The sequence below is a fragment of the Herbidospora cretacea genome, from assembly GCF_001570605.1.
Taxonomy (GTDB): Bacteria; Actinomycetota; Actinomycetes; order Streptosporangiales; family Streptosporangiaceae; genus Herbidospora; species Herbidospora cretacea.
Map to the genome: position 1 here is coordinate 54,496 of NZ_BBXG01000020.1, position 57,295 is coordinate 111,790.

A 57,295-nucleotide genomic window follows, 5' to 3' on the forward strand; every position below is an offset into this window, starting at 1 on the left:
GGTGCCCGACTGGAACGAGCCCATGATGCGCATGATCTCTTCGGGCGACCGTTCGTCGTCGTCTTCTTCGAGTTCGGCGTAGTCGTCGGCCGCGTCGCGCAGCGGCGCGGCGATGTTCGCCTGGGGGACGCGGAAGGGCAGACCTGAGGGGGTGAACTCGGTCACTGTGGCCTCCGGGACGCGCGGAGCGACAGGGGTGTCCTGCACGGGCTCAGGGCGGCGCTGGGTCAGCTGCGCCGCCGGCGCGGCGAGCATGGTGACCTCGGCGAGCCTCTGGGGCGCCTCGGGCAGCAGCTCAGCCGGGGGGATCTCGGCGGGCCGGTCGTCGACGACCAGATCGCGCGGCAGCAGCACGACGGCGGTCGTGCCGCCGTAGGGGGAGCTCTTGAGCGAGACCCTGATGCCGTGGCGTTCGGCCAGGCGGCTGACCACGTAGAGGCCGAGCCGGGCGGTGCTCGAGAGGTTGAACTCCGGCGGGTTGAGGATGCGGGCGTTGGCCTCGTCGAGGTCCTCCTGGGACATGCCCAGGCCCCGGTCCTCGATCTCGATGGCGTAGCCGCTGGCGACCGGGTGGCCGCCGACCTGCACGACCGTGTAGGGCGGCGAGAACGACACGGCGTTCTCGATCACCTCGGCGAGCAGGTGGATGACGTCGCCGACGGCCCGTCCGGTCAGGTCGACCTGGCCCATCGGCATGATCGTCACGCGGGTGTAGTCCTCGACCTCGGCGAGCGCGCCGCGCACCACGTCGACCATCGGGACGGACCGGCGCCAGGCGCGGGCCGGGGTCGCGCCGGAGAGCACGATGAGGTTCTCGGCGTTGCGGCGCATGCGGGTGGCGAGGTGGTCGACCCGGAACAGGTCCTTGAGCTCCTCGGCGTTGGTCTCGCGGCGCTCCATGACGTCGAGCAGGGTGAGCTGGCGGTGCACGAGCGACTGGGTGCGCCGGGCCAGGCTGAGCAGGATGTCGCGGATCGACTGCCGGAGCTCGGCCTCCTCGACGGCGGTCCGGATCGCGGTCTCCTGGACGGCGTTGAACGCCTGGCCCACCTGGCCGATGACGTCGTCGCCGAACTCCAGCGGCGGCGCCTCCTTGGCGACGTCGACCTTCTCGCCGTGGGCGAGCCGCTCGACCACGCCGGGCAGCCGCTCTTCGGCCAGTTCGAGGGCGGCCTCGCGGAGCTTCTCCAGCTGCGCGACCAGCCGCCGCGCGGTGGTGATCGACAGCACGATGGACGCGATGACGGCCACCAGGCCGAGACCGCCGGCCAGCGCCAGCCGCACGAACACGCCCATCGCGACCGGGGTGGCCCGCTCGACCACCCGGTCGCCGCCGGCGACGACCTCGTCCATCATCTGGCCGAGCGCGACGGAGGTGGTCTGCTGCCACTGGGCCGCCGTGACGGGCGGCACCTCCAGCGTCCGGCCGCGTTCCATCACGGCGTTCTCGGTCTGGCGGAGCCGGGTGAACGCGTCGCCGTCGAGCAGGGCGTCGAAGTGGCCCCGGTCGGCGGGCTGCAATTCGGCGACCTGCTCGCCGGTGTGAAAACGCTGGGCGCCGACGATCTGCACGAATTTGGCGTGTTCACCGGCACTGAAACGGCCGGCCGCAATTGCTCCGGCGAGGAGCGCGTCTTCCTGTGAGAGAACTTCGCGGGCGCGCTGGAGGCTGATGAGAGTGCGGGCGTCCTTCGCGATTTGGTCGTCGTCGAGCGTCGCGACGGAGAAATAGGTGCGGAAGATGGCGTCGAGCACCTTGGTGTAGGCCTCGGCCGCCTCGTCGCGGTTGATCTTGCCCTGGTCGATCGACTGACGAACTCCGGCCAGCCCGCCCAGCAGGCCGAACAGCTCGTCGAGGCGCTTGCGCGTGTCGGGGCTGGCGGCGAAGGCGACGTCGTCGCCCCTGGCCAGGGTCTCGAAGTGGGCTCTGGTCTGGTCGGTCCGGACGCGGATCCGGGCCAGGTCGGCCTGCGGCCGGCGGATGGCGAGCTGGACGACCGACGCGCGCCGTTCGTCCTGGAGGGCCAGCATGAGCGGGTCGCTGGGCTCGGCGACACCCTGGTCGAAGGTGTTCACGAAAAGGAGGTTGACGCCTTCCCGAAGGGTGACCCAGGCCGCGAACCCCCAAAGAGCCGCGAGGGACAGGAGGAGCGCCACCACCTTGGTCCGCACTCGGGAATTGCGTAAGCGCATATCAACCACCTTGGGCGTTTCCCGGCGATTTCCAACGGTTCACCGCTTAGCGGGATTACCGGGGCGCAAGCCGCAAGCGCCCCGGGGAACCTTAGCAATGCCGGGAAACACACTCAACTCACGTGTCTCATTTATGTGCTCATATCTGAAGGTAGGCCGCCGCATTCTGTCGTGTAAGATGACGCGCTGCGATCATGGCCGCCCGGACGATCGAAACAGGCAGGTACAGGTCCTTGTCATGCCACAGCGGCGGCCATTCCGAGACGTCGTCCTCTTCGGACAGGAAAACGTGCCCGCGGGCCGCCGCCTCGCGGTGACGGGCGTCGCCGGCCAGCAGGAGCGTCTGCAGGGCGTAGGCCGTCTCCTCCTGAGTGCCGGCCCACCTGCCCCACGACCCGTCCTCCCGCTGACTGGCGAGGATCCAGGTCAGCGCCCTCTCGACCGGGAGCCGGGCGGCCGGGCCGCCGTACTCGTGCAGGGCGAGGGCGGCGCAGGCGGTGGCGTAGAAGGGGCTGGCGTGCCAGCGGTCGGTCCAGGAGCCGTCGGGGAGTTGCCTCTCGGTGAGCCAGGTGACCACCTTGTCCATCCGGGGGCGATAGCGGACGGCGTCCGGCACGAGGGTCAGGTAACGGCCGAGCGCGTCGAGGACGTGGGCGTTCGTGCTGGTGGAGGCGCCTTCTTCGCCTTGCCAGGTGCAGAAGTGGGTGTCGAGCTCGTAGGCGAGCAGGCACTCGGGGTCGTACGGGACGCCGAGCAGCCCCAAGGCGTAGAGGGCCACCGACGTGGTGTCGCAGTCGGGCGGCAGACCCGGTCCGGCCGGGGTGCCCACCGGACCGAGACTGGCCACCAGGTCGGCCGCCATCTCGGCCGGCGGGTCGACGGGGACACCCGCCCTGACCAGTGTGCTCAACACCCAGCCGCGCTCGAAGACGGTGATCGGCAGGCCCACCGGCACCGGCCCGCCGAACCTGCGGGCCACCGCCTCCAGGTGCAGGCGGGCCGGGTTGCCGGGCTCCAGGAGCCCCCGGTCCCCCAGGTAGGCCGCGGTCGCGGCGGGAGAAGCGCCGACCGTGCCAATAGAAGAAACTCCTGTTTGCGCAAAAGACGCGGAATCCCCAGCTATTTCCAAGGCATGGAGCAATTTCTGTGGAACTTGCGCGCCGGATTTCATCCGGACGCGAATTCTTTCGATCGGGGCGGTGCTCATGCCGGGCGGGAGGGGCAGGGCCGACGGGCCGAGACGATCGTTGATCAGGCTGATCAGGTACGGCACGATCAGCTCGATCGCCGGCATGTCGGGCAGCGGCCGCCACGGCTCGGCGGCCAGCAGGCGCGCCAGCGCGGCCACGCCCCGGTGGGCGGCGGCCTCCGGATCGCCCCGGCGCGGGGCCGGATCTCCCCGGTCGAGCGCGGACAGCAGGCCCTCGGTCGCGGACAGGGTCGGCACCAGGTCGTAGCCGTCGGGCAGGCCCCAGCCGCCGTCGGGCCGCTGCCGGGCGCACAGGTAGTCGAGGCGTTCGGTGTGCCCGGCCAGCCAGGGGGCCAGGGTGACCAGGCGGCCGGTCTCGTAGACCGACGGCGACACGTCGCCCCACGGCTTGGCCATCAGATCGCCGACCAGGTCGTCGGCGCTCACAGGCTTCCCCAGTAGTCGGCGACGCCGTAGAAGCCGGAGCTGTAGCCGATCTGGCGGCCCAGATATCCGGCCTGGGGGCCGTCGCCGATGAGCTCGCGCGCGCTGCCGACCAGGACGCGGATGTGGGCGCGGATCTCGTCGGGGGTCGGGCCGAGCATCAGGGCGTTGAGGTCGCCCCAGGTCACGTCCCGGTGGTGGGTGGCCAGGTCGTTGAGCAGGCGCAGCACCTTCTGCACCTCGTCGCTGGCCGGGATCAGCGCGGGCACCCCGGTGACGCCGCCGGCGATCCAGTGGGCGACGTTGACCAGCGTCGATCCGAAGTTGGCGGCGTTGTCGAGATAGGCGGCGAAGGTGGGCAGCTCGTCGCCGGTCTTCCAGGCGAACTCCTGGCGCATGGCGTGCAGCGTCCGGGCGAGCTCGGCCTCGAAGAGGCCGCTGCCGTCGGCGACCTCGGCGCGGATCTCACCCAGGAAGGCGGTCAGCGGGCTCTCCTCCTCGCCTTCGAGGCACTCCTCCACGATCGCGTCGACCTCGGAGAGCTTCTCGGCGCGGTGGTCGACCAGCCAGTCGACCGCGAAGATCCAGAGCGACAGCCGGTTGGCCACCCGCAGATCGGCCACGCTGGCGTCGGGCGAGCCGAAGGCGTTGGCCAGCGAGACGGCGGTGAACAGGGTCGCGTCGAACGGCTGGGCCGGGAAGAGCCCGGGATGGGCGGCGGCGCAGGCGGTCAGGTCGCGCGCGGAGGCCGCCGCCAGGCCGCTCACCCGGCCGGCGCTGTGGGCGTCGATCACTTCTTCACCGGGCGCAGGATCATCTCGATCTTCTTGCGGCTGCGCAGCGTGCCGGCCGGCTGCACCGGGAACGGCCCCTCGGTCACCAGCTCGGGCCGGAACCGCTTGAGCAGCCCGGCGATCAGCAGCGGCGCCTCGATGTAGAACAGGTGCTGCCCGAGGCACTGGTGCGGGCCCGCTCCGAACGGCAGGTAGACGTAGCGGCTGCGGCGCTGCTCGGTGTGCGGGTCGAACCGCTCGGGCCGGAAGGCCAGCGGGTCGGGCCAGAAGTCGTCCAGGCGGTGGGTGACATAGGGGCTGATGAGCACCTGCGACCCGGCCCTGATGGTGACCCCGCCGATCTCGCGGGTCCGCACGACCATGCGCGGCATCGCCCATCCGGACGGGTAGAGGCGGAGCATCTCGCGCAGCACCATGGTCAGGTAGCGCAGCTTCGGCAGGGTCCGGGCGTCGACCGGGCCGTCGCCGGTGACCTCGTCGATCTCGGCGTAGAGCTTCGCGGCCACCTCGGGGTGGTCGTGCAGGATCGGCCACAGCCAGGTGAGCGCGACCGCGGTGGTCTCGGCGGCGGCGCCGTAGATGCTGGCCAGGTCGTCTCTCAGCTTGACGTCGGTGAGCTCGCGACCCTCGCCGTCGCGGGCTCGGACCAGCGCCGAGATGATGTCGGGCCCGTCGCTCTTCTCCGTGCGGGCCTGCCGGATCAGCGGGTAGATCACGTCGTCGATGACCTGCCGGGCGCCCATGAACTTCCGGTCGCCGGGCAGCGGCACCCGGTCGGGCACGAACGGCAGCGCGATCCGGAAGCCGAAGGAGGTGTTCGCGGTGGCGTACGCGGGCCCGAGGACCTCGGCGTCGCGCGGGGAGATCCGGTCGCCGAACAGCACCGAGATGACCGCGCGGGTGACGATGCGGTTCATCTCCTCCATCGCGTCGATCGTCACGCCGGGGGTGAGTTCGTCGAGGCCCTCGTCGATCGTCGCCGCCATGTCGGCGGTGAGCGAGGAGACGTACCGGGAGGTGAAGAGCGGCTGGAGGACCTTGCGGCTGTCGGCCCAGCCGGGCCCCTCGCCGATCACGCTGTCGCCGAGCAGCCGCTCGATGGGCTTCCAGAACATGCCCTTGCGCAGGTAGCTCGTCCAGTCGCCGCGCAGCGCCTGCTGGAGGTGGTCGGGGTGGCTCAGCAGATAGGGCCGGAACGGCCCGACGTCCAGCCGGACGATCTCACCCCGGGCCTCTCGTGCCACCTCGGCCAGGCCCTCCAGGGGCGCTCGGACGACCATCGGCAGCAGCCGGCGCAACGGCAGGTTGCGCTGGGGCCGGGCGGGTCTCGCGGATGTCTCGACGGACATTTCTTGGTGCTCCCCACAGGTATGGATACGCGCAGCGCAAACAGCGCTCACGGCGGATGAGCGCTTGAATGGTCCAAGAGAGTCGTGCGGTGGATGACATTCCGTGGAGTGTCGGATACCTCCATTTCACTGGCAATATGTCGTACCTGTGATGCTTTGCCATCTCTACTGCACCACCGGCGCAGTATCACATGATCAAATGACGATGATCAATATTGCAGGGTAGTGACACCTTTGTGGGCACCTGACCGAAATACATGGATCGGTCCCAATTGCCGGATTTGAGATACCAAAATGGGAATCTGACCCGCCGGAACACCTCTAGTCGAGAGGCCTGTGGGGCTGGTTGGATCACGGGGTGCCCCGTCACGTCCCTGTGATGTCCGGCGTGACGTCCCGCGTGTCGTCCGCCATGAGATCCGCTGTGGACCCCGCCGCCCTCCGCGCCGCCGGTGCCGGATCTGCCCTGCTCACGGCGCTGCTCCTGGCCCTGAACGCGGCCGACCCCACCGGCCTGCTGGCCCCCGGTCCCGTCGAGGGCGGGCTGACCGTCACCGCCTTCCTCGGCGCCTCCTACCTGCTGCGGCGGGGTTTCCTCGCGACGTGGGGCCTGGTCGTGCTGGCCGCCGTCGCGGGGCGCTTCGTTGGGACCGTTCCGCAGGGCGAGGGGCCGCTGACCACCGCGTGGGCGACCGGGTTCACCGGGGTCTACCTGGGCTTTCTCTGCTGGCCCGCCGCGATCCCGGCTTGGATCGTGACACGCCGGGCCCGCCCCGCGCGGGGACGGCCGGTGCCGGAGTTCACGCTGATGGCGGCGTTCGCGGCGATCGGCGGGCTGCTCGTGCTCGGGCACTCGTGGTGGACGCACTCCCCCGTCGGCTACGCCTTCGGCGGCGGCTGGTGGTTCTTCGCGCCGACCCCCGACGCCGGGGTCGTCGGCGGGGTCATGGGGCTCGTGGTCTTCCTCGCCGTCGTCCACCTCGCCTCGGCCCGGCTGGCGGCGGGCCCGGGGCGGTTCGTCGGGTGCTGGCTCGCGTGCGTCTGCGGCGGGCTGTTCCTGGGCTTCGCCCAGACGGTCACGGCCCTTTTCGCGTACGGCCCCGCCGACGCCCTGACCACCGACCTGTGGCCGCTGTTCTCCCTGGTCATCAGGATGGCGGTGGGCGTCTCCTACGGCGCGGTGATCGGCCTGTTCGCGGCCACGGCCACCGTCCTGCTGCCCGGCCGGAAGAGGGTGGTGCCCGCGCTGGCCCTGGCGATGGCGCTGTCACCGGAGGCCACCGCCCTGGCCGGTCCGGCGATCAGCGACGCCCACGGCCGCCAGATCCTCTTACGCGGCGTCGGGGTGAACCAGCTCGTCGACTACTGGAGCGGCGACTCCACCAAGGAGACCGTACGCCCCCTGACCGAGGCCGACTTCGGGCAGATGGCCGCGATGGGCTTCTCGGTGGTCCGCCTGGCCGTCTCCTGGTCGCTGCTCGAACCCGTCCCCGGCACGCTCGACGCCGGCTACGTCGCCCGCATCCGCCGCGCGGTCGACCAGGCCGCCGCCCACGACATGGTCACCGTCATCGACCTGCACCAGGACGCCTGGGGCCGGGGCGTCGTCGCCCCGATGGGCACCACCTGCCCGATCGGCACCACCCCGCTGACCGGCGGGGACGGCGCGCCCGGCTGGGCCACCCCGTTCGACGGCAGCAGGCGCTGCGCGTTCCTGCGCAGGGAGCTGGCCCCGGTGGTCAGCCGGGCCTTCACCGACTTCTACGCCGACCGCGACGGCGTCCAGTCGCGGCTGGTCGCGACCTGGGGACGGCTGGCCCGCGAGTTCGCCACCTCGACCGCGGTCGCCGGGTTCGAGCTCTTGAACGACCCCAGTCTCGGCGAGACCCCGCCGCTGACCTCCTCGGCCGCCCTCGGCCGTTTCTACGCCCGCGCCGTCGCGTCCATCCGGGCCGCCGAACGGGCGGCGGGCGGCCACCGCCACCTGATCTTCTTCGAGCCGGCCGACCTGTGGTCGCCCTGGCCCGGCTTCGCCCGCGATCCCGCCCTGGTGCTGACCGTCAAGACAGACAACCTGCCGATCGACCCGGCCCGCGCGGTCGCCCTCGCCGCCCGGATGGCCGAGCGCTACGGCACCCCGCTGTGGACCAACGCGTGGGGCGAGGGGCGGCTGGAGGCGTACGCGAAAGCGGAGGACGACGCCCTGATCGGCGGCGCGTTCTGGGTGTGGAAGCGGGCCTGCGGCGACCCCGAGCTGTTCGGCGCCGGCGCGGCGACCGCCGGGAACCTGATGGTCGTCGACTGCGCGACCGGCGCGGAGATCGCCCCGTCACCCTCCGTGACCAAGGTGGTGAGCAGGGCCTACCCGAGGGCGGTGCCGGGCCGCCTCGCCTCGGTGTCGTCGGACCCGGAGCGTCGCCACCTGCGGCTGACCGGAACCGGGGGAACCGGACGGTGCGATCTCGACGTGTGGGCGCCGGGCGCGGCCCGCCCGGCGGTGACGTCGTCGGGGATCTCCGGCGTGAGGTTCCGTGAAGTGCCCGGCGGCTGGCGGATCTCCGGCTGCCCGGCGGGCGATTTCACGCTGGAACTGCGGTGATACGCCCGGATCAGGCGGTCGCGGTGATCAGCCAGGCGAGGCCCAGCAGGATGACGACCGGGATCAGCCAGACGACGACCTCGATCGCGAACTCCTTGTACATGAGCCTTCCTTTCCTTGAGGTCCGCAGTTTTCGATCCGCAGCATATTGGGTGACCCGAAATCCGCAGTAGTCAGCGTTCCGCCGTCACGGTGACGGAACTCTCCGTGACGGCGAAGCCGGGCAGAATCGGCGCATGCGCTACATCATCATCGGAGCCGGCGGCATCGGGGGCACCATCGGCGCCCGCCTCTTCCGGTCCGGCCACGACGTCGTCGTATCCGCCCGAGGGTCTCATCTCGCCGCGCTCCGCTCAACCGGACTGCGTTTCGTGACGCCGAACGGCTCGGAAACTCTGCCGATCCCCGCCGTGGGCGGCCCTGCCGACCTGGAGCTGCGCGAGGGCGACGTGCTGATCGTCGCCACCAAGACGCAGGACACGACCGCGGCGCTGGAGGCGTGGGCGCCCCACGCCGACGGCCTGCCGGTGGTGTGCGCCCAGAACGCCGTCGAGAACGAACGCCTGGCCCTGCGCCTGTTCTCCGACGTCTACGGGATGCTGGTCTGGATGCCCGCCCTCCACCTGGAGCCCGGCACGATCGTCGCCTACGGCACCCCGAAGTCCGGCATGCTCCCCCTCGGACGTTATCCACAGGGTGTGGACAAACTGGCCGAGACGATCGCCGCCGACCTCGACCGCAGCGGCTTCGCCTCGTGGGCCGACCCCGCGATCATGCGCTGGAAGTACGGCAAACTCCTCGGCAACCTCGGCAACGCCGTCGAGGCGCTGGCCGGCCCGGGTCCCGCCGGTCGCGACCTCGCCCGGCGCGCCCGCGAGGAGGGCCTCGCGGCGCTGACCGCCGCCGGCGTCGACGTGACCACCCCGGCGGAGGAGCGCGACCGGCGAGGCGACCTGGTCGAGCACGGCGAGATCGCGGGCGTCCCCCGGCCGGGCGGCTCGTCGTGGCAGAGCCTGGCCAAGGGCAGCGGCACGATCGAGGCCGACTACCTCAACGGTGAGATCGTCCTGCTCGGCCGGCTGCACGGCGTCCCGACCCCGGTGAACGCCGTGCTCCAGCGTGAGGCCAACCGGGCCGCGCGGGAGCGGCGGGCCCCCGGATCGATCGATGCGGCCGCGCTGACTGAACTGGTTCAGTCATGAAACGTACATAGGTCAGCGCAGGTCAGAGCGTCGGGCCAGACGGGATTCTTGGGCCGCAGGCGAACCGGTTCTTAGCATCCGGCCCGTGAAGACGTCGAAGATGAGCGCCCTCGTGGCGGCTCTGGTGCTGCTCGCCGCGTTCCTCGTCACGCGGCCCGCCGAGGCGGCCACGGTGCGGATCATGCCGCTGGGCGACTCGATCACCGGCTCTCCCGGCTGCTGGCGCGCCCTGCTGTGGCAGCGCCTCCAGCAGACCGGCCACACCGACGTCGACATGGTCGGCACACTCGGCCCGCAGGGCTGCGGGTTCGCCTACGACGGCGAGAACGAGGGCCACGGCGGCTTCCTCGTGACCAACGTCGCGGCCCAGAACCAGCTCGTCGGCTGGCTGAACGCGACCAGCCCCGACATCGTGATGATGCACTTCGGCACCAACGACGTCTGGAGCAACCGCCCCACCCAGCAGATCCTCGACGCCTACTCGACCCTGGTCACCCAGATGCGGGCCAAGAACCCCGCCATGAAGATCCTGGTCGCCAAGATCATCCCGATGAACCCGCCGACGTGCGGCGAGTGCGCGGCCAGGACCGTCGCCCTCAACAACGCGATCCCGGCCTGGGCGGCGGCCCGCACGACGGCCCAGTCCCCGATCGTCGTCGTCGACCAGTGGACCGGCTTCAGCACCGCGACCGACACCTACGACGGCGTCCACCCGAACGCGTCGGGCGACCAGAAGATGTCCAACGCCTGGTACCCGGCCCTCACCGCCGCCATCAACGGCACCACCCCCTCCCCGTCGCCCACCCCCTCCCCGTCGCCCAGCCCCTCACCGTCGCCCTCTCCCTCGCCTTCGCCCAGCCCGTCGCCGTCGCCGAGCCCCTCCCCCAGCCCGTCGCCCTCACCCCAGCCGGGTGGCTGCACCGCGGCCTACAAGCCAGGCACCCAGTGGGGCGGCGGGTTCCAGGCCGAGGTGGTCGTCACGGCCGGGAGCGCGGCGATCAGCGCGTGGACGGTCCGCTGGACCTTCGCGAACGGCCAGCAGATCACCCAGCTCTGGAACGGCTCCCACACCCAGTCGGGCGGCCAGGTGACGGTGCGGAACGCCGTCTACAACGGCAACCTGGCGGCAGGCGCCGCCACCACCTTCGGCTTCCTCGCCTCGTGGAACGGCGCCAACCCCGCTCCCACCCTCGCCTGCACCTCTGGGTGACCCGAGACTCGGCCGATCGCACCACCTGACCTAGGCGGTCGGCCGAACCACGCGAGGCCGGCCTGACAGCGGCCCCGCGAACCTTGGAGCCGTGGCCACCCCAGGCCACGGCTCCAAGGCGTTCCCGGCCTCGCGATGACGCCCAGCCTCGCTCACTCCTCGGCAGGTGCGTCTGTCCGGATGTGTGCCGCGAAGAACCCCATGACCGCGTCGGTCAGTTCGGCCGGCTTCTTCTCCGGGGCGAAGTGGTCGAGCCCCGGGAAGGTCGCCGTCTCGGCGCGGGGGATCGTCTCCGCCAGCCGGGGCAGGGCGGCGGTCTGCGCGCTCTGGCCATGCATGATCAGGACCGGGGCCTCGACGGTGCGGTAGTCGGCCAGATGCGGGTCGAGCCTCCCCACCTCGGCGTGTTCGCCGATCGTCTGGGGCATGAGGGCCAGCTTCCGCGCCCTCTCCGCACGGGGCATCGCGAACCGCAGGATCACCGTGAGGAGCCACCGGGGTACCCGTCCCGTCTGCTCGGGGTTGACGCCTCGGATGAAGGTCAGAAACGCCGCCTCGTTCCTCCCTTCGGCCACCTCGCGCCGGGCGCGCTCGATCCAGCCGACCGGGATCGACCCTCCGGCCGACACCCCCGGCTCGTAGACGGCGACCGCGTCGTAGGCGGGGTTCCCGCACGCCGCCCGCAGCGCCACCAGCCCGCCGAAGCTGTGCCCGAAGATCAGCCGCGCCCCCGTCCTCGCCCGCACCGCCTCGACGTCCTCACACTCGCGCGCGATGCCGTAGCGGCCGCCCTGCGGTCCGCTGCGCCCACGGCCGCGCCGCTGCACGACGTGCACGGTGTGCCGCCCCGCCAGGAGCGCGGCGAAGGCGGCGAAGTCGTCCGCCACGGCGAGCGCGCCGGGGACGACGATGACGTGGGGCCCGTGTCCCACGGTCAGATATTCGATCGGCGTGCCATCCGCCGACGTCACCAGTTCAGTCATGCATACAACGTACGCACAACCATCCCGATACGGTCATACAGCTAGTACAGTACGTCGACCGCACTAGTACACCTGGAGTCCGATGACCGACCGGCCGCTCTACCTGCGCATCGCCGACGAGATCGCCGCGGACATCCGCTCCGGACGGCTGCCGGAAGGCCGGCCCGCCCCGTCGACCCGGCAGATCGTCCGGGATCGGGGCGTCGCTATGGCCACCGCGACCAAAGTGATCGGCACCCTCCGCGACCAGGGCCTGGTCGAGACCGTCCCCGGCCGCGGCACCGTCGTGCGGCGGCGCGGCGCCGCTCCACGCCCGTCACGGTCGAGGCTGTCGGCCGCCGAGATCGTCGAGGCCGCGGTCGAGATCGCCGACGCCGAGGGACTGGCGCTGGTGACGATGCGGAGGGTGGCCGTCTCGCTGGGGGCGTCCACGATGGCGCTCTACCGCCATGTCCCCAACCGCAATGACCTCACCCTCCGCATGGCCGACCACGTCTTCACCGGAGCGCGGCTCCCCGACATCCGTCTGGCGGACTGGCGTCGCCGCCTGGAGGTGGCGGCCCGGCTGTTCTGGGCGGTCTTCTCCCGCCATCCCTGGGCCGCCGAGATCTTCTCGCTGAGCCGCCCCCAGCTCCTGCCCAACGTGCTGCCGATCGCCGAGTGGTCGTTCGCCACGCTGCACGCGATGGGGTTCTCCGCCCACGACATGCTGTGCACCCATATCAACCTGTTCGGCCAGGTCCGCGGCATGGCCCTGGTCCGCCTGGCGGAGGCGCGCGCCGAGGAGGACACGGGGATGTCGGCCGACGACTGGATGCGCGTCCGGGGCGGCGACCTGGGCCGCTGGGCGAGCGATCATCCGGGCGTGGGCCATGTCGTGCAAGAGGAGTTCGACTTCGACCTCGACACGATCTTCGAGTTCGGCCTCCAGCGCCTCCTCGACGGCGTGGCGGCCCATCACCGCGCGCTCGGGCTCTAGGGCTGGAAGCGGTAGCCCATCCCCGGTTCGGTCACCAGGTGGATCGGGTGGGCCGGGTCGCTCTCCAGCTTCCTGCGGAGCTGGGCGAAGTACTGCCGCAGGTAGTGGGTCTCCTTGAGATAGGCGGGGCCCCAGACCTCGGTCAGGAGCTGGCGCTGCGAGATGAGTTTGCCCGGGTTTCGGACCAGGATCTCCAGCAGGTGCCACTCGGTGGGCGTGAGCCGCACACCGCCGCTGATGGTCTTGTCGGACAGGTCGACCACGTGATCGCCGATCTTCACCGTCACCGGTTCGCCGCCGGAGGAGGCGGTGCGGCGGGTGACCGCGCGGATGCGGGCCAGGAGTTCGTCGATGCCGAAGGGCTTGGTGACGTAGTCGTCGGCGCCGGCGTCGAGCGCGCCGACCTTGTCGGTGCTGCCCGCCCGGCCGGAGAGCACGATGATCGGCACCTTGGTCCAGCCGCGCAGCCCGTGGATGACCTCCACCCCGTCGAGGTCGGGCAGGCCCAGGTCGAGCACGACCAGGTCCGGGTGCCAGTCGGCGGCCAGGCGCAGCGCGGCGGCGCCGTCGGGAGCCACGGCGACGTCGTATTCGCGGGCCGCCAGGTTGATCCGCAGCGCGCGCAGCAGCTGAGGCTCATCGTCGACAACGAGGATCCGCGTCATGAATGCGAGGCTACGCCGGTCTTGGGCAGAGATATCCCGCTAGGGTGCTGATCGCGTATCTGAGGAGGAATTCATGAGCGAATACGCTCCCACCTTCGCCCTCGTCGACGCCGACGGGGACGGCCTCATCTCGGCCGAAGAGCTGACCCGCCTGGCGGATCTGCTCGGCCAGCCGCTCGGTGAGGCGGGCGCCGCCGCGGTGATCGCCAAGGTCGACGGCGACGGCGACGGCCGGATCAACCTGACCGAGTTCGGCAACTGGCTGGAGTCGTCCCGCTAGACGATCCACGGCCGGGGTGCGCTCCCCTTTCCGTCACGGCCATCTTCCCGTCACGGCGGCACCCCGGCCCGATCTTCTTTCTTCTCCGTCACGGCTCCGCCCACCCCGGCCCCGACCGCCGTCTCCGGTCCTCTCCGTAACCGGCGCTGACCACCCGCTCCCGGCCGCGCCCCGTCACGGCCGGCTATCGGCGGTCGAGAACCTCTCCTGTGAACGGGTCGATCTCGATCGCGGCCTCGGGGTCGACTGCGCAGCCCTGGCCGGTGCACTCCTGGTCTTCCTCGCGGTAGCCCTGGGGGAACGGCGACGTCTCGTCGCCGAACTCGCCCGCGTCCCCGATGGGACAGCCGCCTTCGCAGGTCAGGTCGACCGAGGGGGCCTCCACGGGAGTCGCGCCCTCCAGCCCTCCCGGGACCCCTCCGGACATCCCTGAGACCGGGGCCGCCGAGGTCGTCAGGACGGCGGCTGCCGCGAGGGCCATCACGATCTTGCCGAGCGCCGAGGCCTTTCCGGCGAGCGTGCCGCCTTCGACCTCGATCTCCTCGGCTGTCCCGAATTCACCCATGCGGGGCAGTAGATCACGTCTCCCCGCTGGTCCGCAGGCCGCGCACGCTGTCCCTCGAGTGGAGCCCGAACCGCGGATCGACGGCCGTCTCCCCGGCCAGGACCGAGGTCAGGTAGGTCGCCAGGGCCGGGGCGTGCTTGAAGCCGTGGCCGCTGTCGCCGCCCAGCACCCAGACGCCCTCCTCGATCTCGGTGATGACCCATTCGGCGTCGGGGGTGACGGCGTACTGGCAGACCTGGGTGAGGCCCAGCGGCGTCCCGGCCAGCGAGGGGAAGCGCCGGGCCAGGTAGTCGCGGGCCCGGCGTTCGCTGGAGGCGAGGATCCCGTCGCGCGGGGACTCGGGGTCGAACCCGGGTTCCCCCTCGACGTCGCTGGTGATCTTCATGCCGTGGCCGCCGATGTCGCCGTGGCCGTAGGCGGAGGAGCTGTAGTCGCAGAACGCGGGCACGCCGGTCCAGCCGGCCGCGAAGTGGGTGGTGTCCTGGCGGGTGACCTCGATGGGCAGGCCCTCGAAGAGGCCGGGCAGCCACGCCCCGCAGGCCCAGACGACCTGGTCGCCGGTGAGGATCTCGCCGTCGACCAGCACGTTGCGGCCGTCGGGGACGGCGGTCCCGGTGATCAGGGTGACCCCGGCGTCCCGGGCCAGACCTGTGGTCACCTCGGTCGCCCGCCGGGCCCGGACCACGCCGGCCTCGGGCTCATAGAGGACCGTGGCCAGGTCGTCGTGGCGCATCTCGGGGTAGAACATGGCGGCTTCGGCGGGGTCGAGCAGCGTACAGGGGATGTCGAGGTCTTTGAGGACCTCGGCGCTGCGGACCTCCCAGCCGTCGGGCTCCCGGCCGAACCACATCACGCCCTGCGGGAGGAAGATCTCCTCGCCGACGCGCTCGTTGAGGGCCAGCCAGTCGCGGGTCGCCTGCCAGGCCATCCGGGCGTAGAACTCCGAGGTCCCGTGGGCCGACCGGACCAGGCGGGTCTCCCCGGCGCTGGCGCGGCGCGGGTCGGCTCCGGCCAGGCGTTCGACGAGGGTCACCCGGCGGCCCGACTCGGCGAGGCGGAGGGCCAGCGACGCGCCCCAGATGCCGGCGCCCACCACAATCACGTTCTGCACCGTCCCATAATCGGTCACATGGCTGTTGAGTCGGCACAGACCCTTGAGCGGGGATTAAGGCTGCTTCGTCTCCTCGCGGAGACGCCGGGCGGGCTCACGCCGACGGAGCTGGCGGCGGCGCTGGGCGTCAGCAGGCCGGTCGTCTACCGGCTGGTGGCCTCGCTGCAGAACGAGGGGTTCGCGCGCCGCGACGCGGCCGGACGGGTGCTGCTCGGGTTCGGCGTGGTGAGGCTGGCCCAGGCGGTGCAGCCGCTGCTGATGGCGGCGGCGGTCCCGGCGCTGCGGCGGCTGGCCGAGGGGTCGGGCGCGACCGCCCACCTGACCGTCGCCGAGGGGTCCGAGGGGCTGGCCGTCGCGGTGGTCGAGCCGTCGTGGACGAATCTTCACGTCGCCTACCGGGCAGGATCCCGTCATCCGCTGTCGAAGGGCGCCGCCGGGCTGGCGATCCTGTCGCTGCGCGAGGGCAGGCCGCGTATTCAGGCCACCGAGGGGCAGCTCCAGGAGGGAGCCCGGGGCGTGGCCGCGCCGATCACGGGGCTCGGGTGGCTGGAGGCGTCGGTCGGGATCATCTCGTTCGGCGATCTCGACGTCTCGGTCGCGGGCCCGCTCGTGTCGGAGGCGGCCAAGGAGCTCGGGGAGGCGCTTGACGTATAGTGGACGGTAACGTCCGGTATGCGTACAGGGAGGCGACGATGCCGCACTATCGCACCGTGGGAGAGGTTCCCCGTAAACGCCATGTCCAGTTCCGCCGTCCGGACGGCGGCCTCTACGCCGAGGAACTGATGGGCGAGGAGGGGTTCTCCTCCGACGCCTCCCTGCTCTACCACCGCCACGCGCCCACCGCCATCACCAAGGCCGAGAGCGTCGCCGCGAATCACCACGCCCTGGAGCCCAACCTGCCGCTGTCACCCCGGCACTTCCGGACACAGGACCTCGCCCCCGACGGCGACCTCGTCTCGGGCCGGCGGCTGCTCGCGGGCAACGGCGACGTGCGGATCGGCTACGCCGCGACCGACCGTCCGAGCGAGCTCTACCGCGACTCGATGGGCGACGAGTGCGTCTACATCAAGTCGGGCCGGGCCCGGTTCGAGTCGATGTACGGCGCGCTGGAGGTCGGCGAGGGCGACTACGTGGTGATCCCCACGGGGACCATCCACCGCTGGGTGCCGTCGGGGCCCGTGGAGGCCCTCACGATCGAGGCCTCCGGGCACATCCGGCCGCCCAAGCGCTACCTCTCCCAGTTCGGCCAGTTCCTGGAGCACGCCCCCTACTCCGAGCGCGACCTCCGCGCCCCTGCCGAGCCTCTCGTCGTCGAGGGCGAGGACGTCCCGGTCCTGGTCCGGACGCGGGGCGGGCTGACCCGGCTGACCTACCGCAACCACCCGTTCGACGTGGTCGGCTGGGACGGGTGCCTCTACCCCTACGTGTTCAACATCAGCGACTTCGAGCCGGTGGTGAAGCGGACCCACGCGCCGCCGCCCGTCCACCAGACGTTCGAGGGGCCGGGCTTCGTGATCTGCTCGTTCTGCCCCCGGCCGCTCGACTTCCACCCGGACGCGGTGCCGATCCCGTACAACCACCACAACGTCGACTCCGACGAGTTCATGTTCTACGTCGGCGGCGACTACTCGGCGCGGGCCGGTTCCGGCATCGACGTCGGGTCGGTGTCGCTCCACCCGGCCGGGTTCACCCACGGGCCGCAGCCGGGGGCGGTCGAGGCGGTCATCGCGTCGGGGGCGACCCACACGTCCGAGCTGGCCGTCATGATCGACACGTTCCGGCCGCTCGACCTCGGGCCGGGGGCGCTGGCCTGCGAAGACGGCGACTACGCCTGGACCTGGGCGCGATGAACCCGCTGTTCGCCGCCCTGGTCGACGACGCGGGGCTGTTCCCGCCCACCTCCCTGCCGATGGCCGACGCGCTGGCCCGCCACGAGGCCGACCGCGCGGCCGGCAGCAGGGTCCTCACCCACCGGTTCCTCTGCCTGGCCAGCCGCCTGCACGAGATCACCTCGCCCCGGCCCGAGAGGATCGGCGTGATCGTCGACGACCCCCACGCCGACCTGGGCGACGCCGACCTGATCGAGGTGCGGCTCGGCAAGCCCGTGCCGCACACCGACGCGCGGCTGTTCGTCGAGGTCACCGCAGACGAGCTCGACGGAATGGACGCCGTCACCCATCCGGGGCACACGGGCCGCGCCGGGTTCAAGATCAGGTGTGGCGGGCTCACCCGGGAGGCGTTCCCCTCACCCGAGGAGGTGGCCCGGTTCATCACCTTCTGCGCCCGCAACGCCATCCCGTTCAAGGCGACCGCCGGGCTCCACCACGCCGTCCGCCACTACGACACCACGCTCGGCGTCTGGCGGCACGGGTTCCTCAACCTGCTGCTGGCCACCCACGCCGCCCTGCACGACGGCGACCCGCTGCCGATCCTGGCCTCCTCCGAAGCGGATCGGCTGGCGCGTCTGGCGGTGGCCGTGCCAGAGGAAGAGGCTCTGAGAACCCGGGAGAGCCTGGTCTCCTACGGCTCGTGCAGCACCGCCCAGCCCATCGCCGACCTGCGAGAACTCGGTCTGATCGGAGAAGACGCGTGAGTTTCGGGCTCGACAACCTCCCCTATGGCGTGTTCTCGGTCGACGGCGGAAGTCCCCGCGTCGGGGTGCGGCTGGAAGACCAGGTGCTCGACCTGGCGCCCCTCCTGCACGACGACGTGTTCCTGGCGCCGAACCTCAACCCGTTCATGGCCCGGGGCCGCGCCGCCTGGCGGGCGACCAGGGGCCGCGTCCAGGATCTGCTCGCCGACGACCGCGGCGCCGAGCACCTGATCCCCCTCGATCGGGTACGCCTCCACCTGCCCGTCGACGTGGCCGACTACGTCGACTTCTACGCCTCCCTCGAACACGCCTCCAACCTGGGCCGCATCTTCCGCCCCAGCGAGGAGCCGCTGAAGCCCAACTGGCGGCACCTGCCGGTCGGCTACCACGGCCGGGCCGGCACGGTCGTCGTCTCCGGCACGGAGATCCGCCGCCCCTGCGGCCAGCGCCCCTCGTTCGGCCCGTCGATGAAGCTCGACATCGAGGCCGAAGTGGGGTTCGTCGTGGGCGCGGGCAGCGGCCTGTGCGAGCAGCCCGGCGCGTTCGAGGAGCACGTCTTCGGCGTCGTCCTGGTCAACGACTGGAGCGCCCGCGACATCCAGGCCTGGGAGTACGTCCCCCTCGGCCCCTTCCTCGGCAAGTCGTTCGCCACCTCGATCTCCGCCTGGGTCACCCCGCTCGACGCCCTCGAACACGCCCGCGTCACCGGCCGCACCCAGGACCCCGCGCCCCTCGACTACCTGCGCCGCAACGCCGAATGGGGCCTCGACCTCGGCATGACGGTCACGCTGAACGGCGAGGCGATCAGCCACCCGAACTACCGGGACATGTACTGGACCCCCGATCAGATGCTCGCCCACATGACCGTCAACGGCGCCTCCCTGCGCACCGGCGACCTCTACGCCAGCGGCACCGTCTCCGGCGCCGACGCCCCCGGCTCGCTGATCGAGATGACGTGGAACGGCGCCCGGCCGCTGAAGAGCGGCCAGTCGTTCCTCGAAGACGGCGACACGGTCACGATCACCGCCACGACCCCGTCAGGGCTCTCCCTCGGGGAGGTAACCGGCCGTATCCTGCCCGCTACCGTTCGGTAGCGTTGGCGTGGTGCCGCGCCTCTTCTTCCTGTTCACGGCCCTGATCACCCTCGTCGGTTGCTCACCGGTGACCGCCCTGACCCCCGTCGGCGTCGCGATCTCCCCCTCCCTGGGCGAGACGCGGGCGGTCCCCGACCGGGGCCTGACGATCAGAGCCGTCGGCGGCGTCCTGAAGTCGGTCGTGGTGACCGCCGCCGGCCAGAACGTCCCGGGCAGGTTCAACCGGGAGAAGACCGAGTGGCGCTCGTCGTGGACGCTGCGCCCCGGCACCGACCACCTCGTCTCCGCCGTCACCTCCGACCGCCGCGTCTCCGGCCGCTTCCGCACCCTGATGGGCACCGCGCCGACCCCGCCGAAGGTCGACCCCCTCCCCGGCGAGACCGTGGGCGTCGGCATGCCGATCGTGGTCACCTTCCCGGTCCCGGTGCCCGACCGGGCCGCCGTCGAGCGCGCCTTGGAGGTCGTGCCCGACCGCCCGGTCGAAGGCGGCTGGCACTGGTTCTCCGACACCCAGGTCGTCTGGCGTCCCCGCTACTACTGGCAGCCCGGCACCCGGGTCCGCTTCACCGCCCACCTGACCGGCCTGCGCTTCGCCCCCAACGTGTACGGCACCACGGATCCCACCGCCACCTTCGTCATCGGCCGCAGCATGACCAGCCTCATCGACACGCGCACGTTCCGGATGACCGTCCACCGGGACGGGGTGCCGGTCCAGGACATGCCGATCAGCGCCGGCATGGCCACGACCAGGGAATACACCACCACCAGCGGCGTCCACCTGACGATGGAGAAGAAGGAGAAGGTCCGCATGGTCGCGCCGCGCCGCAAACCGGGCGACCCCGAGTACTACGACCTGATGATCGACCACGCCGTCCGCATCTCCAACAGCGGCGAGTACGTCCACGCCAAGGACAACCTGTGGGCCCAGGGCCGCCTGAACGTCAGCCACGGCTGCGTCAACGCCCGCCCGGACCAGGCCAAGTGGTTCTTCGACAACTCGCTCCGGGGAGACCCCGTAGTGATCGTCGGCACCGACAGGCCCCTCGAACCGGCCAACGGATGGGGTTTCTGGCAACTGGCATGGAACGACTGGAAGGCGGGCAGCACTCTCTCTTCCTGACATGTAGGTTGATAGAAGGAACCCCCTATGGATAGGGCGGTGCAAATGGATTCGTGGATCGTGTGGCTGATCCTGGCGGCGGCGCTGGGCGTCGCGGAACTCTTCACGCTGACCGCCGCCATGGGCATCATCTCCGTCGCGGCCCTGCTCACCGCGGGCGTCGCCGCGGTCGGGCTGCCGGCCGGCCTGCAACTCCTGGTCTTCGTCCTCGCCTCCGGCGGCGGCCTGCTCGGCCTCCGTCCCCTGGCCATGCGCCACCTGAAGCAGCCGCCCGCCCAGAAGTTCGGCGTCTCGGCCCTGGTCGGCAAACCCGCCTACGTGACCCACGAGGTCACCGGCCGAGGCGGCCGGGTCAAGATCGGCGGTGAGGAGTGGTCGGCCCGCGCCTATGACGACACCCTCGTCATCCCCGTGGGCGCCACCGTCGACGTGTTCGAGATCGAGGGCGCCACCGCCCTTGTTTATCCTCGGGAGTGACCAATGGAAGTCGCCCTTCTCGTCATCCTGATATTGGTCGCGATGTTCGCGGTCGTCACGGTGTTCAGGACGGTCAGGATCGTCCCTCAGGCGCGCGCCGCCAACGTGGAGCGCCTCGGCCGCTACAGCCGCACCCTGGATCCGGGCCTCAACTTCGTGATCCCGTACATCGACCGGGTCCGGCCGCTGATCGACCTGCGTGAACAGGTCGTCAGCTTCAAGCCCCAGCCGGTCATCACCGAGGACAACCTGGTCGTCGACATCGACACCGTCCTGTACTTCCAGGTCACCGACCCCCGGGCGGCGGCCTACGAGATCGCCAACTTCATCCAGGGCGTCGAGCAGCTGACCGTGACGACGCTGCGTAACGTCGTCGGCGGCATGGACCTGGAGAAGACGCTGACCAGCAGAGACACCATCAACAGCCAGCTGCGCGGGGTGCTCGACGAGGCGACCGGCAAGTGGGGCATCCGGGTCAACCGGGTGGAGATCAAGGCCATCGACCCGCCCAAGACCATCAAGGAGGCGATGGAGAAGCAGATGCGCGCCGAGCGCGACAAGCGCGCGGCCATCCTCACCGCCGAGGGTCTCCGGCAGTCGCAGATCCTCACGGCGGAGGGCGAGAAGCAGAGCGCGATCCTGCGGGCAGAGGGCGAACGCACCAGCCAGATCCTCAAGGCCGAAGGCCAGTCCCAGGCGATCGACGAGGTCTTCCAGGCCGTCCACCGCAACGACCCCGACCCGAAGCTGCTGGCCTACCAGTACCTCCAGATGCTCCCGGAGCTCGCGAACGGCCCGGGGAACACGTTCTGGGTCATCCCGTCCGAGGTCACGTCGGCGCTCCAGGGCGTGTCGAAGGCTTTCACCGAGGCGCTGCCGCAGTCGGCGGCGACCCGCGACCAGCCCTCGCGCGACCGCCCGGCGGGGGCGGAGGCCGTCCGTCAGGCGGAGGCCGCGGCGGCGGAGGCCAAGGCCGAAGCGGACGCCGACTCCCTGCCCCGCTCGATCGAGAAGGGCAACGCGGTCCCGGACCCCCTTCAAGACCTCGACCGATCCAGAGACCGGGCCTGAGGGCACTCAGCCGCTGATGCCGAGGACCTTCCGCAGGTCATGGACCGGAAACCAGGCGAATCCGCGGCCTTCGGGCACTTTGGTGAGAAGGCCGCGGGCCTCCAGTCCCTGCAGATCCGTCCGGGCCGTCTGCGCTGCGACGTCGTGACTTCTGGAGTGTGACTGCACGGTGTAGCGGGCGTCGCTCTTCTTGATCGCGTGTTGGATGACCGCGATCTGGCGGTGGTTGAAGTGGTCGGCCAGGTCGGCGACGGCCCGCTGGAGGTCGCGGGTCTGCCGGACCTTCCGATCGAGGTATTCGTGCAGGTCGGTGATGGCCTGGCTGATGATGCCGAGTTGGGCGGCGATGAAGTAGGTCAGGTCGCCCTCGTCCTGCTCGCAGTGCAGGAAGCTCCGGGCGTACTGGGCCGGGGCCCGCTTGATCAGGCGGGAGATCGACAGGAACTCGGTCAGCCAGTAGTCCTGGTTGAGCATCGACCAGTAGAAGAGCACCCGCGCGGTTCGGCCGTTGCCGTCGACGAACGGATGGTCGAAGGACAGCATGAAGTGCACAACGATCGCCCGGACGACCGGCGGCACGTAAGCGGTGCCCGTCTCCCCGTTGGCGAAGGCGCACAGCGCCTCGATCCGCGCGGGCAGTTCCTCCGCCGGGGGTGGCGCGTGGAGGGTGTTGCCCTCCATGTCCCCGACGACGACCCGCTCTTCGCCCGGTAGCTGCAGCCGTCCGGCCGTGGAGGGGTCGTCGAGGGTGCCCTCGGTGACGATGCGGTGGATCTCCGCGATCAGTGCCGGGGTCAGCTTCTCTTTGCGCAGCTCGCCGACCCGGCGCATGGCCTCGTAGTTGTTGAGGATCATCAGCTCGTCGCGGGTGCGCGGGTGACGGCCGGTGCGCAGCATGTCCTTCGCGACCTTGTACGTCGTCGACGCGCCCTCCAGTTGTGAGGAGGTGATGGCCTCCTCGATGAGGGAGTTGACGACGTACTGATCCCGGGTCGGCGCGTCGTGGGTGACCGGTTCGGGCACCCCGATCCGGCCGCTGGTCTGCCTGACCACGTTCTCGATGCCCCGGAGCACCTCATCGGGGAGGGTGTACGAGAAAGGGTGGCCGTTCTCGAATTGCAGTGGCAGGTCACGCCGGACAGCGACCCGGGCCGCCTTCGTCGCGGCCCACCATTCCTCGACCGTGAAGCCCTCAGGGACCGGGCGACGACGGAATTCGTCCCAGGGGAGGTAGCGCTCACCCGCGATCGACAAGCCGCGTTGCATGACCTCGACGAGGCGTCCGCTCGGGAGCGAATTGAGGATCTGCGCCCACGATGGCGGCGGCTTAGGGATGCGCACCCGATCCTCCACTCTAGCTGCTAATTCTGCTCAAGTTAACAGCTAATTAGCTGTTAACAACGCCAGATTCAGCAGCTAACTGCGGGCAGTCCTGACCTGGGCGAGGAAGGTGGCGTAGCGGGTCTGTTCGTGGGTGATCGGCGCGATGACCATCCGTTCGGCCACCTCGGAGATGTTCTGCTGGAGGACCCTGGCTGACCTGCGGGCCTTCCTGCGGCTGCCGATCCAGGCCAGGGCTCTGGTCAGGAGGGCCACCGCCACTCCGAGGACGGCCGCGCCCACCAGCAGCGTTGTCGGCCAGGGCACCTCTCCGGCGGTCGGGGTGTAGAGGCCCGGCAGCTGGAGGAAGCCGATCACGTACAGGACCACGAGCCAGGCCAGACCCGCCAGCAGGGTGACGAACAGCAGCCACTGGAGGGCGTTCACGGCCCGCCACCACAGCGGGCGGCGCTCCATGCCGAGGTCGCTGCCGGCCACGGCGTGGTCGAGGGCGTCGGCCAGGGCGTCGTGCCTCTCCCTGGCCGAGCGGCGGATCGCGGCGGCCCACGGTTCCGGGACGCCGTCGGCGGCCTCCTGGCCGACCGCGCGGACGGCCGAGTCCATCTGGGAGACCTGGATCAGGTGGGCCTGCGGGATGGAGGTCCGGCCGGTGGTGGGGCGGGCCAGGTGGAGGCGGCGGAGCGGGTCGGGGCGGAAGCGGCGGAGCCAGCGGGTGACCGGCCAGCCCATCGCGGCGACCGCGCGGTGCCGGTGGGCCTTGGCCACGGCCCTGACCACCAGGGGGACGCCGGCCGCCTCGGCCAGGGCCTCGTCGAGGGCCTCGTGGTCGGGGGTGCGCAGGTCGGAGGCGGGCAGGCCGCCGGAGGCGGCGATCAGGTGGTCGGCCGCTCCGGCGGTGTCGGCCTCCAGTCTGGACGACCACGCCTGTCTGCGGCCGACCAGTTCGGCCAGCAGGTCCTTCAGTTCCGGCAGGCCCTGGCCGGTCACCGTCGACACGGGCAGGATCGGCACGTCCCGCAGGCCGTCGGCGGCCAGGAGGCGGCGCAGGTCGTCCAGGCATCTGCGGACCGCCTTCTCCGGCAGGCGGTCGACCTGGTTGAGCACGACCATGGTCACGTCGGCGTGCCGGGCCAGCGGGCGCAGGTAGCGCTCGTGGATGGCGGCGTCGGCGTACTTCTGGGGGTCCATGACCCACACGAGCTGGTCGACGACGGCGACCAGGCGGTCGACCTCCAGCCGGTGCGACAGCTCGATGCTGTCGTGGTCGGGCAGGTCGAGCAGGATCAGGCCGTGCAGGTCGTCGGAGTCGACGACGTGCCTGGTGGGGACGTCGAGCCAGTCGAGCAGCGGGCCCGAGCCCTCCGGGGACCACAGCGCGCCCTGGGCCTTCGACGTGGTCGGGCGGGTGACGCCCACGGTGGCGACGGCCGTGCCGGTCAGGGCGTTGAACAGCGACGACTTGCCGCTGCCGGTCGCGCCGGCCAGGGCGACCGCCGTGTGGTCGACCGAGAGGCCCGCCCGTGCGCCGGCCCGCGCGACCACCGCGTGGGCGCGTTCGACCGGTTCCCTGGCCACGCGGCCCTCGGCCAGGTCGGCGGCGGCGCCGAGGGCCTTGAGGCGGTCGTCCAGCGAGATGTGGGAGCGGCGGCGCAGCAGCTTCACGCGGCACCGCCGGGGATGTCGCGTTTGCGCTGGTCGACGGCGGCGGCGGCGTCGCGCAGGGCGTGGGTGTCGGTGATCGCCATGCCTTCCAGGAGGGTGTGGAAGCGCTCGGCCTCCTCGTCGAACAGGTCCCTGACCCGCCGGCGGAGGTTGGCGCGGGCGTCGTCGGTGAGGCGGCGGACGGCCTGGTCGCCGAAGACCGCCTCCAGGAGCTTCTGGCTGAGGACGGTGGTGCCGCCCGCGACGCCGATCTCGACGCCGGTCAGGCCACCGGTGGAGGCGAAGACGGTCAGCATGATCAGCAGGCCCATGCCGTTGACGCCGAACGAGGCCGCCCTGGCCATGCTGCGCTTGTCGGCGCCCTCCTCGCGGACGAGGTCCAGCACGTACCCCTGCCAGTCGCGGACCGCCTTGGCGGCCTTCTCCGACAGGTCCGGGGAGACCCGGCCGAGCTTGCCGGCGGTTTCGATCCCGGTACGTTCCAGCAGGTCACGACCCTGAGGAGTGGAGAGCCACGCGTCCACGGAGCGTTCGGCCGAACCGTCGGCGGTGGCCCGGATCAGCGACTCCACGCCGCTCTCCAGGGCCACCCTCAGCCGCTTGTCGGGGGCCGGACGGCCGGTGAAGGCGGCCACTATGTGGTCGCGCAGCCAGCCGACCCGGGTCTCCAGGGAGCGCATGAGGTCGCCGGTGCCGACGAAGTCCTGCCAGCGGGCCAGCACCTCACCGCGCAGCAGCGTGCCGTCGCGCATGGCCTCGTCGAAGTCGGCCATGCCGACGTCGTAGCCCTTGTCGACCAGGCCGCGCAGCTCGTTGACGCCGAGCACCTGCCGGTCGGCGGCCTCGGCCAGCGCCGGGACCCGGACCGAGAGGCTGTCGAGCGCGCCGCCCAGGGTCCGCCGGACCACGTCGGCGCGGGCCTCGTGGTCGGCGGACAGGCCGTCGAGCCACTTCTTGATCGGACGGACCGCGATCTCGGGCAGCCGGGCCCGTTCGCTGGGCAGCGGCAGTTCCGGGACCTCGAACAGCGGCGTGCCGCCCAGGCCGTTCTCCTTGAGCAGCCGCCGCAGGTCGGCCGCGACCGGCCCGCGGGCCTCCTCGGGAACACGCTGGAGGATCACCGCCATGGCGGTGCTGCGCTCGGCGGCGATCCGCAGGAAACCCCAGGGGACCTCGTCGGCGTACCGGCTGGCGGTCGTCACGAACAGCCAGAGGTCGGCGGCGGCCAGGAGCTGGGCGGCCAGCTCCCGGTTCTCGGTGACCACCGAGTCGATGTCGGGGGCGTCGAGCAGGGCCAGGCCCGGCTGGACGAGCGGCGAGGTGACGATCTTGAGGGTGCCCGGCCGGCCGTCGCCGGTCGAGCGCGGCATGCCCGGCAGGACGCGGGCGGAGGTGAACCACTCGGCGTCCTCGGGGCCGGCCACCAGGGTCGGGGCCAGGGTGGTCGGGCGCAGCACGCCAGGGGCGGTGACGTCGTCCTGGACGAGCGAGTTGACCAGGGTGGACTTGCCCGCGCCGGTCGAGCCGCCGACGACGGCCAGCAGCGGCGCGTCGATGGAGGCCAGGCGGGGGATGAGGTAGTCGTCGAGCTGGCCGGTCAGTTCTTTCTGGGCCTGGCGGTCGGCGTCGACGTTCCCGATGGCGAGCGGGAACAGGTCGCGGCCGAGTTGCGCACGCAGGCTCTGGAGTGCGGTCGCCAACCCGTCTTCGGACATACCGTCCGACTTCCCTCAAAAGAGCGTGCGCAACGTGGCGTGCGGGCCAACTCGGCGCAAAGGTCTAGGACCGGGGCGGCGCCGAGGGCATGAGCGGCCTGCACTTCTCCAACGCCTTCTTGATCGCCGGGTCGTCGCGATCGACGTCGCGGAAAGTTTTCACCTCCGCGCCGTTGTCCTTCATGCAGGTACGGAAGGCGTTGAGGGCCGAATCGTCCGGCCTCCCCCGGCCGCCGCCGCAGGCCTGGAAGGCCTCCCGCGTCTTGTCGTCCATGGAGGGGAAGCCCGACGGCCGCACCCTGGGCTCGCCTGAAGGGCGGTCCGACGGCCGATCGCCGAGCTGGCCACCGTTGCGGTTGGCACCCCATCCGCCGCCACCCTCGGGCAAGGTGACGCCGTGTTCCTTGAGGCACTCGGCGAGGGCGGTGCGGTCGCCCGGCCGATCCGGCGACGAGGGCGCAGGGGTGGCGCCGGTCGCCTCGGCGTCGCCGCCGCAGGCGGTCAGGGACAGGAGCAGGGCCGCGGTCAGGGCGGCGAAGACGGTCTTCTGCACGCCACAATCGAAGGCTGCGGGCTTATGAACCCGTTGAGTCACTCCTGAGAGGTGCCTGGCAAGTCGGGCCCTCGTCCGATGCGCCGCTCGGGGAATCCGGCAGCTCCACTCGGAAGATCGCGCCCTTGGGGCCGTTGGCCGCGCTGATCGTGCCGTCGTGGGCCTCGACCAGGGCCGCCGCGATCGACAGGCCCAGCCCCGCGCCGCCCTCCCGGCCGCCCCGGCTGCGGGAGGGGTCGTCGCGGTAGAAGCGTTCGAAGACCCGGTCGGGGTCGCGCAGGCCGGGGCCCTCGTCGGCGACCTCGATCACCACGCCCCGCTCCGAGGTGCCCACCGCGACGGTGAAGCCCGAGCCCTCCGGGGTGTGTTTGAGCACGTTGCCCACCAGGTTGCCGAGGACCTGCCGGAGCCGGGCCTCGTCGCCGATGATCATCAGGGGGTCCTCGGAGTCGTCGAGTCGTACGAGATCGATCTCGCGCTCCGGAGCCAGGAGACGCGCGTCGAGGACCTCCCCGGCGGCCAGGCTCAGCACGTCGACCGGTTCGAGTTCGAGCGGGCGCTGCCGGTCGAGGCGGGCCAGCAGGAGCAGGTCGTCGACCAAAACGCCCATGCGGGCGGCCTCGCCCTCGATGCGGCCCATCAGCTTCTCGGTGTCGGGGTCGGCCTCCTGGCGGTAGAGCTCGGCGAAGCCCCTGATCGAGGTCAGCGGGGTGCGCAGCTCGTGGGAGGCGTCGGCCACGAAGCGGCGCATCTTCTCCTCCGACCCGCGCGCCTCGGCCGCCGACCTTCTGGCCGCCTTCTCCGACTGCTCGCGGTCGCGGAAGGCCAGTTCGATCTGGTGCAGCATGCCGTTGATCGCGCCGCCGAGGCGGCCCATCTCGGTGCTGCGGGGCTGTTCGGGCACCCGCTGGGTGAGGTCGCCCTCGGCGATGGCGGCGGCGGTGTGCTCGATGTGACCGAGGGGGCGCAGGCTGCGGCGTACGAGCCAGTAGCAGGCGAGGCCGAGCGCGAGCAGCACGGCCGCGCCGACCCCGGTCACGATGGCGGTCAGCCGGGCGACGGTTCGGTCGATGTCGCCCATGCTGACCGCCACCACGCGGCTGCGCCCATCGGGGGCGGGCACAGCCACCACCCGCCATTCGGGCCCCTTCCCGCCGACGGACTCGACGGTGAAGGGCCGCCCGGCGAGGTTCTGCACGGCGGTGTGGTCCAGTCCGACCAGGTGGGGCTGCTCGGCGGTGGTCGAGGTGGCGACCTGGCGGTCCACCCCGCCGTTCGCGTCGAGGAGCAGCACGTGGAACAGGCCAGGCAGGCGCGCGGCCGGCCTGACCCGTTCGGACGGGGAGAAGTCCCGCAGCGGCGGGCCCGCGGCGGTGAGCTGCTGGTCGATGCGGTCGACCAGGTAGCCGCGCAGCAGCCGGACCGCGAACACGCCGGTCAGGGTGATCGCCAGCGCGACCAGGACGAGCGTCCCGGCCACGAGCCGCGCCCAGAGGGGGACGCGCCTCATCGGCGGGGGGCGCGCAGCACGTAACCGACGCCGCGCAGCGTGTGGATCAGTTTGGGGTCGCGGGTGTCGACCTTCTTGCGCAGGTACGACACGTACGACTCCACGACGTTCCGGTCGCCGCCGAAGTCGTAACGCCAGACGTGGTCGAGGATCTGCGCCTTCGACAGCACCCGGCCCTGGTTGACCATGAAGTAGTGGAGCAGCTTGAACTCCGTCGGCGACAGCCGGACCGGTCGGCCCGACCGCCAGACCTGGTGGGCGTCCTCGTCCATCTCCAGGTCGGCCACCCGCAGCCGCGCCGGGGCGGGATCGGCGGCCCCCGAGCGGCGCAGCACGGCCCTGATCCGGGCCAGCACCTCGTCGAGGGAGAACGGCTTGGTGACGTAGTCGTCGCCGAGGGCCAGGCCGGCGATCTTGTCGTCGTGTGACTGGCGGGCGGTCAGGAAGACGACCGGAACCCGCCGTCCGGCGGACCGGAGGCGGGCGGCGACGGCCAGGCCGTCCATGTCGGGGAGCATGACGTCGAGGACCATCAGGTCGGGTCTGAAGCGTTCGGCCGCCGCGACCGCCTCCTCGCCGTCGGCCGCGGTGATCACCTCGAACCCGGCGTAGCGGAGACTGGTCGACAGCAGCTCCCTGATGTTCGGTTCGTCGTCGACGACCAGGAGCCTGGCCTCACTCATTGGTTCGCTCGCATTCTGGGCAGGCCACCGCCCTCGGTCACGTTGGTGGCCGCCACATTTCCTTCGGCGTCCTTCGCGCCCTGCACGACGACCGTCGCGCCGGGCTTGAGGTCCGCCACCTTGCCCTCTTTGGAGATCCGCACTTCGGTCGCGTCATCTGTGGTGACGACCGTGGTGGTCCCGTCGGAGCCGGCGACGTAGATTCTGGCGCCGTCGACCAATTTGACGGTACCCACCGTCCCGGCCTGGCCGGACCCGGCCTGCGCCCCGCCGGCACCGCGGGTGAAGCTCGGGAACGCCGGCGCGGACGGCTCCCCGAACGCCTTCTGGGCCTGGATGCCGACCAGGATCCCGGCCACCAGGAGCACCCCGGCGGCCAGCGCCACCGTCAGCTTGGGCACTTTCACCCGGGAAGGCCGGGCGATGAGCTCGCCGTGGAACGGCGAGGTCTCCAGCAGTTCGTCGGCGGACATGCGCCTGGGCACCGTGACTCCTTCACTCGAAGCGCAGGGCTTCGATTGGCCGCAGCTTGGCGGCGCGGTTGGCGGGATAGCTGCCGAAGAACAGCCCGATGGCCACCGAGACGCCCAGCGCCAGCACGACCGAGCCCGGCACCACGACCGGGGTGATGCCGGCGATCGTGAACTGCGCGCCCGCCACGGCGATGGCGACGCCCAGCAGCCCGCCGATCAGGCTCAGCAGGGTCGCCTCGACGAGGAACTGGCCGAGGATCGCGCCGCGCGGCGCGCCGATGGCCTTGCGGATGCCGATCTCCCTGGTCCGCTCGGTGACCGTGACCAGCATGATGTTGGTGATCCCGATCCCGCCGACCAGCAGGCTGATCGCCGCCACGGCCGCGAGCAGGACGGTGAACGTCGAGGTCGCGGCGCTGACGGTCTCCTGGAGGGTGGCCTGGTTGAGGATCTGGTAGTCGGCCGCGACGGCGCCGCCGACGCCGTGCCGCTGGTCGAGCACCGAGGTGATCTCGGCCTGGGCGGCGTCCACCGCGTCGGCCGACTCGGCCTTCACGAGGATCTGGCTGAGCGGCCCGAACCCGGTGAGGCTCTGCTGCACCGAGGGCAGCGGCGCGATGGCGACGTCGTCGGCGTCCTGGAACCCGCTCGACGACCCGGCCTCCTTGAGCACCCCCACGACGGTGAACGGCACCCCGGTGATGGTGACCTGCCTGCCGACCGGGTCGACCGGGCCGAACAGGTTCTCCGCCACGGTCTGCCCGATGACGACGACCTTGCGGGCGGCCAGGACGTCGTCGTTGAAGAAGTAGGCGCCCTTGGCGACGGGCTTGTTGGAGGCCTCGAAGTAGCTCGGGTAGGTGCCCACGACCTGCTGGATCGCGTGGGAGGCCCCTTCGTACGACGCCGTCTGCGCATTCGCCGACACGACCGGCGACACCGAGGCCACCGAGGGCGCGGCGGCCCGGTCGGCGAGCGCCCTGGCGTCGTCCACGGTGAGCGGTCTGGCCTGGGTGCGCGGCCCGGTGGCCTCCTGGCCGCGGGAGAACCCGCCCGAGGTCGACGAGCTCACGGTCAGCGTGTTCGCGCCGAGCTGCGCGATGTTCTTCTGGATCGACTGCGAGGAGCCCTCGCCGACCGCGACCAGCAGGATCACCGCCGCGACGCCGATCAGGATGCCCAGCGTGGTCAGCGCGGAGCGCATCTTGTTGGCCGCCAGCCCCCGGACGGCGAACCGGACGATCTCGACGGCGCTCACGCGGTCACCTCCCCGAGCCGTGGCGGCAGCCCGTCGACGGGCGCGAGCCGGGTGTCCTCGACCACTTGGCCGTCCCGCAGCCGGATCACCCGCTTGGCGTGCTCGGCGACGTCGGGTTCGTGGGTGATGACGACGATCGTGCGGCCCGCCGCCGACAGCCGGTCGAAGATGCCCAGCACGTCGAGGGTGGAGGAGCTGTCGAGCGCGCCGGTCGGCTCGTCGGCGAGCAGCAGGGCCGGTGAGGTGACCAGGGCGCGGGCGATGGCGACCCGCTGCTGCTGGCCGCCGCTCAGCTCGTTGGGCTGGTGGTTCACCCGGTCGGCCAGGCCGACGAGGTCGAGCGCGGCCAGCGCCCGGCGGCGGCGTTCGGCCGGTCTGACCCCGCCGTAGGCGAGCGGCAGTTCGACGTTGGTCAGGGCGCTCATGCGCGGGATCAGGTTGAACGACTGGAAGACGAACCCGATCTTGCGGTTGCGGACCACGGCCTGCTGCCGGTCGTCCAGGCCGCCGACGTCGACGCCGTCGAGGTGGAACTCCCCGGCGGTGGGCACGTCGAGGCAGCCGATGATGTTCATCAGGGTCGACTTGCCGGAGCCGGAGGCCCCCATGACCGCCACGTAGTCGCCGGGCTCGACCTGGAGCGACACCCCGCGCAGGGCGTGCACCGCCGTCTCCCCCGCGCCGTAGACCTTCGTGGCGTCCCGTACGTCCAGAACCAGGGTCACGGTCGTCCGCCCCTCCCGAAACCGCCGCCGGCGGGGCGGATGCCGCCGCCCCCACCGAACCCGGGGAAGCCGCCCCCGGTCTGGCCGGTCGTGGTGACGGGGCGGACGACCTGGTCCCCCTCGTCGAGCCCCGAGACGATCTCGGTCCCCGAGGTCCCCTTGATGCCGGTCTCGACGACCTTCACGGTCTGCCTGCCGTTCTCCAGCACGGTGACCGTGCTGCGGCCCCCGGCCGTGGTGATGACCGCCGACGGCAGCGTCAGCACGTTCTCGGCCCGGTCGATCGTGACGCCGACCGAGGCCGTCTGGCCGAGCCTGACCTGGCCGGGGATGTCGGTCAGGGTGATCGTGGCGGCGTACGACACGACGTTGTCCTCCGTCTGCGGCTGCGCCGCGATGAGCGCGACCTCCCCGGCGGCGGTGACGCCCGGGAGGGCGTCGAAGGTGATCTGGGCCGCCTGCCCGACCTTGAGCCTGGTCACGTCGGACTCGGTGAAGTTCCCCACGATCTGGAGCTTCCGGGGGTCGACGAGGTCGACGAACCCGCCCTCCTGGACCTGGGAGGGCCCTCCGACCGTGCCGCCGACCGCCGTGACCGTCCCGGCGAACGGGGCCTTGATGACTGTCCCGGCGAGGGCCCGCTTCGCGGCCTGATAGGCGTTCCTCGCCTGGACGTACTGCGCATGACCCGAAGCCGTGCCGGTGTCACCGTCCTCGGCCGCGTCGAGACTGGCCTTGGCCGCGTCGACGCCCTCCCGCGCGCTCTCGTCGTCGAGCCGCGCCAGGACCTGCCCCTTCTTCACCTTCTCGCCCGGCTCGACCGCGATCGAGCCGACGGTCCCCTGGGTGGCGAAGTTCAGCGACCGGCTGCGCGCGCTCTCCACGGCCCCCGACGCGGTCACCGCCGACTCCACGGTCCCCCGGCCGACGGTCGTGGTCAGCACGTTCCCCGCCGCCGCCCGCTCGCCCCCGCTCCCGAGCGAGCCCCAAGCCGCCCCGGCCCCGCCGACCAGCAACACCCCCAGCGAGGCGTTCAGGATCAGCGCTCTGCGCTTCGTCGACAACTTCACAGAGATGGACACTGCCGGTCCAGGTTGGGAACGCCCTCCGCCGGCCCTGAACGTTTCCTGTCAAGGGTCCACAGGCAACTCGCAGTTCCGCCTCAGCGGAGCATGACGCGCGCTCCCCAGGATGGCTGTCCATGACCCGTACCCGGCTCCGCGCAGGCGGCCTCGCCCTGGCCGCCGTCGCCCTGGTGACCACCGGCGCGTTCGTGACCTCGGAGGACGCGCCGCCCCTTCCCGACGTGGAACTCGTCGCCGCCCAGCGCGGCGACGTGACCTCGGTGGCGTCGGCGGCGGGCAACACCATCGACGACGGCACCCACGACCTGGCCTTCTCGACGGCGGGCACGGTCAAGAAGGTGTACGTGAGAATCGGCGACCAGGTCCGCAAGGGCGACCTCCTGGCCCGCGTCGACGATACGATCGCCCGGGAGAACCACGAAGCGGCGAAGGCGTCCCTGGCCGCGGCCGAGGAACAGCTCGCCGAGGTAGCGGGATCAGGCGCAACGGGCGGCTCCTTCGCGGCCCCGCAACCAAGGGCTCAAACGACTTGCCCGCCCACGACCCCCCGGCCGCAGGGCAAGCCGTCAGCCTCGCCGGCCAGTTCGCCGTCGCCCTCCCCATCGCCGACCCACAAGGGCATCAGGGCCGCCGCGGTGTCCTTCACCAAGCACCCCACGAGCACCAGGCACCCCACGAGGTCTCCCTTCCCTTCGCCTTCCGCGACGCCGAGGCCGCAGGGCGACCCGGAGGTCCACCTCGACCCCGCGCCCAGCCCGACCCCGTCGCCCTCCCCCACGCCGACCAGCACCCCTCAGCAGCAGCCACAGAACTGCGACCAGGGGCAACAGCCGGAGCAACCGCAGCCACAGCGCCCCCGGGGCGGCGGCACCCGCCCCGCACAGGGCGGTGGCGGCCCCCAGACGACCGAGGCCCAGGCCGAAGCGGCCGTCACCAAGGCCAAGAACGACCTGACCGCCGCCGAGGACGCCCTGAAGGGCGTCGTCATCAAGGCCCCGGCAGCCGGTACGGTCCTCCAGATCAACGGCGTCGCAGGCGACCCCTACACCGAAGGCGCCTTCGTCAGCCTGGGCGACCTGAACGACCTCCAGGTCAAGGCCTATTTCACCCAGTCGGACATCGGCTCCCTGAAACCCGGCCAGCAGGCCGCCATCACCCTGAGAACCACCGGGGGAACCCACCAGGGCAGGGTCTCCCACATCGACCCCATGGCCACCACGACAGACCGCCTCGTCCGATACGGCGTCACGATCTCCTTCGACGCCCAGCCGAAGGGCCTCCTGCTGGGCCAGACGGCCACCGTCCAGGTCGTGACGGGCGAAGCGCGAGGAGCGGTCTACGTCCCGGCCAGAGCCGTCCAGAACGACACGGTCACCCTGCCCGGCGGCGCGAAGCGCAAGGTCACCACGGGCGTCCGCAGCGACACCCTGGTAGAGATCAGAAGCGGCCTGACCGAGGGCGAGAAGGTGCGACTCCCCGGAGCCTCGGCCCTCAACGGCGAGTTCCCCGACAGCACCTTCCCCGGCCTCTAGTCAGGGGCGGGGGACGGATACCGCTGGATCTCCGCCCGGTGCCCGGTCGACCCGGCGAACTTGGCGTCATCGGTCAGCAGCGGAACCCCGAGATATTCGGCGAGGGCCACATACATGCCGTCGTACGCGGTCAGATTGTCGCGGAGCTCCAGCACCCGACGCTGGAGCGGCGCCATCGGATGCCGGACGATCCTCAGCTCGGCGAACTGCTCCAGCATCGCGTGGGCCCGGGCCGCGGAGATGCGCACATGGGGCTTACTGGTGATCGCATGCCCTCGGACGACCGAGGCGATCTCCGCGTCGATCAGCGCGGGAGCATGGACTCTCCGGCTCAGCCGCTGCTGGAGAAGATCGTCGCCTTTGAGGTTCGCCAGCAACCGAAAGACGATCGAAGCATCGACGACCAGGCTCAACGCCGACCGTCCCGCATCGTCTCGCGGATGAAGTCGGGGTCGTAGGAGACGGGCTCCTCCGCGGCGATCTTGGCCATTACCTCGTCGACGGTGGGGTTCGCCGCCTCTTCGTTCAGCAGGTCACGGACATACGACGCGAGAGACTTGCCCGCCCGCTCGGCCCGCGCTTTCAAGGTCAGCTCGGTGGCTTCGGGAACGTCGCGAACTTGGATGATGCCCACACACCCACATTAGCATGCAGTATGCATGCAGCCTGCGGGTATCACTCCGGGGCGGCGGCCGGCTCTTCACGGAGATCCCGCTCGATCTGTCGTTCCACAGCGGCCTCCACATAGGCGGAGAACCCGTCGTCACCAACCCGGTCGCGGACGGCGCGGATGTTCCCCGCGCGCAGCCAGACATTCACTGTGATCGAGGGACCGGTGCCCGGCCCGCTGTCCTGTTCAGGCACACCCGTAGACAATCACGGCTCCAGGCGCAGCGTCACGCGGAAGGCCGCGCCCACCCCCGGTGCCGTCTCCACCGTCACCGTCCCCCTGTGTGCCTTCACCAGGGACGACACGATCGACAGCCCGAGGCCCGTCCCCGACGCCTCGTCGTGGGTGCGGGCCGGGTCGGCGCGGTAGAAGCGTTCGAAGACGCGGGCGGCCTCGTCGGCCGTCATGCCCGGGCCCTTGTCGGCGACCTCGACGAAGGCCTCGTCGCCGTCCGCTCCCACGGTCACCATCACCGGCACCCCGTCCGGAGTGTGGGTCAGCGCGTTGGACATCAGGTTCCCGACGACCTGCCGCAGCCGCACCTCGTCGCCCGACACGATCGGCGCCGTCGTCCCCTCCACGGCCAAGGAGATCGCCCGGCCGGGGGCGAGGATGCGGGCGTCCTGGACGGCGTCCCCGGCGATGGCCAGGAGGTCGACCGGCTTGGACTGCAGGGGCCGCTGCTGGTCGAGGCGGGCCAGCAGGAGCAGGTCCTCGACGAGGAGGCTCATGCGTTCGGCCTCGCCCTCGATGCGGCGCATCAGCCGGGTGACGTCCGTGTGGGGGGCCTGGCGGTGGAATTCGGCGTACCCCCGGATGGAGGTCAGCGGGGTGCGGAGTTCGTGGGAGGCGTCGGCGACGAAGCGGCGCATGCGTTCCTCCGACTCGCGGGCGGCGGCCTCGGAGCGGGAGCGGTCGTCGAAGGCCGTCTCGATCTGGGCCAGCATGCCGTTGAGCGAGTGGGCCAGGCGGCCGACCTCGGTGCGCGGGTCCCGGTCGGGGATGCGGCTGCTCATGTTGCCGGCCGCGATCGAACCGGCGGTCCGCTCGATCTCGGCCAGCGGGCGCAGGCTGCGGCGGACCAGCAGGACGCCCAGACCGGCCGCCAGGCACAGGACGACCGCGCCGCCCAGGAAGACGATCATCCCGAGGCGGGTGGTGATCTGGGTGACGCCGCCGAGCGCGATGGCGGTCACCAGGGTGCCGCCGCCGTCGGGCAGGGCGGCCGTCTTGACCCGCCACGACTGGCCGCCGGAGGCGCGGGTGACCGGCTCGCCGGCCGGTGGGAGGCCGGTCAGCGGAAGTCGGCCGGTCGCCGACTCACCGGCCGCCGTCTCGCCGGGGGTGCCGTCGGGGGCGACGATCTGCAACCGGCTCTCCGGGGGGAGCCGCTGCATCCAGTAGGTCAGGTCGCCGCCGTGGGAGAGGCGGCCGATCGTCTGGTCGCTGAGTTTGGTCACCTGTTCGTCGACGCGGTCGATCAGGTAGCTGCGCAGCAGGGAGACGCTGGCCGCGCCGATCACGAGCAGGGTCCCGGTGACCAGGGCGAGCATCGCGGCGATCAGTTTGGTGCGCAGCGACACCCTGCTCACGTCACACCGACGTTCGCATCACATAGCCGACACCGCGCAAGGTGTGGATGAGCCGGGGGGCCGACCGGCTGTCGATCTTGCGGCGGAGCACCGACACGTAGGACTCCACGATGCCCGCGTCGCCCCGGAAGTCGTAATCCCATACGTGGTCCAGGATCTGCGCTTTCGACAGCACTCGTCCAGCGTTGGCCATGAAATAGCGCAGCAGTTTGAACTCGGTCGGCGACAACGGCACCGGGTTGCCGGACCGCCAGACCTCGTGGGACTCCTCGTCGAGTTCGATGTCGGCGAAGGTCAGCCGGGGCGGCGGCGCGGTCGGGTCGCCCGCGGTGCGGCGCAGCACGGCGCGGATGCGCGCGATGACCTCTTCGAGGGAGAACGGCTTGGTGACGTAGTCGTCGCCGCCGAGGGTCAGGCCGCGGATCTTGTCCTCGGTCGCGTCGCGCGCGGTGAGGAACAGGACCGGCGTGAACGTGCCGCCGCCGCGCAGCCTGCGGACGACGTCGAACCCGTCCATGTCGGGCAGCATCACGTCGAGCACGATCAGGTCGGGCCGGTGGCGGGTGGCCGCGGCGACCCCCTCGGTGCCGCTGGAGGCGGTGCTCACGTCGAAACCGGCATACCGGAGGCTCGCGGCCAGCAGTTCCAGGATGTTCGGTTCGTCTTCGACGATCAGCAGTCGGGCTTCAGGAGTCACCATTACGCATCTTCTCGGACGAGGGGGACGTTCCTGAGCACTTTATGAAGGATCGCTTAAAGCTACCGTCAAATCCGCCACATGCCGGGCGATGGCGAAGCTCGACGTCGCCGCCGGGGAGGGCGCGTTCCGGACGATCAGCACCCGGCCGTGCCGGTCGATGGCGAAGTCGTCGAGCAGCGCGCCGTCCCGGCCGACGGCCTGGGCACGCACTCCGCTGGCCGCCCTCACCAGGTCGCCCTCGGCCAGCGCGGGGACGTAACGCCGGGCCGCCCGCAGGAACACCGACGGGCGCAGCGAGCCGTTCAGCTCGCGCAGGCCGGTCAGCCAGTGGCGGCGGGCCATCTTGCGGGTGCCGGGCCAGGCCAGGATCCGGGCCAGTTCCCCCGGCCGCACGTCACGCCACGAATAACCCTCCAGCGCCAGCGCCATCACCGCGTTGGGGCCGACCAGCACCTCGCCGTCGATCCGTCTGGTCAGGTGCACGCCGAGGAAGGGCAGCCTCGGATCCGGTACGGGATAGATCAAGCCCCTGACCAGGCCCTTCGCCTGTGGGACGAGCCGGAAGTACTCGCCCCGGAACGGCACGATCCGCACGTCGCCCTCGCCCGCCAGGGCGTCGGTGCCCAGTCCGGCGCAGACCACCAGGCGGTCGAAGCGCAGGTCACCCGCCGCCACGCTCGTGGCCGACTCGTGGATGGCCGGGACGGGGTGCGAGAGCCGTACATCCAGATTGGCGGCGAGATGCCGGGCGACGGCGGGGAAGTCCGCGACGGCGGTGTGGGGACTGTGGACGGCGCCGACGCCGACCGCGTGGGGTTCGACGTCGCGCAGGCCGAGGGCGTCGAGCTCGGTGACGCCCGGCACGCCGTTCGCCCGCGCCCGGTCGGCGAGGGTCCGCAGCCCTGCCCGCTCAGCTTTGGTGGAGGCCACGACGAGCTTGCCCACCTCGTCGTAGGGGAGCCGGTGCTCCTGGCAGTACTCCCGCAGAAGCGCCATGCCCTCGCGGCACAGCCGCGCCTTCAGGGACCCGGGCCGGTAGTAGATCCCGGCATGGACGACGCCACTGTTGTGCCCGGTCTGGTGGGCGGCGACGCGGTCCTCCTTCTCCAGCACCGTCACCTCGGCGCCCCGGGAGGTCAGCTCGCGCGCCACCGCGAGCCCGAGGATGCCGGCTCCGACGACCCCGATCTTCATGCCCTGATTGTCACACATTCATGGTCGAACTCACGTTCGGTTAGACTGGCTGACGTGTACGTTCCACCGGGATGGCCACCCGAAGTACCTCCTCCGGGCAGCCCCGAATGGCAGACATCGGCGGTCAACTGGCTGCTCGACGCCGTGCCGCCCGACTACCGCGCCTACGGGGTGCTGCGCCGCCACCCGCTGGCGCTGGCCCGGATGGCCGGCCACACCGTGCGCGCCCAGGTCGAGGGCGCGCGCGCGGGCTACCGCGACGCGGCCGTCGACCTGAAGGAGCACCTGCCGCCCCACGTGGTCGAGGCGGTCCTGGAGGTCTACCGGCGCGAGGGCCCGCGGCTCGTCGCGCTGGCCGCCTCGATCGCCCTGGTCGAACGCGCGCTGCGGGGAGAGGAGTTCGTCGAGCGCTTCACCGCAGACCCCGGATCGCCGCGCCGACCCGCTTGACGTCCCTGATCCGGCTCTCGTACGTCGCCCCGACCAGCAGCAGCAGGAGTCCGCCCACGGCCATCGGCACCCACCGGGGAATGAGCAGCACCAGATCGACCACCCACGGCGCGATCTCGTGGACGGTCACCGCCGCGAGCGTGAAACCGCCGAGCACGGCCGGCGCCTGGAGCCGCTTCAGCGCCCCGACGACCAGGACGACCAGCGCCACCACCCCCAGCGCCAGCGGCCTGACCCACCCCTCGGGCTGGTCGTAGAGCACGAACAGGCTCGGCAGCAGCGTGAACGTCAGCCCCGCGCCGTAGGCCCGCCACGACGACCCGGCCCGCGCCTTCCACCACCCGAAGCCCAGCAGCACGACGGAGAACGGCGCGGTGTAGGCCTCGACCAGCGTGACGTCGTCGGCGTAGAGCCGCGACCACGAGGCCGCCAGCAGCAGCGCCGTGGCGAGATAGGCGACGTTCCCGCGCTCCTTCCGCAGCGCCACCCCGGCCGCGATCACCCCGGCGGTCGCGGCGGCGAGGCTGAAAGTCCGCAGATCCGGTACGACCACCAGCCCCGCCAGCCCGGCCACCCCCGCCCCGATCTCGGTGAGCCGCCGGACGGCGGCCACCGCCGCCACTGCGAGCAGCACGAACGGCAGGAACCGCGCCTGCTGATCGGCCGCCAGCCAGGCCGCCGCCGCGAACCCGCCGGCGTGGACGACCCCCACGTTGGCCGCCCAGACCCGCAGCTTCTCGTCCCTGTACGCCACCCACGCCGCGACCGCCGCCAGCGCGCCCAGCACCACGAGCGTGGCCGTCTCGTTGACCAGCCCCCACAGCGTGGCGACCACCGCGATCCCGAGGGCGAGCCGCGCGTACGCCGCCACCGTCACCCGGGCGGCCCCGATCACCATCGCGATCAGCACCGCGATCATGACCGGGTAGGGCAGGTCGAACACCGGCGGCACGAACGCGACCGCCACCGCCCCCGCGATCACCGCGAGGATCTTGTACTTGACCCCCAGCGCCAGCCCGGCCGTGACCAGCACGACCAGCACGAGATCGGCCACCCTCGGGAAGCCCGCCCGGCTCAGGTAGTCGCCCGCCCCGACGCCGAGGCCGCCCGACCACACGCCGTACCCGTTGCCGACCGGCCCGCGCAGCACGACCCCGACCGGCACCAGCACGACGAGCGAACTCACCGCCCCCACGACCAGCGCCGTCGTCCGGGCCCGCCCGCGCAGCGCCGGCGCGAACGCGCCCGCGACCGCCGGGGTGACCACGACGATCCACTCATCCGGCACGACCACCAGGAGGGGAAGCTGCACCGCGACCACCCCGGCCAGCACCGCGCCGATGATCGGCGCCAGGGCGTGCTTCTCCGTCCGCAGCGCCAGGACCCCGGCCTCGGCGGCGGCGACCGCCAGGATGACGCCCCCTGCGAGCGTCCAGCCCAGGTCCCCGGCGTGCTCGGTGGCCTGGAAGAACGCGACCAGGCACCCGGCGACCCAGGTCACCCCGAAGGCGGCCAGCGCGACCCTCCGCCTGACGGTGAGCCAGAGGGCGAGGTCGAACGCGGCGGTGGCGACGAGCGCCCCGGCGGCGTGCGCGGCCGTCTCGTCGGCGACCAGGATGATCAGCGGGAACTGGGCCAGCCCGATGGCGACCGGAACCGGCAGCGCCAGCCCGAACCGCCGTCCGAAGAGCGCGAACACCCCCGCGGCGAGCGCGATCAACCCCGCCGTGTACGGCAGCGCGCCCACACTGGCCTCGAACCAGACCTGGTAGGCGGCGTACCCGTCGAGCAGGAACAGCGCCACACCGAGGATCGCGACCGTCTCGGCCGTCGCCTTGAGCCCCCGGCCGACCAGCACGACGGGCGCCGCGAAGGTCAGCGCGGTGAACCCGAGCAGGATCGCCGCCCGCCCTCCGATCCCGACCGACCCCCAGCTCACGATCGTGAACACGAAAGCGGCCACCACGAGCAGCAGCCCACCGAGCCCGAGCAGCAGATTCCGGACCGTGGACGGCGACATCTCCCGGCCGGCCGGACCGGCCGCCGGCCGGCCCGGCTGGCCGGGCGCTGCCAGGGGGCGGCCCTGGTCGTCCAAGGGCCAGCCTCGGTCGTCCAGGGCCGCCACGGCCGGGCCGCCCGCCGCCTGGGCTCCCCCGGCCCGGGCGGCGGCGGGCTGGTGCTCTCCGGCGGCGCGGAGCGCGGTGAGGAGCTCCGTCCTCCTGCCGAGCAGCCGGGCCTCGCGCCCCCGTAGGTCGTTCAGGGCGAGGTCGAGCTGCCAGAGTTCAGCCGCGATCGGGCCGTGCAGCGGAAGCTCGCAGGCCGGACACCGGCGCGGTGACCCGTCGAGCGGGGCACCGCAGTCGGGGCAGGTGGGAGTGCCGACGGAGTGCATACCGGAACGATCCCGCTTCGCCCCATGTGGGCGCTATGGACCACCTACTCAATTCGCGGTGAGTATCCCGGTATGTGACTGCCAAAAACCGGCCTAGCGCCCGGCCCATCTGGCGATTCCAACGATGATCGCGACCGCGCAGGCGGCCACTCCCAGCCACAGCGCGATCATGAGCCCGCCGTCCGGCCCTCCGGACTCCGAGGCCACCGGCTGCGCCGCCGGAGCCGTCTTCGTGGCCTCCGGCGATGGGCTGGGGAGGGCGGCCTCCGGCAGAGGGACCCGCACGACCGGGCTGCGCTCGCCCTCCGACCCGGTCAGCAGCGACTTCCCGTCGGCGCTGTAGGTGATCGACTCGGCCTGGCGCAGGAAGGGCATCGCGACCCCGGAGATCTCGTCGTCGATCTTCCGGTAGAGGGTCGCCGAGAAGTAGGTCCGCACCACGAAGCTCGACCCGTCGGGCGCGAACGCCGCGTCGGTGGCCATCGTCGGGGCCGACCCCACCCGCTTCAGGACGTTCACCCGGTCGGTCCGCAACTGCTTGGGCGCGGCGTAGATGCGCCCGTCGAACTCCTTGGTCACCACGTAGAGACGGCCCGTCCGGGGGTCGACCATCAGACCCTCGGCGTTGCGGGCCTGGTCGGCGTACCGGAACCGGTATCTGACCGCCTCGACGGTGCCGCTGCGCAGGCGGGTCGGCTCGGTCACCTTGTAGACCGAGATGTCCGGCCACGCGCCGTCGAAGTTGTCCCCGATGTCCCCGAAGAACAGCACCCCGCGCCCCGACCGGTCGCGGTAGGCCGCCATGCCCTCCCAGTCGCGGGCCTCGGCGTTCGCGACCGTGTACGCCGCCTTGGTCCGCCCGGTGGAGGAGTCGACGGCGTAGAAGACGGCCCCGGCGTCGCTGTCGTTGTGGGTGTAGACGATCCCGGGATGCGTCGGCGACACGGCCAGCCCGCTCGACTCGGTGATCCGCCGATCGGCGAACTCGAACAGTTCCTTGTCGTCACCGGCCTGCGCCGGACCCGCGCACACCAGCCCACCGAGCACGCACAGCGCCAGCGCCGCCCCCCGGAATGTCCACCCCATGGAGCCATCCTGCCTTGTCTATGGCCGCGCCTCCGGCGCGGCGGCCGGTGCGCTTGGGCCCGACGCCTTCCCTCCTCCGCTCTGGTCGCTGCGCTCCCGGCGCTCCGTCAGTCCAGGCGTCGGCGCGCACCGGCGAATCGGGCTGGCCTGGAGTCCACTCCAGGTTTCTATGGTGGAAGCATGGACTACGCGCAGCTCGGTCGTACCGGACTCAAGGTCAGCAAGCTCTGCCTGGGCACGATGAACTTCGGCCCGCAGACCACGGAGGAGGACTCCTTCGCGATCATGGATCGCGCCCATGAGCTGGGAATCAACTTCTTCGACACCGCCAACGTCTATGGCTGGAAGAAGGGCGAGGGCGTCACCGAACAGATCATCGGCAGGTGGTTCGCGCAGGGCGGCGGCCGTCGTGAGAAGACCGTCATCGCCACCAAGCTCTACGGCTCGATGGGCGACTGGCCCAACGACACCTTCCTGTCGGCGCTCAACATCCGCCGCGCCTGCGACGCCTCGCTGAAGCGCATGCAGACCGACTACATCGACATCTACCAGGCCCACCATGTCGACCGGAACACCCCGTTCGAGGAGTTCTGGGAGGCCATGGAGGTGCTCCGCCAGCAGGGCAAGATCCTCTATGTGGGCTCGTCCAACTTCGCGGGCTGGCACATCGCCAAGGCCCAGGAGACGGCCAGGCGGCGCAACTTCCTCGGCCTGGTGAGCGAGCAGTCGAAATACCACCTGCTGGAGCGCTCGGTCGAGCTGGAGGTCCTGCCCGCCTGCCAGGACTACGGCCTGGGCGTCATCCCCTGGAGCCCGCTGGCCGGCGGCCTGCTCGGCGGCGTCCTCCGCAAGATCGACAAGGGCCGCAGCGCCAACCCCGACCAGGTCGAGGCCCTGGAGAAGGTCCGCCCCCAGATCGAGCAGTGGGAGGCCTTCTGCGACGACCTGGGCGAAGACCCGGCCAACGCCGGCCTCGCCTGGCTCCTCCACCAGAAGGCGGTCACCGCCCCGATCATCGGCCCCCGCACCGCCGACCAGCTCAACGGCTCCCTGCGCGCCCTGGAGATCAAGTTCGACGACAAGGCCCTGGCCCGCATCGACGAGATCTTCCCTGGCCCCGGCGGCACCGCCCCCGAGGCCTACGCCTGGTAGAAACCCCCGAACGGAGCGGTGACACGAACACGCCACCGCTCCGTTTGCGTTCCTCCGACCGCACCAGCCACTCGCATCCCCACACGCGCAGCCGCTCCAATCGCGCTCGGCCGGCTACTCGCATGCCCCTACACGCCGCCGTTCGCTTCTGTTCCACCGGTCACACGCATGCCGGTGCGCGCCGATGCCTGGACTGACGGAGCGCCGGGAGCGCAGCGACCAGAGCGGAGGAGGGAAGGCGTCGGACCAGAGCGCCCCGGCCGCCGCGCCGGAGGCGCGGCAGTCAGACAAGCGCGCCCACGACTACGAGCAGCATGAGCAGGCCGAGCACGGTCGGCAGCAGCCAGCGGCGGGGACGGTCCACAGCGTCGAGCCTAGCCAAGCTCATGGGGTGCCGCTGACCGTCGTCAGACCGCGACCGTGGCCGGGGCGGGGTTCAGGGCGAGGTTCTTGCGGGCCGCGACCATTCTGGTGACCAGGAGCGCCATGGCCACGCCGGTGAGACTGAGCAGGCCGGAGACCATGATGCCGACCCGGGGACCGGCCAGTTCGGCGATCCAGCCGATGAGCGGGGCGCCGATCGGGGCCCCGGCGGTGAAGACGAGAACGTAGATCCCCATCACCCGGCCGCGCATCTCGCTCGACGCCCCGAGCTGCAGCGTCGAGTTGGCGGTCGTCTGGACGGTGATCATCGCCAGTCCGGCCGGGACCAGCGCGACCAGGAACGCCCAGTAGCCGGGGCTGAACGCCGCCGCGATCTGGAACAGCCCGAACGCGACGCCCCCGACGATCAGGGTCCGCCGCGACGGGGTCACCCGCCGGGCCGCCTGGAGCGCCCCCACGACGGCCCCGATGGCGAACGCGCTGCTCGCGATGCCGAACGCCGAGGCCCCCGACTTGAACACCTCGGTCGACATGAGCGCGATCGAGGTGCTGAAACTCTGCGCGAACACGGCCACGAAGGCGACCATGAGCACCGGCAGCAGCAGGTCGGGCTGCCCGAAGACATACCGGATGCCCTCCCTGAGCTGCCCCTTGCCGCGTTTGACCGGCTCGGGGGTGCGCAGTTCGGTCTTCCGCATCAGCAGCATGCCGCCGATGGTGAAGGCGAAGGTGAGGGCGTTGACCAGGAACAGCGGGCCGGTGCCGCCCAGCCAGTTGATCAGGAGCCCGGCGACGGCCGGGCCGACCACGCGGGCCAGGTTGAACGAGGAGCTGTTCAGCGCGATGGCGTTCGACAGGTCGTCGCGGCCGACCATCTCGACCACGAACGACTGCCGGGTGGGCACCTCGACGCAGGCCAGCAGGCCGAGCGTGAAGGCCATCACGTAGACGTGCCAGACCTGGGCCTGCCCGGTGACGGTCAGGACGCCCATGGCCAGCGCCAGCGCCGCCATCAGCGACTGCGCGGTCATCAGCAGCCGCCGCTTCGGGAACCGGTCGGCCAGGACGCCGCCCCACATCCCGAACAGCATGATCGGCAGGAACTGCAGCGCGACCGTGATGCCGAGCGCGGCCCCCGACCCGCCGGTCAGGCTCAAGACGAGCCAGTCCTGGGCCGTGCGCTGCATCCACGTGCCGACGTTGGAGACCACCGAGCCGGAGAGGAACAGCCGGTAGTTGTGGTTCCGCAATGACCGGAACATCCCGGACTTCTCGGATGGATCACCCTCGACCGCCACCTCGGAGCCGAGTTCTCCGGCCGCAGCGGCCTCGGCCTTCTCACCGGCTCCGTCGATCAGGCTGAGGCCGGGCTCCCGAACCGGCCCAGCACCCGTCCACTTCGCCAGATCGGCCGCGGTCCGCAGTCGTCTCACATTTGGGAGAGCTTCTCCAGGATGGGGGCGGCCCGGCGCAGGATCGCCTTCTCCTCCGCGGTCAGTTCGCCGAGGCGCTGGGCGAGCCAGGCCTCCTTGCGGCGGCGCTCCTCTTTCAGCAGCGCCTCGCCCGCCGGGGTGACCGAGAGGGTCACCTGACGCCGGTCCGTGGGGTGGGGCGAGCGGGCCAGCAGGCCGCGTTCCTCCAGATGGGTGACCACCCTGGTCATCGAGGGAGGCTGCACCTTCTCGTGCTCGGCCAGCTCGCCGGGGGTCATCGTGGTGTGCCGCTCGACGGCGGCCAGGGCCGCGAGCTGCGTGGGCGTCAGGATGTGGCCCGTGGCCTGCTTGCGCAGCCGACGGGTCAACCGGGCCAGCGACACGCGCAGCGCGGACGCCAGGCCGGCGTCGCTGCGCAGGTTCGCAGCCGGTTCGGGGTTCTGAGGGTTCGTTAGCATAAGTCATTACCTTTGCTAACTATATGAGTCTCCTTGGCATTCCTCCACCGGGATACCTTCCCCAGAAACGAGGGCACGGCCCCCTAGAGGAGGCCGTGCCCGGGTCAAGAGATCAGGCGCAGGTGTAACCCGACGCGAGCGAGGTGTCGCTGCTGGGACGCGCCACCTGGAAGCCGAACGTCGTGCTGGCGCCGGAGCCCAGGTTGCCGTTGTAGGCCGCGTTGCGGGCCGTCACCGTGTTCCCGGACACCGTGAGGACGGCGTTCCAGGAGCCGACGATGGTGTGGCCGGAGGGCAGCGTGAAGGTGACCGCCCACGAGGTGCGCGAGGAGCTGCCGTTGGTCACGGTCACCGGCTGGATGACGTAGCCGCCGGCCCACTGGGTCTGCACCGTGGCGGTGGCGGAGCAGCCGCCGGTGCTGCCGCCCGTGGTGGTGAAGGTCACCGACGCCGAGTTCGACGACAGGTTGCCCGCGCCGTCGCGCGCCCGGACGTAGACCGTGTACGCCGTGGAGGCCGACAGCCCGGTCAGGGCGACCGAGTTGGTGGTGGAGGTCGCGATCTGCGTACCGGAGGAGTTGTAGACGTTGTAACCGGCCAGCCCCGAGCCGCCCGAGTCTGTCGACGCGGTCCAGCTCAGCGTGGCGCCCGACGAGGTGATGCTCGACGCGGTGGGGGTGCCCGGCGTGGTGGGGGCGGTGGTGTCGGTGCTGCCGCCCGTGGTGGTGAAGGTGACCGACGCCGAGTTCGACGACAGGTTGCCCGCGCCGTCGCGCGCCCGGACGTAGACCGTGTACGCCGTGTTGGCCGACAGGCCCGACAGGGTGACCGAGTTGGTGGTGGAGGTCGCGATCTGCGTACCGGAGGAGTTGTAGACGTTGTACCCGGCCAGGCCCGAGCCGCCCGAGTCGGTCGACGCGGTCCACGACAGGGTGGCGCCCGAGGAGGTGACGCCGGACGCGGTCGGGGTGCCCGGTGTCGTAGGTGCCGTCGTGTCGCTCGGGGTGCCGTTGTCGAGGGCGTTGTGGACCGCCGTGTACGACGGCTTCTGCGAGTAGTTGTTGTCGTAGATCAGCGCGGAGCCCTCACCCGGGAAGGTGTCCGGGACCCACGAGTACTTGTCGGTGAAGCCCCAGATGGTCACACCGGCGCAGGCCGTGACGGCGAGACAGGCGTTCACCACGTTGGTGTAGTAGGTCGCCTGCTGGGTGTCCTTGGCCGAGGTGCGCGAACCCTGGATGCGGACGTCGAGCTCGGTGATCCTGACCTGGACGCCGAGGTTCGCGAACCGCTGGAGGTTCTGCTGGAGGTCGTTCGGGAAGCCGTACTGGGTGGAGAGGTGCGTCTGGAACCCGACGCAGTCGACCGGCACGTTCTGCGACCGGAGCTGCGAGACCAGGTTGTACATCGCGGTGCTCTTGGCGTTGATGCCCTCGACGTTGTAGTCGTTGATGCACAGCCGGGCGTCGGGGTCGGCGGCGCGGGCGGCGCGGAAGGCGTCGGCGATGAAGCTGGAGCCCAGCGTGTTGTACCAGAACGACGAGCGGAAGCTGCCGTTCTCCTCGAAGACCTCGTTCACCACGTCCCACGAGGTGACCGTGGGGTTGCTGGCGTAGCGGCCGACGACCGTCGCGATGTGCTCGTTCATGGCGTTGCGCATGTTGGTGGCCGACAGGCCCTGGACCCAGCCCGGGGTCTGGTTGTGCCAGACGAGGGTGTGGCCGTGCACCTGGGCGTTGTTCGCGGTGGCGAAGTTGACGATCTGGTCGGCGCCCGAGAACGTGTACTGGTTGTCGTTCGGCTCGGTGTCGCTCCACTTCATCGCGTTCTCGGCGGTGATCTGGTTGAACTCGGCGGCCGCGATGTTCCGGTACGCCGTCTCGTTGGCCAGTGGCGAGGTGGCGAGGGCCGTGCCGATGAACTTGCCGCGCGCCTGGGCGTGCACGCGCAGCGCCGCGTTGGCCGAGGCCGGCGCGGCGACGAGCACTGTCGCGGCGGCCGTGGCGAGGGCGCAGACCGCCGCCGCCAGAGATCGCCATTTCATGGAACGCACTAGATCTCCTCTTTCCGAAACCTTTCGGTAACGCTCGTGTCGCACGGAAGGCTAGAATCGGCCGGTAGTGCGGTCAACGAACCGACCGTGCGACAGAGAGAGATCCAGCAATTTATCGGCGTGAGTCTGAAAGTTTCAGACCCCAAACAGGATCTTGATCGGGCCGAGCGCGAAGTAGATCGTGAACAGCGCGGCGACCAGCCACATCAGCGGGTGCACCTCGCCGGTCTTGCCCTTCACGGCCTTGATCAGCACATACGCGATGAACCCGGCCCCGATGCCGTTGGCGATCGAGTAGGTGAACGGCATCAGCACGATCGTGAAGAACGCCGGGATGGCGATCTCCAGGTCGGTGAAGTCGATGTCCTTGATCGAGGTCATCATGAGGAAGCCGACCACCACCAGCGCGGGCGCGGCGGCCTCGTACGGGATGATCTCGACGAGCGGCGCGAGGAACATCGACGCGAGGAACAGCAGACCGGTCACCACCGAGGCGAGCCCGGTGCGCGCGCCCTCGCCGACACCCGACGCCGACTCGATGTAGGTCGTGTTCGACGACACCGACGCCGCGCCACCGGCCGCCGCCGCGATCGAGTCGACCAGCAGGATCTCCCGCGTCTTCGGCAGCGTGCCGTCGGCCTGCACCAGGTCGGCCTGCTTGCCGACGCCCACGATGGTCCCCATCGTGTCGAAGAAGTCGGTGATCAGCAGGGTGAAGACGAGCAGCACGGCCAGCACGACCGACAGCTTGGTGAACGCCCCGAACAGGCTGAACTGCCCGATCAGCGAGAAGTCGGGCAGCGCGAAGATCTCACCCAGCGACGGCAGCGCGGGCACGTTCAGGCCCCAGCCCTGCGGGTTCGGCGGCTCGCCGGCCGCGGCGGGGATGTTCCCGATCGCCTGCACGATGATCGCGAAGACGGTCGCGCCGACGATGCCGATCAGGATCGCGCCCTTGACCTTGCGGGCCACCAGGAGCGCCGTACCGAGCAGGCCGACCACGAACACCAGGATCGGCCAGCTCGTCAGCCCGCCGCCGATGCCCAGTTCCAGCGGCGGGGCCGGGGCGGCCGTCTTGCGCACGAACCCGGCGTCCACGAAGCCGATGAGCGCGATGAACAGGCCGATGCCCACCGAGATCGCGGTCTTGAGGCTCGCCGGGATGGCGTGGAAGACGGCCGTCCGGAACCCGGTCAGCACCAGCACCAGGATGATCAGGCCCTCCAGCACGACCAGGCCCATGGCGTCCTCCCAGGAGACCTGGGAGGCGATGCCGTACGCGACGAACGCGTTGAGACCGAGGCCCGCCGCCAGGGCGAAGGGCACGTTGGCCACCACGCCCATCAGGATGGTCAGCAGGCCGGCCACCAGCGCCGTCGCCACGGCGATCAGCCCCAGGTCGGGGGCGGCCCCGTCGCCGAGGAACTGACCGTCCGCGTCCTGGACGTAGCCCAGGATGATCGGGTTGAGCACGACGATGTACGCCATCGTGAAGAACGTGGCGAAACCACCACGAACCTCTGCGCCAACCGACGAGCCCCGACCGGAGATCTTGAAGAACGTGTCGAGGAAACTACTGCTTTGGGGGGTTTTGACGTCGCTCACGTGCGCAGAGTGACACCACGTACATCCTGGGAGAAGACCCAGGTCGCCGCCGTGATTCTTTCGTTGCGCTTTCGTACGCGCCCCGCGTCGAACCTCACGCGGGTCACTGGTGACCTGCCGGATTTAAGCTGACGTTTAGGGTGGCAGGGTGACCCAGCAGCGGCGGCCCGATCCAGAGCCACTCAAGACCAACGACACCGCGACGATCATGGTGGGCATCGTCCTGTGGGCGATCGCGCTGATCGTTCTGCTCATCGTCCGGCCCGACCAGAGCTGGTATTCGTGGACCTGCGTGGCCGGGATCGGCATGGGCTTCTTCGGGCTCTGGTTCGTGAAGCGGCGCGACCGCAAGGCCGGCCGCGAGGTCACGAGGTCCGGCGCAGCAGCAGAGTCACGAAGCCCAGCACCCCCCGATATCCCTTGAGCCACATGTCGCGGTGTTCCAGCGCGGCCGTCCGCGCCGCTTCGCCGTCGGGGCCGGGGTGGTCGAGCGCCCAGCGCAGCAGGCTGCCGGTCCACGACCACTCGTAGTCGTCCCATTCGGACAGTTCGCTGGTGTAGGCGTAGACCGTGGCGTATCCCGCGCTCTCGGCGCGTTCGACGGTGCCGGCGAGGTCGGCGTACTCCCCCGGCTCGGCGCCCAGCGTGATCAGCGTCTCGGCGTTCGGCGGGACCTCCCAGAAGCCCTCCCCGATCAGCGCCAGGCCGCCCGGCTTGAGGTGCTCCTTGACCGCGTTGGCGGTCTCGACCAGGCCGCCGTAGGCGTGCGTGGCGCCGACGCACATGACCAGGTCGTAGAGGCCGTTCTTGTAGTCGGCGGCAGCCGTCTGGTGCAGCGTGAGCTGGTGGTCGAGGCCCTGCCGCTCGGCCATGATCCGGCAGGACTCCAGGCCCTCGCGCGAGAGGTCGACCGCGTCGGCGGTGGCGTCCTCGTGCATCGCGAGGGCGCGGAGCGTCCACACGCCGTGGCCGCAGCCGAGGTCGAGGACGCGCGGCTGGCCGCCGAGCTTGGCCCGGCGCAGGATGCGGGTGACCGTCTGGCCGCTCACCGGAGCGGCGATCGGATGGTCGGTGTGCGCGATGTGACTGATCAGGTGACGTTCCACCCGACCAGCCTGCCAGTTGTCCGTCGGGATCCGCTTCGCTTATCCGTCGAGATCCGCTTCCGCCAGCAGCAGCGGCACCCTTTCCGGGTCGCGCAGCAGCGCCTCGACCGCGAGCCGGTCGCCCCACTGCCCGGCCGCCCAGGCCAGCCCGCGGGCCAGCCCCTCGACGCCGCTGGCGTGGACCCGGCCCTCGAAGAACCGCCACGGCACCGGCCTGCCGTCGACGAGCAGCTCCTCATGCCGCGTGTACGAGGTGGGCGCCCCCGGCAGCAGCCGGTGGACCTGCGGGGGAACCGGCGCGTCGGCGCCCGGGGAGGTCACGTCGCCGGTGACGACCTCGCCGACGAGCGGCAGGTCGAGCACCTCCGACAGCGCCTCGGCCTGGTCGAACCCGACCAGCACGAGCGGCCGGTCGGCCACCAGCGCGAGCAGGTCGGGGGCCTCCACGACGACCGGCTCCAGCTCGCCGTCGACGTCGGCGACCACGATCTCGCCGTTGAGCACCGCCCGGACCGCCGACGGCGGGCTCACCCGGTCGGGCGCGACCTCGGCCAGCGCCTTCCACAGAGCCCGGAGCTGGGCCCGGTCGACGGGCCGCGACGCGTCGGCCATCAGGTCGAGCAGCTCCTCAGGGCCGCCGTGGGAGGCGAGCAGGTCGGCCAGGGTGGAGCGGACCCCGATCATCGTGAGGGCGGCCTCGTCGGCGACGGGAGGCGCGTCGGCGTACAGCCCGAAGAGGAGGGGGTCGGCGGAGGCCAGCCGCAAGGTGGTCGGCTCCCGGCCGTCGATCACCGGGTGATGCGCCAGCCACCAGGCCGTGTAGGACGGGACCTCGTGGACGTCTCCATTGGCGACCACCCGGAGCGGCTGGAGGGCGGCCCTCAGCGGCGGCCGGGCCAGCAGCGGCAGCGCGGCGGCCCAGTCGGCGACGTATTCGAGGTCGCGGACCGCGGTGAACTCGCGCGCCACGGGCGGCACGTCGAGCTCGGGCAGCAGGTCGAGGACGGCGTCGAGCCACTCGTCCTCACGGTCGAGGTCGTGGTCGCAGTCGTCGGGGTCGAGCACCACGTCGGCGTCGTTGACCACGGCGAACCCGTCGAGCACCCCGGCGGCGGCCAGCACCCGCGAGCCGAACTTCTCCACCAGGTCGGGCGCCGCGAACGGGGCCTCCTGGTCGATCAGCCTGGCCAGGTCGCCGCCTTCGAGCAGCAGGTCGCCGGCGGCGTAGACCTCGCCGTCGGCGCCCCGCAGCGCCAGCGTGGCCAGCCAGGGCGCCTCACCGGCGGTCAGCCCGGCCGCGTCGACCAGCGCCAGCACGGCCTGGGCCACCGGCTCGGGATCGGCCGACCCGGCCGACTCGGTGACGGCGGCGTGGGTGAGCGGGTCGTCGAGGACGGTCCGGGGCGTCGCCTCGGCCGCGCCCAGGCGCAGCAGCAGGGGGTGGGCCGCGTCGGGGTGGACGATCCGCAGCCCCAGCGGCGCGAGCAGCGAGGCGTCGAGCGCCTTGTCGCCGTCGGTCATGACGAGCGTGCCCCGGGCGCCCCGGACCAGCCGCCCGTCGGCCAGCGGCACCGCCACGGCCCCGACGGCCTCCAGGTCGTCGGCCGGGATGACCGAGTAGAGCGCCCGCCACCAGGCCGGCGTCCGGTCGCGCACGGCGTCGCCGGAGAGCATGTCGATCACGTCGGCGAGCTCGATGCGGCGGATGTTCAGCCCCGGCAGCGCGTGGTGGCGCACCGGCCAGCCGGAGGGCAGCAGCCCCGGCACCATCTCGGCCACCATCGTCAGGAACTCACCGGGCCCGGCCACCACCCGGGCGTCGCGCCCGGCGATGACCAGCTCCTCCTCCTCGGCGAGGGAGACCGGCGGCAGCCCGTCGGCCACCCGCCGGGCGTTGACGACCTCGGCGTAGCGCCCCGTGGGCTCCTCGGGCGCCGAGATCGCCGGCAGCAGCGGCAGGTCGGGCAGCAGCGCGAGGATCTCACCGCGGATCGCGGCGTCGAGCTCGCCCTTGGCCAGCACCTGAGGCACCAGGTCGAGCAGCCGGGGAGTGCGCGGCAGCGAGCGCAGCAGGTCGCAGTAGACCTCGGCCGAGCGCCGCACCAGGAAGTCGGTCAGCGGCCCGGCCGCGACGTGACGCCGGTCGGTGGCCAGCGGGAACGTCGCGATCAGCAGCGCGGGCAGGTCGAGCGGCTCGTCGGAGGGCGTCGGCGCGTGGACCGACGACGGCACGTCCTTCGGCAGCGGCAGCGCCTCACCGGCCCGCCTGGCCTGGTCGCCCCAGGCCCGCGCCTGGCCGTGGGTCACCGCCCCGGCGATCGGCACCGCCCACCGCACCTGCCAGAACGGACGGGCCCGCTCCTCGGTCGGCCGGTCGGCGAACAGGTCGCCCACCTGCTCGGGTGTGAACTCGCCCGACGCCTCGACGACGTGCCACCCGGCGGCGGTGACGCTGCGCCAGACCCCGTCGACCTCGATGTCGATCGCCGACAGGGCGGGCATGACCAGCGGCAGCGCCGGGCTGGTCTCCTCCAGCATCCGCCGCACGGCGTCTTCCGCGGCGGCGTCGCGAAGCGGGAGGCGGACGATGGAGTCGAAACCCTCGGGCACCGTCAGCTCGGCCGGGAACGGCAGCCGGAGCAGCGGCACATGGCCCTCCCGCCCGGCGAGCTCCCCCTCCAGCGACGGGATCCCGGCGACGAGCTCGGAGGTGAGCGCCCGCGACCAGCGCACGCCGCCGGTCGCCCGCGAGGCGATGGCCGGTTCGTCGCTGACTGAGACGACGGCCGCGAAGCCGACGCCGAACCGCCCGGCCGCGCCGGCCTCGTCGCGCTTGCCGGAGACCCGGAGCGTCGACAGGCCCTCGACCCCGGTGGCGTCGAGCGCGCCGCCCGTGTTGGCCGCCTCGAGCACGCCGTCGCGCAGCGTCAGCCGCAACCGGCCGGGCACCCCGGCGCGCAGCGCGGCGTCGGCGGCGTTCTGGGCCAGCTCGACGATCAGGCGGTCGCGGTAGCCGCCGAGCGCGAAGTCCTCCTCGGCGTTGGCGTCCTCCCGGAACCGGGCGGGCGAGGCCGTCCAGGCGGCGAGCACGTTCTCACGCAGGCGGGTGGTGCCGAAGAGGTCGTTCATCACACGCTTCCGGATGACGGGGCGAAAGGGAGGTCAGGTCAGCCTTCCGGCATGGGGTCGTAGCCCATGTCGTCGAGGATCGGCTGAGGAGCCTCGCCGCCCGCCGTGGGCGACGGGGTCGCCTCGGAGTGGGCGCCGCAGCCGTGGTCGGCGGCGACGACCTTACCGTCGTCGGGGGCGAACTCGTTGGCGCACACCCCGAAGCCCAGCCGCAGCGCGCCCGAGAGGGGCCAGTAGAAGCCGCAGGTCGAGCACTGCGCGGGGGCCGCCGTCGCGAGCGGGGAATCGGGGCCCGACTCGCCGCTGTGCCAGCGGTTGACCGCCAGGTCGCGGCCGATGGCCGACAGCACCCGCACCCGGCCGAGGCCGTATTCGAAGAGCATCTGGTGGTCGGTGTCGTCGTCGGCGTCGGCGGTGTCGGTCGTGAAGCCGGGCGCGAGCCGGTCGTCGTCGGCCTCGGCCGGCAGCAGGTCGCCGGGGCCCAGGTCGCCGGGGCGCAGACGGCGGCTCCACGGCACCCACGTGGGTGCGAGCAGGGCGCCCTTGCCGGGCAGCAGCACGGTCTCACTGACGGTGACGGCCTTGGCACGCGAAGCGCGGGCCACTGTGATCGCCCAGCGCCAGCCCTCGTATGCTCGATCGAGACAGGCGAAGTAATGGGTGACGACGCGGTCACCCTCCGCGTCGAACCCCAGGTGGTCGCCGACCTCGCCCGGCCTTGCTACGTGCTCGGCCGCCGAGCGAGCCAGGTCGACGGCGGCGGCGCAGGCCTGGTCTGCGGCGGGGGTTCTCACGCGGGTACGGCTCACACTTCATTTTCACCTACCTGAGGAGCGATTTTCACCCTCGCCGAGAGCGGACAGCATCCGACTGCGTCGGTAAGACTGGAAATTCGACACGAGAGGAGCGCATGGGGTGGCGGGTGCCTGGGGCAAGGTCCGTGGCGCGAGCCGTGCGGTGGTGTCCGCGACGGGCCGGACCGGCCGTTCCATCGGCCGTGGCGCGCACGCCTTCGGCGGCGGTGTCGGGCGCGGGGTGCGCGGTGTCGGCCGGGCCAGCCGGCGGCTGACCCACGCCAAGGGCGCCGACCGGACCGGCCTCGGCCGGCTGATCGAGGTCACCGCGGTCCACAGCGCCGGAGACGCCTTCATCACGGTCGCGCTGGCGGGGGCGCTGTTCTTCGGCATGCCGGTGGGCCAGGCGCGCGGCCAGGTGGCGCTCTATCTGCTGGTCACGATGGTGCCGTTCACGGTCGTGGCCCCGTTCGTCGGCCCGGTGCTCGACCGGTTCCGGTCGGGCCGCCGCTACGTCATCGCCGGGACCCTGTTCGCGCGTGGCCTGCTCTGCTGGGGCATGGCCTCCAGCGTCGTCTACGGCGACACCCTCTCGCTCTTCCCGGCCGCGCTGGCCGTGCTGGTGCTGTCGAAGGCCTACAACGTGTCCCGGGCGGCGATCATGCCGAGCGTGCTGCCCGCCGACATAGGGCTGGTCACCGCCAACGCCCGGGTGGCGCTGTTCGCGCTGGTCGCGGCAGGTGGCGCGGCGGGTCTCGGAGCGGGCCTGGTGGCCTGGATCGGGGCCGAATGGGTGCTGCGGATCGCGATGGTGCTGTTCCTGGTCGCCGGGGTGGTGTCGATAAGGCTCCCCCGCCACGTCGACTCCCCCGAGGAGGACGAGACCGCCAAGCCGCCGGGCGTCCGGGCGCTGCTCAACGTCGGGCCGATCGTGGCCGAATCGATGCGGGCCAACGCGGCGATCCGGATCCAGGCGGGGTTCCTGGTCTTCTTCCTGCTGTTCCTGGTGCAGGACGAGCACCTGCCGGGGCTGGCCCCGGAGATCACGCTCGGCCTGCTCGCGGCGGCGGCCGGAGGCGGCGGCCTGTTCGGCGCGGCCGTGGCGTCGTGGGTGAAGTCCTACTCGCCGCAGCTGATCGTCCTGTCGACGCTGGCGCTGACCACCCTCACCACCGTCGTGGCGGCGTTCTTCTTCAGTCTGTGGACGGCCGTCGCGGTGGCCCTGATCGGCGCGTTCGCGCAGGGGCTGGGCAAGCTGGCCCTCGACGCGATCATCCAGCGGGAGATCGGCGAGGAGGTCCGGTCGTCGACCTTCGGGGTGGTGGAGGCGCTGCTCCAGATCGCCTGGGTGTTCGGCGGCCTGATCGGCCTGATGCTGTCGCTGTTCGCGCAGGGCACCGCGGGCCTGGCGGTGATGGCGGCCGTGCTGGTGGTGTCGCTGGGCTGGCTGCTGGTGACGCGGCGGGGGCGCAAGCGGACGAGTGTGGCGAACGCCGTCACGGTTCCCTTGCGGCCGGTGACTCAGCCACCGGCCGCTACGGGGGATACGAAACCGTTGACAAATCCCTTTTGACCACTTTTAGGCGTCGATGTCATCCGCAATTGCGCGAATCACCACGGCGACCTTCTTGGCGGCGACGGGCTCGGGGAGTTTGCCCTTCTGGTACGACGAGGTCGACAGTTCGTCGAGCAGCTTGATGAGGTCTTCGACGATGACGACCATTTCGTCAGGCTTTTTGCGCTTCCCCTTCGGCCGGGGCGCCTTGGCCAGGGTCGGGGGCTGCTCCAGCACCCGGACCGACAGCGCCTGCTGACCGCGCCGCCCCTCGGCGACACCGAACTCGACTTTCTGCCCGGGCTTGAGGGCTTCCACGCCTTTGGGCAGTGCGGATGAATGCACGAAGACCTCACCGCCGTCGTCGCGGGTGAGGAAACCGAAACCTTTGGCTTCGTCGTACCACTTGACCTTGCCGCTGGGCACAGGAGTGACCTCGTTCAAACTGTCGTGGAAGGGAATGGATGTAGGTTATGCCCACTAGGGCTCCGGGGTGACCGCCGAAAGCCCGTCAAATTACGCGGGAATCGACGTCCGGGACGCGTACCAGGAGACGAACTCCGTGAGGTCCGAGACGACCACGTCGGCGCCCTGCTCGGCCAGTTGGGCGGGGGTGCAGCCACCCGTCGCGACGGCCACACTGAGCGCCCCGCCCGCGCGGGCGGCCTCGATGTCGGCCACGTGGTCGCCCACGTAGACCGCCGCGCCGAAGGCGGCGATGGCGGCGCCCTTGTCGGCCCCGAAGACCGACCCGGCGATCTCGTCGACGTCGAGCCCGAGAGCGTCGACGGTGCGGCGGGCGTCGCGCGCGTTCTTGCCGGTGACCACGATGATCCGGCCACCGGCCGCGCGGACGGCCGCGAGCGCCTCGTGGGCGCCCGGCATGACGACGGTGGCGGGCAGCGCGATGACCGGGTAGAGGGAGCGGTAGAGCGTGACGGCGGCCGGGATCTCGTCGGCCGGCAGCCACTGGGCCAGCTCGTTCTCCAGCGGCCAGCCGATGCGCGAGACCGCGACGGCCACGTCGATGGGGGTGTCGAGCGAGGGCAGCATCGCCTCGTAGACGGCGGCGATCGCGGCGCGGGTG

General features: G+C 71.3%; 52 protein-coding genes (2 of these 52 running past the window's edge). 17 read left to right on the top strand and 35 right to left on the bottom strand.

Annotated features, from left to right (window positions below; translation table 11 throughout):
* From AW270_RS30265 to AW270_RS30280, 4 genes are all read right to left on the bottom strand, one after another.
* On the bottom strand, window positions 1-2,193 hold the 5' portion of the coding sequence (locus AW270_RS30265) for a sensor histidine kinase (RefSeq protein ID WP_061299537.1). The gene continues 57 nt to the left of window position 1, outside the view; 2,193 of the gene's 2,250 nt are visible here — the first part of the coding sequence; it begins with the start codon at window positions 2,191-2,193; its stop codon lies off the left edge, out of view.
* 139 nt (window positions 2,194-2,332) lie between these two features.
* Entirely contained in the window at window positions 2,333-3,829 is a 1,497-nt protein-coding gene (locus AW270_RS30270) for a prenyltransferase/squalene oxidase repeat-containing protein (protein ID WP_245674921.1), read from the bottom strand.
* Window positions 3,826-4,620: a terpene synthase family protein gene (locus AW270_RS30275; RefSeq protein WP_061299539.1), complete on the bottom strand. Its 795-nt coding sequence runs from the start codon at window positions 4,618-4,620 to the stop codon at window positions 3,826-3,828. Before AW270_RS30275 ends, AW270_RS30270 begins: the two co-directional genes overlap by 4 nt.
* Window positions 4,617-5,969, bottom strand: coding sequence for a cytochrome P450 (locus AW270_RS30280; RefSeq protein ID WP_061299540.1), 1,353 nt, complete (start codon window positions 5,967-5,969; stop codon window positions 4,617-4,619). Before AW270_RS30280 ends, AW270_RS30275 begins: the two co-directional genes overlap by 4 nt.
* A gap of 412 nt (window positions 5,970-6,381) precedes the next feature.
* On the opposite strand from AW270_RS30280, the gene AW270_RS30285 reads away from it, so the two are divergent.
* The 3 genes from AW270_RS30285 to AW270_RS30295 all read left to right on the top strand — a co-directional run bounded on the left by AW270_RS30285 (window position 6,382) and on the right by AW270_RS30295 (window position 10,980).
* Window positions 6,382-8,568, top strand: coding sequence for a glycoside hydrolase family 5 protein (locus AW270_RS30285; protein ID WP_157522830.1), 2,187 nt, complete (start codon window positions 6,382-6,384; stop codon window positions 8,566-8,568).
* 236 nt (window positions 8,569-8,804) lie between these two features.
* Window positions 8,805-9,770 carry a ketopantoate reductase family protein gene (locus AW270_RS30290; RefSeq protein WP_061299542.1) on the top strand — a complete coding sequence of 322 codons (966 nt, stop codon included), beginning with the start codon at window positions 8,805-8,807 and terminating at the stop codon, window positions 9,768-9,770.
* Between the two features lie 85 nt (window positions 9,771-9,855).
* Entirely contained in the window at window positions 9,856-10,980 is a 1,125-nt protein-coding gene (locus tag AW270_RS30295) for a cellulose binding domain-containing protein (RefSeq protein WP_245674922.1), read from the top strand.
* Window positions 10,981-11,132: 152 nt separating this feature from the next.
* Here AW270_RS30295 and AW270_RS30300 read toward each other — a convergent pair whose 3' ends face one another.
* A complete protein-coding gene (locus tag AW270_RS30300; RefSeq protein ID WP_061299543.1) occupies window positions 11,133-11,963 on the bottom strand; it encodes an alpha/beta fold hydrolase in 831 nt (276 codons plus the stop codon).
* An 82-nt stretch (window positions 11,964-12,045) separates the two neighbouring features.
* Here AW270_RS30300 and AW270_RS30305 point away from each other — a divergent pair, with 82 nt between their 5' ends.
* Window positions 12,046-12,942, top strand: coding sequence for a TetR/AcrR family transcriptional regulator C-terminal domain-containing protein (locus tag AW270_RS30305; RefSeq protein WP_061299544.1), 897 nt, complete (start codon window positions 12,046-12,048; stop codon window positions 12,940-12,942).
* Here AW270_RS30305 and AW270_RS30310 read toward each other — a convergent pair.
* Complete coding sequence (locus AW270_RS30310; protein ID WP_061299545.1) at window positions 12,939-13,607, bottom strand: response regulator; 669 nt, start codon at window positions 13,605-13,607, stop codon at window positions 12,939-12,941. The genes AW270_RS30305 and AW270_RS30310 overlap by 4 nt on opposite strands.
* A 73-nt stretch (window positions 13,608-13,680) precedes the next feature.
* Between AW270_RS30310 and AW270_RS30315 the strand changes: the two genes are divergently transcribed.
* On the top strand, window positions 13,681-13,887 hold the full coding sequence (locus AW270_RS30315) for an EF-hand domain-containing protein (protein WP_061299546.1): 207 nt from the start codon (window positions 13,681-13,683) through the stop codon (window positions 13,885-13,887).
* Window positions 13,888-14,071: 184 nt separating this feature from the next.
* On the opposite strand, the gene AW270_RS30320 is transcribed toward AW270_RS30315, so the two are convergent.
* Together AW270_RS30320 and AW270_RS30325 are read right to left on the bottom strand one after the other, a co-directional pair.
* Window positions 14,072-14,452: a hypothetical protein gene (locus tag AW270_RS30320; protein ID WP_061299547.1), complete on the bottom strand. Its 381-nt coding sequence runs from the start codon at window positions 14,450-14,452 to the stop codon at window positions 14,072-14,074.
* A gap of 13 nt (window positions 14,453-14,465) precedes the next feature.
* Entirely contained in the window at window positions 14,466-15,563 is a 1,098-nt protein-coding gene (locus AW270_RS30325; protein WP_061299548.1) for an NAD(P)/FAD-dependent oxidoreductase, read from the bottom strand.
* Window positions 15,564-15,581: 18 nt separating this feature from the next.
* Here AW270_RS30325 and AW270_RS30330 point away from each other — a divergent pair, with 18 nt between their 5' ends.
* The 7 genes from AW270_RS30330 to AW270_RS30360 are packed head-to-tail and all read left to right on the top strand — an operon-like array spanning window position 15,582 to window position 21,918.
* Window positions 15,582-16,217, top strand: coding sequence for a helix-turn-helix domain-containing protein (locus tag AW270_RS30330; RefSeq protein WP_061299549.1), 636 nt, complete (start codon window positions 15,582-15,584; stop codon window positions 16,215-16,217).
* 38 nt (window positions 16,218-16,255) lie between these two features.
* The gene (locus AW270_RS30335) at window positions 16,256-17,413 is read left to right on the top strand and encodes a homogentisate 1,2-dioxygenase (protein ID WP_061299618.1); all 1,158 of its coding nucleotides are present in this window, start codon (window positions 16,256-16,258) and stop codon (window positions 17,411-17,413) included.
* The gene (locus tag AW270_RS30340; protein ID WP_063819393.1) at window positions 17,410-18,156 is read left to right on the top strand and encodes a hypothetical protein; all 747 of its coding nucleotides are present in this window, start codon (window positions 17,410-17,412) and stop codon (window positions 18,154-18,156) included. Before AW270_RS30335 ends, AW270_RS30340 begins: the two co-directional genes overlap by 4 nt.
* Entirely contained in the window at window positions 18,153-19,250 is a 1,098-nt protein-coding gene (gene fahA, locus AW270_RS30345) for a fumarylacetoacetase (protein WP_061299550.1), read from the top strand. Before AW270_RS30340 ends, fahA begins: the two co-directional genes overlap by 4 nt.
* Window positions 19,251-19,260: 10 nt before the next feature.
* The gene (locus AW270_RS30350; RefSeq protein WP_245674923.1) at window positions 19,261-20,370 is read left to right on the top strand and encodes a L,D-transpeptidase; all 1,110 of its coding nucleotides are present in this window, start codon (window positions 19,261-19,263) and stop codon (window positions 20,368-20,370) included.
* Window positions 20,371-20,415: 45 nt separating this feature from the next.
* Window positions 20,416-20,847: an NfeD family protein gene (locus AW270_RS30355; protein WP_061299552.1), complete on the top strand. Its 432-nt coding sequence runs from the start codon at window positions 20,416-20,418 to the stop codon at window positions 20,845-20,847.
* 3 nt (window positions 20,848-20,850) lie between these two features.
* Window positions 20,851-21,918 (top strand): SPFH domain-containing protein, encoded by a 1,068-nt coding sequence (locus tag AW270_RS30360; protein WP_061299553.1) that lies wholly within the window; start codon window positions 20,851-20,853, stop codon window positions 21,916-21,918.
* A 6-nt stretch (window positions 21,919-21,924) separates the two neighbouring features.
* Here AW270_RS30360 and AW270_RS30365 read toward each other — a convergent pair whose 3' ends face one another.
* The 10 genes from AW270_RS30365 to AW270_RS30410 form a co-directional block, all read right to left on the bottom strand.
* Complete coding sequence (locus tag AW270_RS30365) at window positions 21,925-23,184, bottom strand: Fic family protein (protein ID WP_082801939.1); 1,260 nt, start codon at window positions 23,182-23,184, stop codon at window positions 21,925-21,927.
* A gap of 150 nt (window positions 23,185-23,334) precedes the next feature.
* The gene (locus tag AW270_RS30370; RefSeq protein ID WP_061299555.1) at window positions 23,335-24,921 is read right to left on the bottom strand and encodes a GTPase; all 1,587 of its coding nucleotides are present in this window, start codon (window positions 24,919-24,921) and stop codon (window positions 23,335-23,337) included.
* Complete coding sequence (locus AW270_RS30375; protein WP_061299556.1) at window positions 24,918-26,636, bottom strand: P-loop NTPase family protein; 1,719 nt, start codon at window positions 26,634-26,636, stop codon at window positions 24,918-24,920. The genes AW270_RS30370 and AW270_RS30375 overlap by 4 nt, the downstream gene beginning before the upstream one ends.
* Before the next feature lie 64 nt (window positions 26,637-26,700).
* Window positions 26,701-27,189 carry a hypothetical protein gene (locus tag AW270_RS30380; protein ID WP_061299557.1) on the bottom strand — a complete coding sequence of 163 codons (489 nt, stop codon included), beginning with the start codon at window positions 27,187-27,189 and terminating at the stop codon, window positions 26,701-26,703.
* Between the two features lie 22 nt (window positions 27,190-27,211).
* A complete protein-coding gene (locus AW270_RS30385) occupies window positions 27,212-28,699 on the bottom strand; it encodes a sensor histidine kinase (RefSeq protein WP_063819394.1) in 1,488 nt (495 codons plus the stop codon).
* Window positions 28,696-29,382, bottom strand: coding sequence for a response regulator transcription factor (locus AW270_RS30390; protein ID WP_061299558.1), 687 nt, complete (start codon window positions 29,380-29,382; stop codon window positions 28,696-28,698). Before AW270_RS30390 ends, AW270_RS30385 begins: the two co-directional genes overlap by 4 nt.
* A complete protein-coding gene (locus tag AW270_RS30395; RefSeq protein WP_157522833.1) occupies window positions 29,379-29,867 on the bottom strand; it encodes a hypothetical protein in 489 nt (162 codons plus the stop codon). Before AW270_RS30395 ends, AW270_RS30390 begins: the two co-directional genes overlap by 4 nt.
* A gap of 10 nt (window positions 29,868-29,877) precedes the next feature.
* Window positions 29,878-31,113: an ABC transporter permease gene (locus AW270_RS30400; protein WP_061299560.1), complete on the bottom strand. Its 1,236-nt coding sequence runs from the start codon at window positions 31,111-31,113 to the stop codon at window positions 29,878-29,880.
* Window positions 31,110-31,838, bottom strand: a complete 729-nt coding sequence (locus AW270_RS30405; protein WP_061299561.1) for an ABC transporter ATP-binding protein — start codon at window positions 31,836-31,838, stop codon at window positions 31,110-31,112. Before AW270_RS30405 ends, AW270_RS30400 begins: the two co-directional genes overlap by 4 nt.
* Window positions 31,835-32,908 (bottom strand): efflux RND transporter periplasmic adaptor subunit, encoded by a 1,074-nt coding sequence (locus AW270_RS30410; protein WP_061299562.1) that lies wholly within the window; start codon window positions 32,906-32,908, stop codon window positions 31,835-31,837. The genes AW270_RS30405 and AW270_RS30410 overlap by 4 nt, the downstream gene beginning before the upstream one ends.
* Window positions 32,909-33,039: 131 nt before the next feature.
* Here AW270_RS30410 and AW270_RS30415 point away from each other — a divergent pair, with 131 nt between their 5' ends.
* Complete coding sequence (locus tag AW270_RS30415) at window positions 33,040-34,455, top strand: HlyD family efflux transporter periplasmic adaptor subunit (RefSeq protein ID WP_061299563.1); 1,416 nt, start codon at window positions 33,040-33,042, stop codon at window positions 34,453-34,455.
* Here AW270_RS30415 and AW270_RS30420 read toward each other — a convergent pair.
* Genes AW270_RS30420 through lhgD form a run of 6 tightly spaced genes read right to left on the bottom strand, consistent with a single transcriptional unit; the run spans window position 34,452 to window position 38,611 of the window.
* The gene (locus AW270_RS30420; protein WP_061299564.1) at window positions 34,452-34,868 is read right to left on the bottom strand and encodes a type II toxin-antitoxin system VapC family toxin; all 417 of its coding nucleotides are present in this window, start codon (window positions 34,866-34,868) and stop codon (window positions 34,452-34,454) included. The genes AW270_RS30415 and AW270_RS30420 overlap by 4 nt on opposite strands.
* Window positions 34,865-35,089, bottom strand: a complete 225-nt coding sequence (locus AW270_RS30425) for a FitA-like ribbon-helix-helix domain-containing protein (protein ID WP_061299565.1) — start codon at window positions 35,087-35,089, stop codon at window positions 34,865-34,867. Before AW270_RS30425 ends, AW270_RS30420 begins: the two co-directional genes overlap by 4 nt.
* A gap of 41 nt (window positions 35,090-35,130) precedes the next feature.
* Complete coding sequence (locus AW270_RS39170; RefSeq protein ID WP_157522837.1) at window positions 35,131-35,319, bottom strand: hypothetical protein; 189 nt, start codon at window positions 35,317-35,319, stop codon at window positions 35,131-35,133.
* Between the two features lie 12 nt (window positions 35,320-35,331).
* On the bottom strand, window positions 35,332-36,717 hold the full coding sequence (locus tag AW270_RS30430) for a sensor histidine kinase (RefSeq protein ID WP_218009387.1): 1,386 nt from the start codon (window positions 36,715-36,717) through the stop codon (window positions 35,332-35,334).
* Window position 36,718: 1 nt separating this feature from the next.
* Window positions 36,719-37,417 (bottom strand): response regulator transcription factor, encoded by a 699-nt coding sequence (locus tag AW270_RS30435; protein WP_061299566.1) that lies wholly within the window; start codon window positions 37,415-37,417, stop codon window positions 36,719-36,721.
* Between the two features lie 39 nt (window positions 37,418-37,456).
* Window positions 37,457-38,611, bottom strand: coding sequence for an L-2-hydroxyglutarate dehydrogenase (gene lhgD / locus AW270_RS30440; protein ID WP_061299567.1), 1,155 nt, complete (start codon window positions 38,609-38,611; stop codon window positions 37,457-37,459).
* Between the two features lie 54 nt (window positions 38,612-38,665).
* Here lhgD and AW270_RS30445 point away from each other — a divergent pair, with 54 nt between their 5' ends.
* Window positions 38,666-39,061: a hypothetical protein gene (locus tag AW270_RS30445; protein ID WP_245674924.1), complete on the top strand. Its 396-nt coding sequence runs from the start codon at window positions 38,666-38,668 to the stop codon at window positions 39,059-39,061.
* On the opposite strand, the gene AW270_RS30450 is transcribed toward AW270_RS30445, so the two are convergent.
* Together AW270_RS30450 and AW270_RS30455 are read right to left on the bottom strand one after the other, a co-directional pair.
* On the bottom strand, window positions 39,024-41,453 hold the full coding sequence (locus AW270_RS30450) for an SCO7613 C-terminal domain-containing membrane protein (protein WP_061299568.1): 2,430 nt from the start codon (window positions 41,451-41,453) through the stop codon (window positions 39,024-39,026). The genes AW270_RS30445 and AW270_RS30450 overlap by 38 nt on opposite strands.
* A 93-nt stretch (window positions 41,454-41,546) precedes the next feature.
* A complete protein-coding gene (locus tag AW270_RS30455) occupies window positions 41,547-42,539 on the bottom strand; it encodes a hypothetical protein (protein ID WP_061299569.1) in 993 nt (330 codons plus the stop codon).
* 180 nt (window positions 42,540-42,719) lie between these two features.
* Between AW270_RS30455 and AW270_RS30460 the strand changes: the two genes are divergently transcribed.
* Window positions 42,720-43,691 carry an aldo/keto reductase gene (locus AW270_RS30460; protein ID WP_061299570.1) on the top strand — a complete coding sequence of 324 codons (972 nt, stop codon included), beginning with the start codon at window positions 42,720-42,722 and terminating at the stop codon, window positions 43,689-43,691.
* Between the two features lie 407 nt (window positions 43,692-44,098).
* Here the strand turns inward: AW270_RS30460 and AW270_RS30465 are convergent, their stop codons facing one another.
* The 4 genes from AW270_RS30465 to AW270_RS30480 all read right to left on the bottom strand — a co-directional run bounded on the left by AW270_RS30465 (window position 44,099) and on the right by AW270_RS30480 (window position 49,624).
* Window positions 44,099-45,508 carry an MFS transporter gene (locus tag AW270_RS30465; RefSeq protein WP_245674925.1) on the bottom strand — a complete coding sequence of 470 codons (1,410 nt, stop codon included), beginning with the start codon at window positions 45,506-45,508 and terminating at the stop codon, window positions 44,099-44,101.
* Window positions 45,505-45,966, bottom strand: coding sequence for a MarR family winged helix-turn-helix transcriptional regulator (locus tag AW270_RS30470; RefSeq protein ID WP_061299571.1), 462 nt, complete (start codon window positions 45,964-45,966; stop codon window positions 45,505-45,507). Before AW270_RS30470 ends, AW270_RS30465 begins: the two co-directional genes overlap by 4 nt.
* Before the next feature lie 112 nt (window positions 45,967-46,078).
* Entirely contained in the window at window positions 46,079-48,010 is a 1,932-nt protein-coding gene (locus AW270_RS30475) for an endo-1,4-beta-xylanase (protein WP_061299572.1), read from the bottom strand.
* A gap of 144 nt (window positions 48,011-48,154) precedes the next feature.
* Window positions 48,155-49,624 (bottom strand): NCS2 family permease, encoded by a 1,470-nt coding sequence (locus tag AW270_RS30480; protein WP_061299573.1) that lies wholly within the window; start codon window positions 49,622-49,624, stop codon window positions 48,155-48,157.
* A 148-nt stretch (window positions 49,625-49,772) separates the two neighbouring features.
* On the opposite strand from AW270_RS30480, the gene AW270_RS38110 reads away from it, so the two are divergent.
* Entirely contained in the window at window positions 49,773-50,048 is a 276-nt protein-coding gene (locus AW270_RS38110) for a DUF2530 domain-containing protein (RefSeq protein ID WP_082801940.1), read from the top strand.
* Here AW270_RS38110 and AW270_RS30490 read toward each other — a convergent pair.
* Genes AW270_RS30490 through AW270_RS30500 form a run of 3 tightly spaced genes read right to left on the bottom strand, consistent with a single transcriptional unit; the run spans window position 49,990 to window position 54,668 of the window.
* Window positions 49,990-50,730 carry an SAM-dependent methyltransferase gene (locus AW270_RS30490; protein ID WP_061299575.1) on the bottom strand — a complete coding sequence of 247 codons (741 nt, stop codon included), beginning with the start codon at window positions 50,728-50,730 and terminating at the stop codon, window positions 49,990-49,992. The two genes, AW270_RS38110 and AW270_RS30490, sit on opposite strands and share 59 nt — an antisense overlap.
* 39 nt (window positions 50,731-50,769) lie before the next feature.
* Window positions 50,770-53,859 carry a sacsin N-terminal ATP-binding-like domain-containing protein gene (locus tag AW270_RS30495; RefSeq protein ID WP_061299576.1) on the bottom strand — a complete coding sequence of 1,030 codons (3,090 nt, stop codon included), beginning with the start codon at window positions 53,857-53,859 and terminating at the stop codon, window positions 50,770-50,772.
* Between the two features lie 38 nt (window positions 53,860-53,897).
* Window positions 53,898-54,668, bottom strand: a complete 771-nt coding sequence (locus tag AW270_RS30500) for a DUF3027 domain-containing protein (protein ID WP_061299577.1) — start codon at window positions 54,666-54,668, stop codon at window positions 53,898-53,900.
* 106 nt (window positions 54,669-54,774) lie between these two features.
* Between AW270_RS30500 and AW270_RS30505 the strand changes: the two genes are divergently transcribed.
* Entirely contained in the window at window positions 54,775-56,226 is a 1,452-nt protein-coding gene (locus tag AW270_RS30505; protein WP_245674926.1) for an MFS transporter, read from the top strand.
* Between the two features lie 6 nt (window positions 56,227-56,232).
* On the opposite strand, the gene AW270_RS30510 is transcribed toward AW270_RS30505, so the two are convergent.
* Complete coding sequence (locus tag AW270_RS30510) at window positions 56,233-56,634, bottom strand: cold-shock protein (RefSeq protein ID WP_061299578.1); 402 nt, start codon at window positions 56,632-56,634, stop codon at window positions 56,233-56,235.
* Window positions 56,635-56,724: 90 nt separating this feature from the next.
* A protein-coding gene (locus tag AW270_RS30515; protein ID WP_061299579.1) for an HAD family hydrolase crosses the window boundary here: on the bottom strand, window positions 56,725-57,295 show its 3' portion. 44 nt of this gene lie beyond the right edge of the window; 571 of the gene's 615 nt are visible here — the last part of the coding sequence; the start codon falls outside the window, past its right edge; it ends in the stop codon at window positions 56,725-56,727.

Coding starts and splice junctions, on each gene's coding strand:
- AW270_RS30280 (WP_061299540.1), bottom strand. CDS start 5,969: ATGTCCGTCGAGACATCCGCGAGACCCGCCCGGCCCCAGCGCAACCTG.
- AW270_RS30285 (WP_157522830.1), top strand. CDS start 6,382: ATGAGATCCGCTGTGGACCCCGCCGCCCTCCGCGCCGCCGGTGCCGGA.
- AW270_RS30290 (WP_061299542.1), top strand. CDS start 8,805: ATGCGCTACATCATCATCGGAGCCGGCGGCATCGGGGGCACCATCGGC.
- AW270_RS30300 (WP_061299543.1), bottom strand. CDS start 11,963: ATGACTGAACTGGTGACGTCGGCGGATGGCACGCCGATCGAATATCTG.
- AW270_RS30305 (WP_061299544.1), top strand. CDS start 12,046: ATGACCGACCGGCCGCTCTACCTGCGCATCGCCGACGAGATCGCCGCG.
- AW270_RS30310 (WP_061299545.1), bottom strand. CDS start 13,607: ATGACGCGGATCCTCGTTGTCGACGATGAGCCTCAGCTGCTGCGCGCG.
- AW270_RS30315 (WP_061299546.1), top strand. CDS start 13,681: ATGAGCGAATACGCTCCCACCTTCGCCCTCGTCGACGCCGACGGGGAC.
- AW270_RS30320 (WP_061299547.1), bottom strand. CDS start 14,452: ATGGGTGAATTCGGGACAGCCGAGGAGATCGAGGTCGAAGGCGGCACG.
- AW270_RS30330 (WP_061299549.1), top strand. CDS start 15,582: ATGGCTGTTGAGTCGGCACAGACCCTTGAGCGGGGATTAAGGCTGCTT.
- AW270_RS30335 (WP_061299618.1), top strand. CDS start 16,256: ATGCCGCACTATCGCACCGTGGGAGAGGTTCCCCGTAAACGCCATGTC.
- AW270_RS30340 (WP_063819393.1), top strand. CDS start 17,410: ATGAACCCGCTGTTCGCCGCCCTGGTCGACGACGCGGGGCTGTTCCCG.
- AW270_RS30355 (WP_061299552.1), top strand. CDS start 20,416: ATGGATTCGTGGATCGTGTGGCTGATCCTGGCGGCGGCGCTGGGCGTC.
- AW270_RS30360 (WP_061299553.1), top strand. CDS start 20,851: ATGGAAGTCGCCCTTCTCGTCATCCTGATATTGGTCGCGATGTTCGCG.
- AW270_RS30365 (WP_082801939.1), bottom strand. CDS start 23,184: ATGCAACGCGGCTTGTCGATCGCGGGTGAGCGCTACCTCCCCTGGGAC.
- AW270_RS30375 (WP_061299556.1), bottom strand. CDS start 26,636: ATGTCCGAAGACGGGTTGGCGACCGCACTCCAGAGCCTGCGTGCGCAA.
- AW270_RS30385 (WP_063819394.1), bottom strand. CDS start 28,699: ATGAGGCGCGTCCCCCTCTGGGCGCGGCTCGTGGCCGGGACGCTCGTC.
- AW270_RS30390 (WP_061299558.1), bottom strand. CDS start 29,382: ATGAGTGAGGCCAGGCTCCTGGTCGTCGACGACGAACCGAACATCAGG.
- AW270_RS30415 (WP_061299563.1), top strand. CDS start 33,040: ATGACCCGTACCCGGCTCCGCGCAGGCGGCCTCGCCCTGGCCGCCGTC.
- AW270_RS30435 (WP_061299566.1), bottom strand. CDS start 37,417: ATGGTGACTCCTGAAGCCCGACTGCTGATCGTCGAAGACGAACCGAAC.
- lhgD (WP_061299567.1), bottom strand. CDS start 38,611: ATGAAGATCGGGGTCGTCGGAGCCGGCATCCTCGGGCTCGCGGTGGCG.
- AW270_RS30450 (WP_061299568.1), bottom strand. CDS start 41,453: ATGCACTCCGTCGGCACTCCCACCTGCCCCGACTGCGGTGCCCCGCTC.
- AW270_RS30455 (WP_061299569.1), bottom strand. CDS start 42,539: ATGGGGTGGACATTCCGGGGGGCGGCGCTGGCGCTGTGCGTGCTCGGT.
- AW270_RS30460 (WP_061299570.1), top strand. CDS start 42,720: ATGGACTACGCGCAGCTCGGTCGTACCGGACTCAAGGTCAGCAAGCTC.
- AW270_RS30470 (WP_061299571.1), bottom strand. CDS start 45,966: ATGCTAACGAACCCTCAGAACCCCGAACCGGCTGCGAACCTGCGCAGC.
- AW270_RS30475 (WP_061299572.1), bottom strand. CDS start 48,010: ATGAAATGGCGATCTCTGGCGGCGGCGGTCTGCGCCCTCGCCACGGCC.
- AW270_RS30495 (WP_061299576.1), bottom strand. CDS start 53,859: ATGAACGACCTCTTCGGCACCACCCGCCTGCGTGAGAACGTGCTCGCC.